Annotated in this window: 54 protein-coding genes, 1 tRNA gene, 2 pseudogenes and 1 other annotated feature (1 of these 58 only partly in view); of the genes and pseudogenes, 34 read left to right on the plus strand and 23 right to left on the minus strand. The window is 65.0% G+C overall.

What is annotated here, in order from left to right:
* The first annotated feature begins 297 nt into the window (after positions 1-297).
* Positions 298-1785 carry a lipopolysaccharide biosynthesis protein gene (locus tag V2B31_RS00990; RefSeq protein ID WP_328274421.1) on the plus strand — a complete coding sequence of 496 codons (1488 nt, stop codon included), beginning with the start codon at positions 298-300 and terminating at the stop codon, positions 1783-1785.
* A 9-nt stretch (positions 1786-1794) separates the two neighbouring features.
* Here V2B31_RS00990 and V2B31_RS00995 read toward each other — a convergent pair whose 3' ends face one another.
* Positions 1795-2223: a CBS domain-containing protein gene (locus tag V2B31_RS00995; RefSeq protein ID WP_328274423.1), complete on the minus strand. Its 429-nt coding sequence runs from the start codon at positions 2221-2223 to the stop codon at positions 1795-1797.
* A gap of 77 nt (positions 2224-2300) precedes the next feature.
* On the opposite strand from V2B31_RS00995, the gene V2B31_RS01000 reads away from it, so the two are divergent.
* Both V2B31_RS01000 and V2B31_RS01005 read left to right on the plus strand, forming a co-directional pair.
* On the plus strand, positions 2301-2600 hold the full coding sequence (locus V2B31_RS01000) for a hypothetical protein (protein ID WP_328274425.1): 300 nt from the start codon (positions 2301-2303) through the stop codon (positions 2598-2600).
* The gene (locus V2B31_RS01005) at positions 2593-2970 is read left to right on the plus strand and encodes an acyl-CoA thioesterase (protein ID WP_328274427.1); all 378 of its coding nucleotides are present in this window, start codon (positions 2593-2595) and stop codon (positions 2968-2970) included. Before V2B31_RS01000 ends, V2B31_RS01005 begins: the two co-directional genes overlap by 8 nt.
* Before the next feature lie 3 nt (positions 2971-2973).
* On the opposite strand, the gene V2B31_RS01010 is transcribed toward V2B31_RS01005, so the two are convergent.
* From V2B31_RS01010 to V2B31_RS01040, 7 genes are all read right to left on the minus strand, one after another.
* Positions 2974-4608, minus strand: coding sequence for a DUF4139 domain-containing protein (locus V2B31_RS01010; RefSeq protein WP_328274429.1), 1635 nt, complete (start codon positions 4606-4608; stop codon positions 2974-2976).
* 11 nt (positions 4609-4619) lie between these two features.
* Positions 4620-6020, minus strand: a complete 1401-nt coding sequence (locus tag V2B31_RS01015) for a DUF4139 domain-containing protein (protein ID WP_328274431.1) — start codon at positions 6018-6020, stop codon at positions 4620-4622.
* A 116-nt stretch (positions 6021-6136) separates the two neighbouring features.
* Positions 6137-7012 (minus strand): DUF4167 domain-containing protein, encoded by an 876-nt coding sequence (locus V2B31_RS01020; RefSeq protein ID WP_328274433.1) that lies wholly within the window; start codon positions 7010-7012, stop codon positions 6137-6139.
* Between the two features lie 319 nt (positions 7013-7331).
* The gene (prmC, locus tag V2B31_RS01025; protein ID WP_328274435.1) at positions 7332-8156 is read right to left on the minus strand and encodes a peptide chain release factor N(5)-glutamine methyltransferase; all 825 of its coding nucleotides are present in this window, start codon (positions 8154-8156) and stop codon (positions 7332-7334) included.
* Between the two features lie 36 nt (positions 8157-8192).
* Positions 8193-9278, minus strand: a complete 1086-nt coding sequence (gene prfA, locus V2B31_RS01030; protein ID WP_328274437.1) for a peptide chain release factor 1 — start codon at positions 9276-9278, stop codon at positions 8193-8195.
* Positions 9279-9409: 131 nt separating this feature from the next.
* A complete protein-coding gene (gene hisS, locus V2B31_RS01035; protein WP_328274439.1) occupies positions 9410-10747 on the minus strand; it encodes a histidine--tRNA ligase in 1338 nt (445 codons plus the stop codon).
* A gap of 61 nt (positions 10748-10808) precedes the next feature.
* Positions 10809-12146 (minus strand): alginate export family protein, encoded by a 1338-nt coding sequence (locus V2B31_RS01040; protein ID WP_328274441.1) that lies wholly within the window; start codon positions 12144-12146, stop codon positions 10809-10811.
* A gap of 219 nt (positions 12147-12365) precedes the next feature.
* Here V2B31_RS01040 and V2B31_RS01045 point away from each other — a divergent pair, with 219 nt between their 5' ends.
* Entirely contained in the window at positions 12366-14285 is a 1920-nt protein-coding gene (locus V2B31_RS01045; protein ID WP_328274443.1) for a M61 family metallopeptidase, read from the plus strand.
* Positions 14286-14323: 38 nt separating this feature from the next.
* Positions 14324-14866, plus strand: coding sequence for an inorganic diphosphatase (gene ppa / locus V2B31_RS01050; protein ID WP_328274445.1), 543 nt, complete (start codon positions 14324-14326; stop codon positions 14864-14866).
* Between the two features lie 132 nt (positions 14867-14998).
* Here the strand turns inward: ppa and yczR are convergent, their stop codons facing one another.
* On the minus strand, positions 14999-16465 hold the full coding sequence (gene yczR / locus V2B31_RS01055; protein WP_328274447.1) for a MocR-like transcription factor YczR: 1467 nt from the start codon (positions 16463-16465) through the stop codon (positions 14999-15001).
* A gap of 174 nt (positions 16466-16639) precedes the next feature.
* Here yczR and V2B31_RS01060 point away from each other — a divergent pair, with 174 nt between their 5' ends.
* Positions 16640-17824 (plus strand): hypothetical protein, encoded by a 1185-nt coding sequence (locus V2B31_RS01060; protein WP_328274449.1) that lies wholly within the window; start codon positions 16640-16642, stop codon positions 17822-17824.
* 5 nt (positions 17825-17829) lie between these two features.
* Here V2B31_RS01060 and V2B31_RS01065 read toward each other — a convergent pair whose 3' ends face one another.
* Positions 17830-18312 carry a hypothetical protein gene (locus tag V2B31_RS01065; protein ID WP_328274451.1) on the minus strand — a complete coding sequence of 161 codons (483 nt, stop codon included), beginning with the start codon at positions 18310-18312 and terminating at the stop codon, positions 17830-17832.
* A gap of 85 nt (positions 18313-18397) precedes the next feature.
* Here V2B31_RS01065 and gyrB point away from each other — a divergent pair, with 85 nt between their 5' ends.
* From gyrB to V2B31_RS01135, 14 genes are all read left to right on the plus strand, one after another.
* Positions 18398-20902: a DNA topoisomerase (ATP-hydrolyzing) subunit B gene (gene gyrB, locus V2B31_RS01070; protein ID WP_328274453.1), complete on the plus strand. Its 2505-nt coding sequence runs from the start codon at positions 18398-18400 to the stop codon at positions 20900-20902.
* A 115-nt stretch (positions 20903-21017) separates the two neighbouring features.
* Positions 21018-21959 carry an endonuclease/exonuclease/phosphatase family protein gene (locus V2B31_RS01075; protein ID WP_328274455.1) on the plus strand — a complete coding sequence of 314 codons (942 nt, stop codon included), beginning with the start codon at positions 21018-21020 and terminating at the stop codon, positions 21957-21959.
* Between the two features lie 96 nt (positions 21960-22055).
* Positions 22056-23180, plus strand: a complete 1125-nt coding sequence (locus V2B31_RS01080) for an 8-amino-7-oxononanoate synthase (protein WP_328274457.1) — start codon at positions 22056-22058, stop codon at positions 23178-23180.
* The gene (gene bioD / locus V2B31_RS01085) at positions 23177-23824 is read left to right on the plus strand and encodes a dethiobiotin synthase (RefSeq protein ID WP_328274459.1); all 648 of its coding nucleotides are present in this window, start codon (positions 23177-23179) and stop codon (positions 23822-23824) included. The genes V2B31_RS01080 and bioD overlap by 4 nt, the downstream gene beginning before the upstream one ends.
* A 70-nt stretch (positions 23825-23894) precedes the next feature.
* A complete protein-coding gene (locus tag V2B31_RS01090) occupies positions 23895-25922 on the plus strand; it encodes a M13 family metallopeptidase (RefSeq protein ID WP_328274461.1) in 2028 nt (675 codons plus the stop codon).
* Positions 25923-26111: 189 nt separating this feature from the next.
* On the plus strand, positions 26112-26537 hold the full coding sequence (locus V2B31_RS01095) for a DUF4168 domain-containing protein (protein ID WP_328274464.1): 426 nt from the start codon (positions 26112-26114) through the stop codon (positions 26535-26537).
* Positions 26538-26635: 98 nt separating this feature from the next.
* Positions 26636-27913, plus strand: coding sequence for an adenosylmethionine--8-amino-7-oxononanoate transaminase (locus tag V2B31_RS01100; RefSeq protein ID WP_328274466.1), 1278 nt, complete (start codon positions 26636-26638; stop codon positions 27911-27913).
* A gap of 59 nt (positions 27914-27972) precedes the next feature.
* Positions 27973-28191, plus strand: a complete 219-nt coding sequence (infA, locus tag V2B31_RS01105) for a translation initiation factor IF-1 (RefSeq protein ID WP_003049127.1) — start codon at positions 27973-27975, stop codon at positions 28189-28191.
* An 8-nt stretch (positions 28192-28199) separates the two neighbouring features.
* Complete coding sequence (locus V2B31_RS01110) at positions 28200-28769, plus strand: Maf family protein (RefSeq protein ID WP_328274586.1); 570 nt, start codon at positions 28200-28202, stop codon at positions 28767-28769.
* Positions 28762-29751 (plus strand): ribonuclease, encoded by a 990-nt coding sequence (locus V2B31_RS01115; protein ID WP_328274468.1) that lies wholly within the window; start codon positions 28762-28764, stop codon positions 29749-29751. The genes V2B31_RS01110 and V2B31_RS01115 overlap by 8 nt, the downstream gene beginning before the upstream one ends.
* Complete coding sequence (gene yacG, locus V2B31_RS01120) at positions 29741-29935, plus strand: DNA gyrase inhibitor YacG (RefSeq protein ID WP_328274470.1); 195 nt, start codon at positions 29741-29743, stop codon at positions 29933-29935. Before V2B31_RS01115 ends, yacG begins: the two co-directional genes overlap by 11 nt.
* Before the next feature lie 48 nt (positions 29936-29983).
* A tRNA-Phe gene (locus tag V2B31_RS01125) sits at positions 29984-30059 on the plus strand.
* Positions 30060-30224: 165 nt separating this feature from the next.
* Entirely contained in the window at positions 30225-30905 is a 681-nt protein-coding gene (locus V2B31_RS01130; protein ID WP_328274472.1) for a tyrosine-type recombinase/integrase, read from the plus strand.
* Entirely contained in the window at positions 30895-31314 is a 420-nt protein-coding gene (locus V2B31_RS01135; protein WP_328274475.1) for a hypothetical protein, read from the plus strand. The genes V2B31_RS01130 and V2B31_RS01135 overlap by 11 nt, the downstream gene beginning before the upstream one ends.
* Before the next feature lie 464 nt (positions 31315-31778).
* Here the strand turns inward: V2B31_RS01135 and V2B31_RS01140 are convergent.
* Positions 31779-33025 (minus strand): annotated as a pseudogene (locus tag V2B31_RS01140) (IS3 family transposase).
* Positions 32609-32721, minus strand: a sequence feature (AL1L pseudoknot). It overlaps the preceding pseudogene by 113 nt.
* 245 nt (positions 33026-33270) lie before the next feature.
* Here V2B31_RS01140 and V2B31_RS01145 point away from each other — a divergent pair.
* Positions 33271-34314, plus strand: coding sequence for an aromatic ring-hydroxylating dioxygenase subunit alpha (locus tag V2B31_RS01145; protein ID WP_328274477.1), 1044 nt, complete (start codon positions 33271-33273; stop codon positions 34312-34314).
* 65 nt (positions 34315-34379) lie between these two features.
* Here the strand turns inward: V2B31_RS01145 and V2B31_RS01150 are convergent, their stop codons facing one another.
* A complete protein-coding gene (locus tag V2B31_RS01150) occupies positions 34380-35138 on the minus strand; it encodes an IclR family transcriptional regulator (protein WP_328274479.1) in 759 nt (252 codons plus the stop codon).
* 82 nt (positions 35139-35220) lie between these two features.
* On the opposite strand from V2B31_RS01150, the gene V2B31_RS01155 reads away from it, so the two are divergent.
* The 4 genes from V2B31_RS01155 (at position 35221) to V2B31_RS01170 (ending at position 38725) form a co-directional block, all read left to right on the plus strand.
* Positions 35221-36006, plus strand: a complete 786-nt coding sequence (locus V2B31_RS01155) for a 2-keto-4-pentenoate hydratase (RefSeq protein WP_328274588.1) — start codon at positions 35221-35223, stop codon at positions 36004-36006.
* Between the two features lie 4 nt (positions 36007-36010).
* Entirely contained in the window at positions 36011-36961 is a 951-nt protein-coding gene (locus tag V2B31_RS01160) for an acetaldehyde dehydrogenase (acetylating) (RefSeq protein WP_328274481.1), read from the plus strand.
* Positions 36958-37998, plus strand: a complete 1041-nt coding sequence (dmpG, locus tag V2B31_RS01165) for a 4-hydroxy-2-oxovalerate aldolase (RefSeq protein ID WP_328274483.1) — start codon at positions 36958-36960, stop codon at positions 37996-37998. Before V2B31_RS01160 ends, dmpG begins: the two co-directional genes overlap by 4 nt.
* Before the next feature lie 346 nt (positions 37999-38344).
* Entirely contained in the window at positions 38345-38725 is a 381-nt protein-coding gene (locus V2B31_RS01170) for a helix-turn-helix domain-containing protein (RefSeq protein ID WP_328274590.1), read from the plus strand.
* Here V2B31_RS01170 and V2B31_RS01175 read toward each other — a convergent pair.
* Both V2B31_RS01175 and V2B31_RS01180 read right to left on the minus strand, forming a co-directional pair.
* A pseudogene (locus V2B31_RS01175) lies at positions 38709-39072 on the minus strand (ATP-binding protein); the annotation flags it as partial. The gene V2B31_RS01170 and the pseudogene V2B31_RS01175 sit on opposite strands and share 17 nt — an antisense overlap.
* 17 nt (positions 39073-39089) lie before the next feature.
* Positions 39090-39560 carry an Lrp/AsnC family transcriptional regulator gene (locus V2B31_RS01180; protein WP_328274486.1) on the minus strand — a complete coding sequence of 157 codons (471 nt, stop codon included), beginning with the start codon at positions 39558-39560 and terminating at the stop codon, positions 39090-39092.
* 137 nt (positions 39561-39697) lie between these two features.
* On the opposite strand from V2B31_RS01180, the gene phhA reads away from it, so the two are divergent.
* The 5 genes from phhA to V2B31_RS01205 all read left to right on the plus strand — a co-directional run bounded on the left by phhA (position 39698) and on the right by V2B31_RS01205 (position 44675).
* Positions 39698-40555 carry a phenylalanine 4-monooxygenase gene (gene phhA / locus V2B31_RS01185; RefSeq protein ID WP_328274488.1) on the plus strand — a complete coding sequence of 286 codons (858 nt, stop codon included), beginning with the start codon at positions 39698-39700 and terminating at the stop codon, positions 40553-40555.
* A 55-nt stretch (positions 40556-40610) separates the two neighbouring features.
* Positions 40611-41702 carry a 4-hydroxyphenylpyruvate dioxygenase gene (gene hppD / locus V2B31_RS01190; protein WP_328274592.1) on the plus strand — a complete coding sequence of 364 codons (1092 nt, stop codon included), beginning with the start codon at positions 40611-40613 and terminating at the stop codon, positions 41700-41702.
* A complete protein-coding gene (locus tag V2B31_RS01195) occupies positions 41699-42244 on the plus strand; it encodes a VOC family protein (RefSeq protein WP_328274490.1) in 546 nt (181 codons plus the stop codon). The genes hppD and V2B31_RS01195 overlap by 4 nt, the downstream gene beginning before the upstream one ends.
* A complete protein-coding gene (locus V2B31_RS01200; protein ID WP_328274492.1) occupies positions 42241-43248 on the plus strand; it encodes a fumarylacetoacetate hydrolase family protein in 1008 nt (335 codons plus the stop codon). The genes V2B31_RS01195 and V2B31_RS01200 overlap by 4 nt, the downstream gene beginning before the upstream one ends.
* A gap of 299 nt (positions 43249-43547) precedes the next feature.
* Positions 43548-44675, plus strand: a complete 1128-nt coding sequence (locus tag V2B31_RS01205) for a TonB-dependent siderophore receptor (protein ID WP_328274494.1) — start codon at positions 43548-43550, stop codon at positions 44673-44675.
* Here V2B31_RS01205 and V2B31_RS01210 read toward each other — a convergent pair.
* Positions 44662-45801, minus strand: coding sequence for an ISAs1 family transposase (locus V2B31_RS01210; RefSeq protein WP_328274496.1), 1140 nt, complete (start codon positions 45799-45801; stop codon positions 44662-44664). The two genes, V2B31_RS01205 and V2B31_RS01210, sit on opposite strands and share 14 nt — an antisense overlap.
* Before the next feature lie 101 nt (positions 45802-45902).
* On the opposite strand from V2B31_RS01210, the gene V2B31_RS01215 reads away from it, so the two are divergent.
* The 4 genes from V2B31_RS01215 to V2B31_RS01230 all read left to right on the plus strand — a co-directional run bounded on the left by V2B31_RS01215 (position 45903) and on the right by V2B31_RS01230 (position 49326).
* Positions 45903-47003, plus strand: coding sequence for a TonB-dependent siderophore receptor (locus tag V2B31_RS01215; RefSeq protein ID WP_328274594.1), 1101 nt, complete (start codon positions 45903-45905; stop codon positions 47001-47003).
* Between the two features lie 332 nt (positions 47004-47335).
* The gene (locus V2B31_RS01220; RefSeq protein ID WP_328274498.1) at positions 47336-48604 is read left to right on the plus strand and encodes a tyrosine-type recombinase/integrase; all 1269 of its coding nucleotides are present in this window, start codon (positions 47336-47338) and stop codon (positions 48602-48604) included.
* 55 nt (positions 48605-48659) lie between these two features.
* Positions 48660-48998, plus strand: a complete 339-nt coding sequence (locus V2B31_RS01225) for a type II toxin-antitoxin system RelE/ParE family toxin (RefSeq protein ID WP_062062765.1) — start codon at positions 48660-48662, stop codon at positions 48996-48998.
* A 4-nt stretch (positions 48999-49002) separates the two neighbouring features.
* Positions 49003-49326 (plus strand): helix-turn-helix domain-containing transcriptional regulator, encoded by a 324-nt coding sequence (locus V2B31_RS01230; protein WP_328274502.1) that lies wholly within the window; start codon positions 49003-49005, stop codon positions 49324-49326.
* A gap of 42 nt (positions 49327-49368) precedes the next feature.
* Here the strand turns inward: V2B31_RS01230 and cobU are convergent, their stop codons facing one another.
* The 8 genes in view from cobU to V2B31_RS01270 are tightly spaced (each overlapping or abutting the next) and all read right to left on the minus strand, a layout consistent with a single transcriptional unit that may run on beyond the window.
* Positions 49369-49896, minus strand: a complete 528-nt coding sequence (cobU, locus tag V2B31_RS01235) for a bifunctional adenosylcobinamide kinase/adenosylcobinamide-phosphate guanylyltransferase (protein ID WP_328274504.1) — start codon at positions 49894-49896, stop codon at positions 49369-49371.
* Positions 49893-51383, minus strand: a complete 1491-nt coding sequence (locus V2B31_RS01240) for a cobyric acid synthase (protein WP_328274506.1) — start codon at positions 51381-51383, stop codon at positions 49893-49895. Before V2B31_RS01240 ends, cobU begins: the two co-directional genes overlap by 4 nt.
* Positions 51371-52309, minus strand: coding sequence for an adenosylcobinamide-phosphate synthase CbiB (gene cbiB, locus V2B31_RS01245; RefSeq protein WP_328274508.1), 939 nt, complete (start codon positions 52307-52309; stop codon positions 51371-51373). Before cbiB ends, V2B31_RS01240 begins: the two co-directional genes overlap by 13 nt.
* Positions 52302-53285: a threonine-phosphate decarboxylase CobD gene (cobD, locus tag V2B31_RS01250; RefSeq protein ID WP_328274510.1), complete on the minus strand. Its 984-nt coding sequence runs from the start codon at positions 53283-53285 to the stop codon at positions 52302-52304. The genes cbiB and cobD overlap by 8 nt, the downstream gene beginning before the upstream one ends.
* On the minus strand, positions 53282-54010 hold the full coding sequence (locus tag V2B31_RS01255; protein ID WP_328274511.1) for an adenosylcobinamide-GDP ribazoletransferase: 729 nt from the start codon (positions 54008-54010) through the stop codon (positions 53282-53284). Before V2B31_RS01255 ends, cobD begins: the two co-directional genes overlap by 4 nt.
* Positions 54007-54588: a histidine phosphatase family protein gene (locus tag V2B31_RS01260; protein ID WP_328274512.1), complete on the minus strand. Its 582-nt coding sequence runs from the start codon at positions 54586-54588 to the stop codon at positions 54007-54009. Before V2B31_RS01260 ends, V2B31_RS01255 begins: the two co-directional genes overlap by 4 nt.
* Entirely contained in the window at positions 54585-55601 is a 1017-nt protein-coding gene (gene cobT, locus V2B31_RS01265; RefSeq protein WP_328274513.1) for a nicotinate-nucleotide--dimethylbenzimidazole phosphoribosyltransferase, read from the minus strand. The genes V2B31_RS01260 and cobT overlap by 4 nt, the downstream gene beginning before the upstream one ends.
* A protein-coding gene (locus V2B31_RS01270) for a DUF1636 domain-containing protein (protein WP_328274514.1) crosses the window boundary here: on the minus strand, positions 55598-55938 show its 3' portion. The gene runs 67 nt beyond the window's last position; 341 of the gene's 408 nt are visible here — the last part of the coding sequence; its start codon lies beyond the right edge, outside the window; the stop codon is at positions 55598-55600. Before V2B31_RS01270 ends, cobT begins: the two co-directional genes overlap by 4 nt.

Below are 55938 nucleotides of genomic sequence, written 5' to 3' on the forward strand. Positions count from 1 at the left end.
CACAGACCGGAGCCGCCGCCCACATGTCCCTTCATCTTTTCAACAATGTCAAAGAGCTTCCAACCTTCTGCGGGACAGCCATTCTTCCTCGAAAATGCTTCCGAGGGAGAGTGTCCCGCTGATGTTGGCGACCGTTCGATCAGCGCCGCTAGAGCGCCGTGTCGTCCGGTGAGGGCGCATATATGGAGGGCTTTCCGGCCCGTCAAACCCTTTTTGCAATTTTATTTCAGAAATTTTTGGGGGTTTGCGCGCTAGAGCGGAGTCACGGCACGCAGATATGGGAAGACGGGACGACATATGGGATTGCAGGATGCCGACGCGAACGACGCAGGATTCGGCGCGCGCATCAGGAGCGCGCTGTTCTGGCGATCGGGCAGCCAGATTCTGTCGCAGGTGATGAGCTGGGGCGTGACGCTGGCCGTCATCCGGCTGCTCGATCCGGCCGATTACGGCCTGTTCGCGATGACCCAGGTGATCTTGAACTTCGCGACCTTCCTCAACGGCTATGGGCTGGTGAGCGCGCTGGTCCAGTCCGATACCGTCGAGCCGCACCGGTTGCGGCAGGCGTTCGGCATCATGCTGCTGCTGAACGGCGCGCTGGCGCTGTGCCAGCTGGCGATCGCGCCGATCGCCGCCGACTATTATGACCAGCCGATGGTCGCCGACCTGTTGCGGGTGCAGGCCCTGCTCTATCTTTCCACCCCCTTCATCTCGGTTCCCGAGGCGATCATGGGGCGAGCGCTCGATTTCAAGCGCCCTGCCCTCGTCAACCTGATCGCCGCCGCCGCTTCGGCCGCCGTAGCGCTCACCGGCGCATTGTCGGGATGGGGCGTGTGGACGCTGGTCTGGGCGCCGATCGCAGGCTTCTGGGTAAAGGGGGCGGGCTATGTCCTCGTTACCGGGTTCCGGCCGATCCCGAGTTTCGATTTTCGCGGCACCGGGGCGATGGTCGGCTATGGCGCGTCGCTGCTGGGCGGGCAGCTTTTCTGGATCGTGCAGAGCCAGGCCGACATCTTCATCGGCGGCCGAGTGCTGGAGCCGCACCAGCTTGGCCTCTATGCCGAGGCCCTGTTCCTGACGCAGATTTTCGTCAGCAAGTTCGTGCCGCCGCTCAACGACGTCGCCTTCCCCGCCTATGCCCGGATGCAGAAGGATCTCAGCCGAGTCGCCTGGTCCTTCTGCAAGGCGGTAAAGCTGCTGCTGCTGCTGACCTGCCCCATCTATCTCGGCATGGCAGTCACCGCCGAACCGCTGGTCGAGACGCTGTTCGGCGCGAAATGGCTGGAGATGGCGCCGTTCGTGGCGGTCCTGGCGCTCGCCATGCCGTTCATGACAGTGCAGGTGATGTTCGCCCCGGTCAGCAATGCGCTGGGCCGGCCGGGCACTACCGCGCGAATCGCGGCGGTGGGGGCAGTGCTGATGCCCGCCGCTTTCCTGATCGGGATACAGGCGGGCGCGATCGGGCTTGCCTGGGCTTGGCTCGCCGCCTTCCCAATCCTGACGTTGGTGACGGCGCGGCTGGCGGGCGGGCCGATGGGGCTGCGGCTCGCCGACCTGGCGGCCGCGGCGGCGCCCGGGCTGGGCTGTTCGGTGCTGATGGCGGGCGTCGTGATGGCGATCGACGCGCTGCTGCCGCCGCTCGCCGCGCCGATTCGGCTGGGGATATTGGTGCCGGCTGGCGGCGTCGCCTTCCTGGGCGCGCTATTGCTGTGCGCGCGCGGGACGCTCAAGGAGCTGATCGGGCTGGTGCTAAGGCGGGCGCCGCCCGCCCCTGCCCCGGCCTGACGCCTCCGTTCAGGCGGTCTGGATATAGGTGCGCAACGCATCGGCTTCCGACTCGATCGAATCGATGCGGAACTTCACTAGATCGCCGATCGAGATCATGCCGACCAGCGCGCCGTTCCTGACCACCGGCAGATGGCGGATGCGCCGCTTGGTCATCAACGACAGGCCGGTCAGCACGGGCGTTGCATCATCGATGGTGATGGCGGGCGCGGTCATCACGTCGCCCACCACATGATCGAGCGCCGAGGGGCCATCGTGCGCGACGCGATAGACGAGATCACGCTCCGAAAATATCCCCACGACCTTCCCGTCATCAACCACGGGGACGCAGCCGATCCGCATTTCCGCCAGCAGCTTGACCGCATGGAGCACGCTATCGCCCGGATGGACGTGGATGACATCGCTTCCCTTGCGCTGCAAAATCGCCGCGATGGACATGGCTGCTCTCCTCATATTGCCGCAAATCATTTGTGTCGGGGCTTGATGATCCCACTTTCGCGGCCCAATGAAAAGGCATGACGCGCAAGCAGGCCCTTGATGATCCACGTATCGCCGCGACCGCCTGGGCGCGGTTCCGGCGCATCATGGGATGGATGGCGATCGGGGGCGCGGGTTGCGTCGGCGCGGCGCTGCTGTTCCTCTATTGGTGGAAGGGATCGCTGCCGCTGCATATGGCGATCGCGACGATATTGGGGGTGTGGCTGACCTTCATGCTGGGCACAGGGCTGATGGCGCTCGCTTTCCTCTCGCACGGAACCGGGCATGACGCGCAGGTGATCGACAGGTTAAAGGACGAGGTGCCGCTGGATGACTGAAGGACGGGGCGAGCCAGTGCTGCGGGTCATCCCGCGTCTGACCGACATCAATGCGAACGGCCATATTTTCGGCGGCTGGGTGCTGAGCCAGATGGACATTGGCGGCGGCATCGTCGCGCATCGGATCGCGCAAGGGCCGGTCGCCACGGTAGCGATCGAGAGCATGAAGTTCATCGCGCCGATCCTGCTGGGCGATCTCGTGTCGGTCTATGCGCGCGAGGAGAAGCGCGGGCGCACATCGGTGGCGATCCGCATCGATGTGGTGGCGACGCGCGGCATGGCGCAGACGCAGGTGGAGCTGACGAGCGGGGTCTATACGTTCGTGGCGCTGGATGCGAACCACCGGCCGCGCCCCTTGCCGGAAGGTTGAGAGTCAGCGGGCGAGCCGCTCGGCATAGCCATAGTCCACCGCGCCATTGGCAGGGATCGTGACGCGCCAAATCCAGGCGTCGCCGCGCCGTTCCATGTCGGTGGGGCGCGGATCGATCGCGTGGGGAATGGTGACTTCGGCCGTGACATCGAAGGGGCGCGCATTTGTGAGGCGGATCGCCCAATTGCGCACGGTGCGAGTCTGCGACAGGCGGGTCTCGACGATGCGGACGTCGGGGCTTTGGGCGATGTCATAATCGACCCGCTCGCCCTCCGCCTTGTCGCCTATATCGGCTTCGCCGGCGAGCAGGCGCAGGCCGTCCACATCCTCGAACACCGCGACGCGGCCCGATGGCATCGGAAGGCCAAGGCCGTCGCTTTTGCGATTCTGGAGGCGCAGCCGCAGCGTCATGGGGCGCGGCTCCTCTATGCCGTAACCGGCGGTGGCGGCGTAGAGCCGTTCCACCTTTACACCGCCCTGGCGGAGCAATGCGACCTGCTTCTGGCCGCTGGCCGAAACATTGACCGCCATGGGAACTCGGTAGAGTTTGAGGTCGCCGACATCCTCGGGCGGCGGCGGGGGTGGCGGCGGCGGGGGTGGCGGGGGAGCCATCATCGCCGGGGCGGGAACGACATTGCGGCGCTGCGCGGTGACGATGACATCTTCCAGGCCGCTCATTTCCTCCACTCGCTCCGGCATCTGCACGGGGAAGAGCGCCCAGACCGGATGGGTGCTGGTGATATCCATCGGCCAGCATTGCAGGTGCAGCGGGCCGCCCGTCGGGCGCGGCTGGGGCGCGCGGCCGCGCTTGTTGGGCTGGCCGGCGATCACCGACAGGCGCGCGTCGGGAAAGCCGGTGACGCCGCCATTGGCGACCGTCAGCCAGGCCATGAGGTCGAGCGTGCGCCCGTCGGGCTTCATGTCGGCGACATAGTTGGCGGCCCAGTCGAACCCTTCGGCCAGATAGGTGAGCTGGAGCGTGGCGCGGGCCGGGCGGTCGGCGCTCGCGATGACCGAGAGGGTGGGACGGGCGGAGAGATCGGCAGGCGCGCGGGGATAAAGCATCCGTTCGGGGAGGCCGCTGCACCCCAGCGCTTCGTAGCCCTCACCCGTGCGGAGGATGACGCCGCCCATCGGCCCGGCGCTGATGACTGCATCCTGCCGAACGACCTTGCCTGTCTTGCGATTGGTGCGTTGGAGGGTGACGCTGCGTTTCAGATAAGCGTCGACCAGGCCGGCGGGTGAGAGCAGGCGGGCGTCGCGATTCTTCTCGCGCACGCCGCGCGGCATCCCGGAGAGGACGGCGGTTTCGGGCATCAGCCCTTCGGCGACGCCCTCGAAGCGGATGGTCGATTCGCCCTTGGGGAGGTTGACCGTGCGGGTTTCGGTGACGAGCGCGTAGCCGCGCGGCCAGTTCGGGTCGATCGCGCCTTGGGCGCGGCCGGGCTGGCGATAGATGGTGAGCGAGACGGAGTCGGCCTTGGGGGAGATGACGGTGTCGGCGTGGACAGGGGCGGAGACAAGGCCGAGACAGAAAAGGAGAAGCAGGGAGCGCCATGCACCCGCTAATGTAAGAGCCCAGTCGATGGGGCGGAACTGGACCCCGGCCTTCGCCGGGGAACAAGGGGAAGGCCGCATGGCGAGCCGCTTCAATAGCGCGTGTCGAAGGTGACGGTGAGGTCGACCGTTCCGTTGGCGGGCACCGGAACGCTCCATTCCATCCGGTCGGCGGAGGTGCGCCTGCCCTCCAGGCTTTGCGCCGTCACCCGCGTATCGCCCCACAGGCCCTGCTGGGCGAGGTCGATCGTCACCGGTTCGGGCCGCGCGTTGCTGAGGGTATAGCGCATCTTCGTTTCCCAGCGCGATCCGCTCTTGCGGGTGCGCTGCTCGACCGTCGGACGGACCTTGACGTCGAACGCCTGGCCCGTGCGCAGCGCCATCGACGAACCCATGGGCGTATGGTCGATGCCGTTTTCGCCGATGAACTGCGGGTCGCCCCGCGCGTCGCGCATATAGACGCGGATGGTGCCGGCGGGGAGCTGATCGCCAAGGCCGCCTTGCTTCGAGGTCGAGAATTTGAGGACGCTCGACGCGCTCATCGGTTCGGTCGAACTGGCGAGCCAGCCATTGACATATTCATAGGTGGAGCGCGCCGGCGCGCCTTTCACGTCGAGGAAGCTGACCTGCTTCTGCTGCGCGTTGGCGATGGTGGTGCGTTGGGCCAGGGGATAGAGGTAGAAGTCGCCGAGCCGCTCGCGCGGGCCGCTTTCGGTGCCGGCCTGGTCGATCGCGCCGCTCAACGATTGCCACCAGTTGCGCCGGCCGCCGCCGCTGGCCGGATTGCCGGCGACCAGGATGGTCTTGGCATTGGTGAAGGTCGTGCCGGTGTTGTTGGTGAGCGTCACCCAGCCCTGCATGTCCATCGCGCCCTTCGCCGCGTCGAACAGGGCGACATAATCGGCGGTCCAGCCGAGATTGGGGGTGAGGTAGGAAAGGCGCGCCGGCACGGTGCCGCCGCGCGCCGCATCAACCGTGACCGACAGGGTCGGGCGGGCGCGCAGATTGGGCGGCACCCGGTCGAACACGACGCGCACCGGCAGGCCATCGTCGCGCAGCACCTCGATCCGGCTGCCGATCTGGAGCACGATGCCGCCATTGGCCGCCAGCACCTTGGCGCGCTCGCGCGTTTCCGTGCCGGTGGCGGGATTGGTGCGGACCAGAGTCACCTCCTGCCCTACCGCCTTGTCCATCAGCTTGTCGGGGGAGAGGAGGTCGAAGTCGAAATTCTGCTCGACGATGGCGAGGCCGGGGCCGGAGAGGTTGACCGTTTCCGGGCGGATGCGGGCGGATACGTCGGGAAATTCGATGCGGTTGCGGCCGGCGTTGACGGGAAGTTGCCGGTCGTCCTGCACCAGGCTCTGACCGTCATTGTAGATGGTCACGGCGACATCGCCCTGCGCGGTCGCGCCGGTGGGATCGGCGGCATCCTGCGCCATGGCGGCGAGGGGAAGAGCGGTCAGCAGGAAGGGCAGCAGGCGCGCGGCGATCATCGGCATCTCTCCTATACCGGGCCGTTGTGCCGGATCGCGGCGGGATTGGAAAGCGGGCATGAAAAAAGGGACGGCGCGCCGGGCGCCGTCCCTTTTTCGCGCTTATCGGCAGCGGCTTATTCGGCGGCTTCGGCCGCTGCGGCGCGGGGCCGACGGGTGCGCTTCTTGGGTGCTTCCTCGGCCTCGGGCTGCGCGTCATTGTCGGCGCGGGCGATCGAGGGCGGCAGCACGGCGGCGTCGAAGCTCTCGGCCGTTTCGGCGGGCGCGGCGGTCTTGCGCGGGCGGCCGCGACGCGGACGGGGCGCTTCGGCCTCGGGCGCCGTTTCGGCTACGGGCGCAGGCGCGGGCGCTGCCTGGCGGGGCTGCGGCGCGGGCGTATCAGCGGGGGTGCCGATCGGGCCTTCGACGCCCATTTCCATGGGCGCGGGACCGTCCTGCGGGGCGAAGCGGTCGCGGCGGTTGTTGCGGTCGCGGCGGTCGTTATTATTGTAGCTGCGGTTGCCGTCGCGATTGTCGCGCGGCTCGCGATTGTCGCGATAGTTGCGGCTCTCGCGCCCATCCTGGTCACGCGACTGGTCACGCGCCTGATCCCGACCCTGGTCGCGCGGCGCGCGATCATAGGAGGGCTGCTCGACGCGATAGTCGTCGCCGCCATCCTCGGCCGTGTCGAAATCGTCGCTATCCTCGTCATAGCCCTCGTCGCGGGGACGGAAGCGCTGTTGCTGCTCCTCCTGCCGGGCGCGATTGTCGGCGAGGACACGGAAATAGTGGTCGGCGAACTGGAGATAATATTCAGCGTTCACCCGGTCGCCCGCCATCTGGGCGTCGCGCGCCATATTCTTGTATTTCTCAAGAAGCTGGGCCGCGTTGCCGCGTGCGCGGTTGTCGATGCGGTTGCCATTGTCGCCGCCGCCCCGGTTGTTTCCGTTGGGGCGGCCATTGTTGTTGTTCCGGCCGCGATTGCGGCGGCCGGCCTGCCGATTGTTGATCAAGACATGATCCTTGCGTTCGCTATGTCACCATTCACTGAAAACACTGTTCAGTCGCCATCCCCAAGCACGGCCCGCTTCATCGGGACCGAATATGGCTCCGCCAGGCATGGTCCTTCGCCCCGGACCATTACCCCAGCCGCCCGCGGCGCCTTTGCAGCGAGCGCCGTCATGACTATAAGGAGCTAAAGAAACCGGCCTTTTTCCGTCGATGGCCGCATGACCATGTCATGAGAGGATACCGGTCCTGACACCGATGTAGTGGCTTTAAACCAAGAAACCAAGCCATTTTCGCGCCGGGTCCAAGGAAAACGCATATGGACTAACAGGCATGTCGCGCGACGAGGCAGCGATCATGGCCGGCCAGGTCTTTGCGGACGGCGACCGCCAGCCCTTGATCTGCGAGCAGCGCGGAGACGCTGGCGCGCTGGGCATGGCCGATCTCGATCGCGGCGATGCCGCCCGGCGCGATGAGGCGCGGCAGGGCGGGCGCGATGCGGCGATAGTCGGCAAGACCATCCTCGCCCGCGAACAGGGCGGCGGGCGGATCGCGCAGCACATCGCCGGAGAGCGGCTCCGAGAGGCCGATATAGGGCGGGTTGATTAGCAGCAGGTCGAACGGGCCGGCGATCCCCTGTCCCCAGTCGCCGAGCCGGAAAGTGGCGCGGTCGGCGAGCCCGAGGCGGTCGGCATTGCCCTGCGCCACGGCGAGCGCGGCGGGCGAGGCATCGACACCGAGACCGCGCGCCTGCGGCCATTGGCTCAACGCCGCGAGCAGCAGCGCACCCGAGCCGGTGCCGAGGTCGAGAATGGTGGCTGGCGCGCCGGCGGCGAAATGATCGACCGCTGCCTCGATCAGCGTCTCGCTGTCCGGGCGGGGGATCAGCACATCGGGGGTGACGGTGAGGCTGATCGTCCAGAAGTCGCGGGAGCCGATGATATGCGCGATCGGCTCGCCGGCGATGCGGCGGGCGACCAGCGCGGCGAAGCTGTCCGGCACGGAAAGATCGTGCTGGCGCAGCAGCATGTCGGCGCGGGAGAGACCGAGCGCATGGGCCATCAGCAGCTCGGCGTCGAGGCGCGGCGTGTCAAAGCGAACAGCGAGTGGGACAGCTGATTCGCGTAATGCGTCGGGGATGCTACGCATCTCCCCTCCCTTTTAGGGAGGGGAGGAAGAGCGCCGTCATCCTACCCCATCCAGTTGCGCGAGGCGTGCGGCTTCATCCTCGGCGATCAGCGCGTCGATGACTTCGGCGAGGCCGGGGCCTTCGAGGATTTCGGCCAGGCGGTGGAGGGTCAGGTTGATGCGGTGGTCGGTGACTCGGCCTTGCGGAAAATTATAGGTGCGGATGCGTTCGGAGCGGTCGCCCGAACCCACCATCGCCTTGCGCGCGCCGGCCTGTTCGCTGTGGGCGCGCTCGCGTTCGGCTTCATAGAGGCGCGCGCGGAGCACCTGCATCGCCTTCGCCTTGTTCTTATGCTGGGAGCGTTCGTCCTGCTGGATGACGACGAGGCCGGTGGGCAAATGGGTGATTCGGACAGCTGAGTCCGTTGTGTTCACATGCTGCCCTCCTGCCCCGGACGCGCGATAGATGTCGATCTTGAGGTCGGAGTCGGCGATCTGGACGTCCACTTCCTCGGGCTCGGGCAGGATGGCGACGGTGGCGGCGCTGGTGTGGATGCGGCCGCCGCTTTCGGTCGCGGGGACGCGCTGGACGCGGTGGACGCCGCTCTCGAACTTGAGCTTGGCGAAGGCGCCCGCGCCGTTGACGCTGGCAACGACTTCCTTGAACCCGCCCTGTTCGGAGGCGTTGGCGGAGATGATCTCCAGCTTCCAGCCCTGCGTATCGGCATAGCGCTGATACATGCGGAAGAGGTCGCCGGCGAACAAAGCGGCTTCGTCGCCGCCGGTGCCGGCGCGGATTTCGAGCATCGCGGGGCGCGCGTCGGCGGCGTCGCGGGGGATGAGGTGCAGCGCCAGCGCGCGCTCGGCGGCGGGGAGCTGGGCTTTGAGGATCTGCATCTCCTCCTGCGCCATGTCGCGCATGAGGGGGTCGGCCTCCTCGCCGCCGGTCATCGTCTCCAGCGCGGCCAGTTCCTGCCGCAAGCGGCGCAGCTCTCGCGCGGCGTTGGCGACCGGCTCGATCTCGGCATATTCCTTGGAGAGCTTGACGAACGCATCGGCGGGCAGATCGGCGCGCGTCATCGACGCCTGCACCTCATCCCGGCGCGCCTCGATCTGCGCGATGCGTTCGGCGGAGATGTGCATTTAGGGGCGCGCCTCAATCCCGTTCGGGCTGAGCCTGTCGAAGCCCTTTCCCTTCTTCTCGAAGAAAGAAGAGCCCTTCGACAGGCTCAGGGCGAACGGGGTGGGGTGGGCGCGATTGGCGGAGATGGACATCAACGTCTTTCGAGTATCCGCCAGCCTATAGATCCTTGCGGCAATTCGCTCATGGGAGATATTTTGAACCCTCGCTCCAGAATAGCCTCAATCTCGTTGGCTAGAGGCATCACTTCCTCGGCGCTACGATTGCCAAATATGATGCGGGCGTGCGCTATTCCACCGGGGACAGCCAAATCAGCCAGTTCTAAAGCATAGGCTATTCCACTCTTATGCGCTTTCTCAAATTCCTTTTGGAATTTGCGAAACTTGAATGGTGCGTAAGCAGCAATCCCCGCTTGGCGAAGGCGCAGCGCCAGTTCAGATGCTAGATCAACATATTCGCTCTTGTCGGCAAGGACGGCAATCTCGGGCTTCTCGATCTCCACCCCATCCACCAGCATCGCCAGCCGCTCGATCCCCGCCGCCCAACCAACCGCAGGGGTGCTCGGCCCGCCGAGATTCTCGATCAGGCCGTCGTAACGCCCGCCGCCCAGCACGGTGCCCTGCGCGCCGAGGCGGTCGGTCACGAACTCAAACGCGGTGTGGCGGTAATAGTCGAGGCCGCGCACGAGGCGGTCATTGCGCTGGTAGGCGACGCCGGCCGCATCTAGCCCGCTCGTCACCTTGTCGAAGAAGCTGTGTGCTTCGTCGGTCAGATAGGCGTCGATGCCCGGCGCGCTGTCGGCGACGGGGCGGTCGCGGGGGTCTTTGCTGTCGAGGATGCGTAAGGGGTTCTTCGCGAGGCGCTCGACGCTTTCCTCGGACAGCTCGCCGAGATGCGCCTCGAAATGGGCGATCAGGGCGGCGCGCCAGGCTTCGCGGCTCTGCGCGTCGCCCAGCGTATTGAGGGTGAGGGTCACGCCTTCGATCTTCAACTCGCGCAGCAGCTGGTCGCCCATGACCAGCAGCTCCACGTCCGCGCCCGGCTCGGCCGCGCCGATGATTTCGGCGTCGAGCTGGTGGAACTGGCGGAAGCGGCCCTTTTGCGGGCGTTCATAGCGGAACAGCGGGCCGTGGGTCGCCACCTTCAGCGGCGCATATTGCTGCCAGCCCTCGGTGATATAGGCGCGGCTGATGCCGGCGGTGAATTCCGGGCGCAGGGTGATGCTGTCGCCGCCGCGATCCTGGAAGGTGTACATTTCCTTCGAGACGACATCGGTGCTTTCGCCCAACGATCGCGCGAACACGGCGGTCTGCTCGAACACCGGCACCTCGACCCGCTGGAAGCCGTAGAGGCGGCGCACCCGGTCGAAGGTCGCGACGACGTGCGCGAACTTCTCCTGAAAGGCGTCGGGGGTGCCGCCCAGCATGTCCTGCGTGCCGCGCACCGGACGCGGCGTTTCTGTTTTTGCCATGGGGCAGCGCCTTTAACGGCAAATAGAGCCCGAGGAAAACGCTTTTTGGGACAGGGTAGCGCTAGAAATTCGCGGTCATGGCGAGGGATATATAGCGCGTGTCGCCAGTATCGGGCGCGTTGGGCGCCTCGTGCAGGAAGTGGCCCTTGAGGATGAGGCTGGCATTGACTTCGGCGCGCAGCTTCTGCGGCAGCGCCCACCAGCGCAGGCGGCCGTCGAGCAGATGGCCGGCGAAGCGCCCCGACCGCCCGGTGGCATCGCGCACGCCCGTGGTCGAAAAGGCGTCGGTGCGGCTGGCGAGCCACATCGGGTGCCAGTTGGCGAACAGATCGAGCCGCTTGCCCGGGGCCATTTCGACGCGCAGGCCGGGCGTCATGATGTTGGCGCGGTGAGTCTGGGCGAAGATGCCGGCGGGGGTGAAATCGCCCCGGCGCATCCCGAACAATGTGTCGAAGCGGTTATAAGCGCCGCCCGGCCGGTCGCCGCTCACATAGTCGAACTCGGCCGACAGCCGCGCCTTCAAGGGGCCGGGGAAGCTGTAGCCGGCGTCGGCATGAGCGAACCAGGCGGCGACGGCGAGGGTGCGGGCAGTGGCGGCAGTGGAGGCGCTGATCCGGCCCATCTGCCAGATGCCCTCCACTTCATAGTCGAAGCGGCGCGGCGCGGGATCGCGCATCAGGCGAAGGCTGATGCTGTGAAGGTCGCGGTCGCGCGTCGGGCGGCCGGGGCGGTCGCGCTCGCGCAGGCGGAAATAGCCGATCTCGGCAAAGCTCGACTTGCTGAGGCGCTGCGCGCCATAGCCGCCCCAGAGCTGAAGGTCGAAGCCCTCACGGTCCAGCGCGAAATCATTGTCGAGGACCGAGGCTTCGTCGTCGGGGCGGCGCTGCTGCGGCAGGACGTAGATGAGCGTGGCGCTGCCGCCCTGCGCCGTCGCGAGATCGACCCGCGCGCCGGTATAGCCGTTGGTGGTGTTGCGATAATCGTCCGCCGCGACCAGCCGGCGCGCCCCGAGGTTCAGCATGAAGCGGCCGAGCTGGACCGATGTCTTGCTCCCCTCCCCCAGCACCGGCCCGAGATCGGCGGTGACGTAAGCCTGGACCGGCTCGAACGTGTTGACCTCTCCGGTGCCGATGCCTTCGCCCGGATGGCCGCCCCAGATGCGGCTGTCCCATAGTTCGACCCCGACATGGACCGGCCCCTGCCGCCAGTCGGCCGCGAGCACGGTGCGCAGGCTGACGATGTCGATCCGGTCGTCGAGACCCGCGCGCGCCTGGCCGGCAAGCGCTTCGTAGCGGAGGCGGGCGTTGCCGGAGAGGGTCAGACCCTGGTCTTCGGCGGCGGCGGCGGGAAGGGCGGCGCAGAGGGCGTAGGCAGAGATAAACAGGCGCTTCAGCGTCACGAACAGGCTCCTTCATCCCGCGAGGCGGGGTTTTTGGGGCAGCCTTTGGCGCGCGAGCGCTGACCGGGAAGGCGCTGATCCCGATGGCGGGGTGCATGGCGAAAAGCCGGGCGGCGATCAACCCCCCTTTTCATGCGGCGGGGCTGGACGCGCGCCCGTGCTGCCGCCATGCTGGCCCCATCCGGGCGGGTCCGCCCGCCTATCTTTTCGGAGACATCCATGATCCGCAGCCTTGCTGCCGCCCTCATATTTTCCACCGCGCTTGCCGCCCCGCTGCTGGCGCAGGACGCGATTCGCTCCAAGCCCGCCGCCCTGCCAGTGAACAGCGGCGCCCCCATGCCCAAGGACGTGCCCTATCCCGGCGGCACGATCCGGCTGGAGGTCGACGCCAGCGACACCACGCAGCGCATCTTCCGCGTGAAGGAGACGATCCCGGTCGCGCAGGCCGGGCCGCTGACTTTGCTGATGCCCGAATGGCTGCCCGGCAACCATGCGCCGCGTGGGGCGATCGAGAAGCTGACCGGCCTTACCGTCACGGCGAACGGTCAGCCGGTTGCATGGAAGCGCGATCCTTTGAACGTCTATGCTTTTGTGATCGACGTGCCGCAGGGCGCGACGGAGGTGGTGGCGCAGTTCCAGTTCCTGTCCGCCACGCAGCCCAATCAGGGCCGCGTCGTGGTGACGCCCAAGATGCTGAACATCCAGTGGGAGAGCGTGTCGCTCTATCCGGCGGGCTATTATACGCGGCAGATCCCGATCCAGGCGACGGTGACCTATCCGGCGGGCTGGCGGGCGGCGACCGCGCTGCGCGGCACGAAGAGCGGCAACGCCGTCGCCTATGAGACGATCGATTATGAAGCGTTGCAGGATTCGCCGGTGTTCGCCGGCCGCTATTTCAAGCCGGTGGACTTAGGCAGCAATGTGACGCTCAACATCGTCGCCGACGACGCCGACGAGCTGGAGTTCAAGCCCGAGCAGATCGCCAAGCACCGCAAGCTGGTGGCCGAGGCGGGCAAGCTGTTCGGCGCCTATCATTTCGACCATTATGACTTCCTGCTCGCCATCACCGACGAGATGGGCGGCATCGGCCTGGAGCATCATCGCAGTTCCGAGAACCAGGTGGAGCCGGGCTATTTCAAGAGCTGGGACAAGGGCGAGGCGCTGCTGGACCGCAACCTGCTGCCGCACGAATTGACCCATAGCTGGGACGGCAAGTTCCGCCGCCCCGACCTGCTCTGGACCCCCGACTTCAACGTGCCGATGCAGGATAATCTGCTGTGGGTCTATGAAGGGCAGACGCAATTCTGGGGCTATGTGCTGGGCGCGCGGTCGGGGCTGTTCAGCAAGCAGGAGACGCTGGACGCCTATGCCCATATCGCCGCGAAGCTGGATACGGCGGTCGGGCGGCAGTGGCGGCCGATGGAGGATACGACCCACGATCCCATCATCTCCGCCCGCCGGCCCAAGGGCTGGCCGAGCTGGCAGCGGTCCGAGGATTATTACAATGAAGGGCTGATGATCTGGCTGGAAGCCGATGCGATCATCGCCAAGGCGACGCGGGGCAAGAAAGGCCTGGACGACTTCGCCAAGGCCTTTTTCGGGATCAATCCGGGCGACTGGGGGCAGGTCGTCTATAATCGCGGCGACGTCATCAAGACATTGAATGACATCGCGCCTTATGACTGGGCCGGCTTCTTCCAGAAATATGTCGACAGCCCGACGCGCGAGACGCCCAAGGGCGGCTTCATCCTGGGCGGCTACAATCTGGTCTATGGCGAGGAGCCAGGCGCCTATACCAAGGCGGCCGAGGGCGCCAATAAGATGACCGACCAGAGCTTCGGCATCGGCGCGATCGTCAAGAATGACGGTGAGGTGACGGCGGTGATCTGGGACAGCGCAGCGTTCAAGGCGGGGCTGACGGTCGGCACGAAGATATTCGCGGTCAATGGCGACGAATTTTCCGGCGACGTGTGGAAGGCCGCGATCAAGGCCAAGCAGCCGATCCAGATCATCCTCAAACAGGACAAATATTATCGCACTTTGACCCTCGATTATTCGGGTGGGCTACGCTATCCGCGCCTCGAAAAGACAGGAGGGGGTGACGGCAGCCTCGACCGGCTGCTGCAACCAAGAACATAATCGCTCTCAACCCAACAGGCAGGACAAGGCGTTTTTCCATGAATATCGAACTGATCCCGGTCGGCGACGATCCGCCCAACAGCCTCAACGTCATCATCGAGGTGCCGACCGGCGGCGAGCCTGTGAAATATGAGTTCGACAAGGCGTCGGGCGCGCTGTTCGTGGACCGCATCCTGCACACGCCGATGCGCTATCCGGCCAATTACGGCTTCGTGCCCCATACGCTGTCGCCCGACGGCGATCCGCTCGATGCGCTGGTGATCGCGCGATCGCCCTTCATCCCCGGCGCCGTAGTGGCCGCGCGGCCGATCGCGGTGCTGAACCTTGAGGATGAAGCGGGCGGCGACGAGAAGCTGGTCTGCGTGCCGGCCGACTCGGTCTTCCCCTATTATTCCAACGTGACGGAGAAGGACGACCTGCCCGGCATCGTGATGGAGCAGATCGAGCATTTCTTCACCCATTACAAGGATTTGGAAAAGAAGAAGTGGGTCCGCGTCGGCACCTGGGGCGGGGCCGAGGACGCCAAGCGCATCACGATCGAGGCGATCGAGCGTTATCAGGCGGGGAAGAAGGCGGCGTAAGCTGAACATCCTCCCCCCGGCGGGGGAGGTGGCAGGGCGAAGCCCTGACGGAGGGGTGTCACCGTCTCGATAGGGCGACACCCCTCCGTCACGCGCTTCGCGCGCGACACCTCCCCTTCCAGGGGAGGATGTTCAGATCAGCCGGTCGGCTTCCAGCGCGAGCGCGGGGGAGTCGCGCAGCTTGGGGCTGCGGGCGTGGAGGCGGGCGTCGGCTTCGACCAGCCGTTCGACCCCGGCCTCGAGCTGGGCCTCGTCCAGCGTGAAGGGCAGGCGCAGGAAGCGCTCGAACGCGCCGCCGACGCCGAAGCGCGGGCCGGGCGCCACGCGCACGCCCATGCTTTCGGCGAGCGCGGCGAGCGCGGTCGCCTCGGCGCGGGGCATTTCGGCCCAGAGCGAGAGGCCGCCGGCGGGCGCATCGACCGACCAGTGCGGCAGGCGGCGTTCGAGCAGCCCGATCAGATGGTCGCGCCGGGCGCGCAGCGCATCGGCCCGCTCGCCCAGCCCCACATCGGCGTCGATCAGCTGCGCGACGGCGAGCTGCTCCACCACCGGGCTGGCCATGTCCATCGTGGTGCGCAGCCGGCCGAGCGCGGCGATCGTCTGCGGATCGGCGCGAATCCACCCCACCCGCAAGCCGCCCCAGAATATCTTGCTGGCCGATCCAATGGTGATGACCTGCCGCCCCGAAGGGTCGTGGATCGCGACCGGCGGGGGCGGCGCGAAATCGAGCCCCATCGCCACCATCGTATCATCGATGATGAGCGGGGTATGGCTGCGCGTCGCCGCCGCCACCAGCGCGCGGCGGGTGCCGGGGTCCATGCTGCGCCCGGTGGGGTTGTGGAAATCGGCGATGACATAGGCGAAGCGGGGGGCGGTCTGGCGGAAAGCCGCCTCCATCGCGTCGATATCCCAGCCCTGGCGCGGCAGGCCGACCGGCACCGGCACGACATGCGCGCGCTGGAGCGCCTGGATGGCGTTGTGGTAGGTCGGATGGTCGATCACCGCCCGGTCGCCCGGCCCGGCCAGCCATTTCAAAAGCAGCGAAAAGCCCTGCTGCGCGCCGTTGGTGACCATGATCTGATCGGGCGAGGTCGGGCAGCCGCGCCGCTCATAATGGGCCGCGACCGCGCGGCGCAGCACGGCAAGGCCGAGCGGGTCATAGCCGAGATCGCCAAGATAGGCGGGCAGCGCCTCGACCGCATGGGCATAAGCGCGGGCGACGCCCGGCGCGGCAGGCAGGGCGGCATGGGTCCAGTTGAGGAGGTTGCCCCCGCCCTGCGCCGGCTCGATGTCGGGCAGCGGCGCTGCGGCGCGGCCGGCGGGCAGGCGCGTGACGCTGCCAGACCCCTGGCGGCTTTCGAGGAAGCCCTCGTCGCGCAGCCGGTCGAAGGCGGCGGCGACGGTGGTGCGCGAGAGGCCGAGCGCGGCGGCGAGTTCGCGCTCGCCGGGCAGGCGGACGTTGAGCGCCACGCGGCCGTCGAGCACCAGCATCCTGAGCGCCTGCGCCAACTGGCGATAGGCAGGCTCCGCGCTGTCCTGCGCGCGCCAGGCGCCGAGCAGGCGGAGGAGGGAGGGCGGACGAAGCAGCGAAGCGGACACGAGGACTGGCTCCCTTTCTGGCCTGATGGCCTTCCGCCCTTACCGACAATTGGCATCGTTGGAAAAGGCCAGTTGGGCGGGAAAAGCCTTCTTCAAAGATCGTGCCACGAGCGTTGACCTGGGCGCGGTGACGGGCATGATCGCGCGGTCCATCCATCCGGGAGTCGCCTCGCCATGCGCGCCTTGTTCGCCGCCCTGCTCTGCCTGCCCCTGGCCGCCGCTGCTGCGCCCGACCAGGCATTGGCGCCGCTCGCCTTCGAGCAGATCGCGCCTGTTGGGACGAAGATGCCGCGCTTCAAGGTGGACGCCGCCTGGCCGGCCATGCCCAGCGACCTGCTGCTGGGGCAGGTGAGCGGCGTTTCGGTCGGGCCGGACGACAGCGTCTGGGTAGTACATCGGCCCCACTCGCTGACCGGCACCGACACGGGCCTGGCTCAAACCCCGCCGATCGCTGTCTGCTGCAAGCCTGCGCCACCGGTCGTGCGCTTTTCGGCCGACGGGCGCTATCTGAGCGGCTGGGGCGGGGCGGCAAGCGCGCCGACGATCGAGGGGGTGAACCAATGGCCCGCTAGCCTGCATGGCGTGTTCGTGGACAAGGACGGCACGGTCTGGTTCGGCGGCAATGGCAAGGGCGACCATGTCGTCATGAACTATACGGCGGAGGGCAAATATCTCCGCCAGATCGGCCGGCGGGAGAAAACCGGGGGCAATGATGCGACCGACCAGCTTGGCAACCCATCCGACGTCACGCACACGGACGGCATGGTGCTGGTGTCCGACGGCTATGTGAACCGGCGCGTCATCGGCTTCGACGCGAAGAGCGGCGGCTACAAGGGCCGCTGGGGCGCCTATGCCAAGCCGCCGGTCGCGCCGACGCGCAGCGGCGATTTCGACCAGAGCCATGCCGTCGATCCGAGCAAGGTCGCCAATCCCAAGTCGCCGATGTTCGCCGACATCGTCCATTGCGTCGTGCCGACGAAGGACGGGCATCTCTATGTCTGTGACCGCAACAACAACCGCGCGCAGCTGTTCAAGCGGGAGAAGGATGGCGGCCTGACCTTCGTGCGCGACCTGGTGATCGCGGGGGAGACGGGCGGGACGCACACCGTCACCGACATTGCCTTCTCGCCCGATCCCGAGCAGACCTATCTCTACGTCGCCGACATGATGAACGGGCGCATCTGGATCTTGCGGCGCAAGACGCATGAGGTGCTGGGCGCAATCGGCCGGGTGGGGCGGCAGGCGGGGCAGTTCACCTGGCTGCACAGCATCGATACCGACAGCCAGGGTAATATCTACGCCACCGAGGTGAATACCGGGCGACGGGTGCAGAAGCTGGTGTTCACCGGGATCGAGTGAGGCGGCTAGCCCGCGATCAGGCGGACATAGGCGCTGGACACCCAGCCGCTGGGACAGGGGCCGGCATAGGGCTGGCGGCGTTCGACCGGCGAGGAGACGGCGCAATCCGGCGTGTCCGCAGCGTTGTCGGGCACTGGCGCGGGTTGAACGACGACGCCGAGCCATTTCTGGTCGAGGCTGCGGGTGCAGATCCACGCCCTTTGCCCTTCGGCCAGCCGCGCCAGTTCCTTCGCATCGGCAAAAGGAGCGGCGCGCAAGGAAAGGCCACCCGATCCGGCGCGCGTCACCCGCCCCAGCGCGCCGCAGGCGTCGAGCCGGGGACCGTCCTCCCCGATCGTCACCGGACGGGCGACGGGCGCATCCATGCGGCTTTCGGGCACATCCTCGCGCGGCGCGCCGGCGAGCGAACTGTTGGGCAGTTCCTCATAAATGTCGCTGGTCCGGGAACAGGCCGACAGGATCAAAAGGGGGATCAGAAGCGCGCGCATCGTGGCTTGATAGACTGCCCCGGCTGCGCCCGGAAGATGGCATGTTTCGCTTTAGTTTCGTGGGGCGAGTCCCTATATGCTCGGCATGAGCGAAGAACCCGTGAATTCCCCCAACAGCAATGATTATGGCGCAGACAGCATCAAGGTGCTGAAGGGGCTGGACGCCGTCCGCAAACGGCCCGGCATGTATATCGGCGATACCGACGACGGCAGCGGCCTGCATCATATGGTGTTCGAGGTCAGCGACAATGCGATCGACGAGGCGCTGGCCGGGCATTGCGACCGGATCGTCATCACGCTGAACCCCGACGGGTCGGTGAGCGTGGAAGATAATGGCCGCGGCATCCCGACCGGCATCCACAAGGAAGAGGGCGTCTCCGCCGCCGAGGTCATCATGACCCAGCTGCACGCGGGCGGGAAGTTCGAGAACACCAGCGACGACAACGCCTATAAGGTGTCTGGCGGCCTGCATGGCGTGGGCGTTTCGGTGGTCAATGCGCTTTCCGAGTGGCTGGATCTCAACATCTGGCGGGACGGCGAGGAGCATTATATGCGCTTCGCCTATGGCGATGCGGTCGCGCCGCTGAAGGTGGTCGGCAAGGCCCCAGAGGGGAAGAAGGGCACGCGCGTCACCTTCCTCGCGTCGACCGAGAAGGTGCCCGGCGATGGCGGCACCTTCAAGAACCAGACCGACTATGACTTCGACAAGCTGGAGCATCGCTACCGCGAACTGGCGTTCCTCAACAGCGGCGTGCGCCTGTTCCTGGTCGATGCGCGGCATGAGGAGAAGAAGGAAGTCGAGCTGTTCTACGAGGGCGGCATTGCGGCCTTCGTCAAATATCTCGACCGCAACAAGACTGCGCTGATGCCCGATCCGATCGCGATCGCGGGGACGCGCGACGACGTGACCATCGACGTCGCGCTGGAATGGAACGACAGCTATTATGAAAATGTGCTGTGTTTCACGAACAACATCCCGCAGCGTGACGGTGGCACGCACCTCGCCGCCTTCCGCGCGGCGCTGACGCGGACGCTCAACAATTATGCCGAGAAGTCGGGGGCGCTCAAGAAGGAGAAGGTAAGCCTCACCGGCGAGGATATGCGCGAGGGACTGACCGCGATCGTGTCGGTCAAGCTCCCCGACCCCAAATTCTCCAGCCAGACCAAGGACAAGCTGGTCTCGTCCGAAGTGCGCCAGCCCTTGGAAAGCCTGATGGCCGACAAGATGGCCGAATGGCTGGAGGAAAATCCCGCCCATGGGCGGATGATCGTGCAGAAGGTGATCGACGCCGCCGCCGCGCGCGAGGCGGCGAAGAAGGCGCGCGAACTGACCCGGCGCAAGGGCGCGATGGACATCGCCTCGCTGCCCGGCAAGCTCGCCGACTGCCAGGAGCGCGACCCGGCCAAGTCCGAACTCTTCCTGGTCGAGGGCGATTCCGCCGGCGGGTCAGCCAAGCAGGGGCGCAACCGCCATAACCAGGCGATTTTGCCGCTGAAGGGCAAAATCCTGAACGTGGAGCGAGCACGGTTCGACCGGATGCTCTCGTCCAAGGAAGTCGGCACGCTCATCCAGGCGATGGGCACGGGCATCCGCGACGATTTCAACCTGGAAAAGCTGCGCTACCACAAGATCGTCATCATGACCGACGCGGACGTCGACGGCGCGCATATCCGCACGCTGCTGCTGACCTTCTTCTATCGCCAGATGCCGCAGATCATCGAGGCAGGGCACCTCTATATCGCCCAGCCACCGCTCTATAAGGCGACGCGCGGACGCTCCGAGGTTTACCTCAAGAACGAGGCGGCGCTGGAGCAATATCTGGTCGACAATGGCGTGGACACGATGGTGCTGGAGACGAGCGGCGGGGCGCGCAGCGGCGACGATCTGCGCCACCTGATCGAGCATAGTCGGCGGATGCGCGCGGTGATGCGCTATGTGCCGCGTCGCTATAACCCGCAGATCATCGAAGCGCTGAGCCTCAACGGTGCGCTCGACCCCGAATTGTCGAGGGACGCGCAGGCGCAGCGGCTGGCGGCGACCGTCGCCTGGATGGATGCGCATGACGCCGAAGGGCGCTGGACCGGCCGCATCGCCGAGGAAGGGGGCTTCCATTTCGAGCGGCTGTGGCGCGGCGTCACCGACCATCATGTGATCGAGGGTGGGTTCGTCGGGTCGGCCGAGGCGCGCAAGCTGCACGCCATCGCCAGCGAGGAGGCGGCGAGCTACACCAGCGCCAGCCGGCTCGTCACCGCCAAGGCGGCGGCGGCAGCCGAGGAAGCGGGCGAGGACGAGTTGCCGGTCGTGGCCAAGGGGGTCACGATCACCAGCCCAAGCGATCTGCTCGACGCGATCCTGGCGGCGGGGCGCAAGGGCCTTGCCATCCAGCGCTACAAGGGGCTGGGCGAGATGAACGCGGAGCAGCTGTGGGAGACCACGCTCGATCCCGACAATCGATCGATGCTGCGGGTCGAAGTGGAGCAGGCGGACGTGGCCGACGAAATTTTCTCCCAATTGATGGGCGATGTCGTCGAATCGCGGCGCGAGTTCATCCAGGACAATGCGCTGAACGTCGCCAATCTGGACGTCTGATCCGTCGCCCTGAGCGCCGGATCAGCGCCATTTCGGCGCAGTCCCTTCACAAAAGCATCGCTCTCCTGAGGTAGGGTTGGATCGGTCGCGACCGGTCCAACCTTTTGCGGAGGGAATGATGAGCTTTTTGCAGATCGCGAGCTGGAATATCGAGCATCTGGGCGGCGCGTCGCGCGCGGACAAGCGGCAGAGCGCCTATGCCCTGGCCGACCATATCGAAATGTCGGGGATCGACATCCTCGTTCTCCAGGAAATCTACGTCACCCCCGCCGATCAGGAGGTGCGGCTGTTCGACAACCAGCCCGTGATCCAATCCCATGCCGAGGGCGAGAAGCGCAACGCCGATCTCGATATCGTCTGCCATCTGCTGGAGGAGCATCTGGACGATGCGCAATGGCGCTATGTCATCCTTCCCAACCGGCAGGCGGGGGACCGGTCGCAGCTATGCGCGGTGATGTGGGACATGACCCGGGTGAGCCTGGCGAACATGATCCGCCCGCCCGTTCAGCATCAGGTCGACGGCGACAATCTCTGGGACCGCGCGCCGCATGCGCTCAACTTCACGTCCGACATCAAGGTGTGGCGGCGGCCCGAAGGCGGCGAATGGCAGCAGCTTGAAGAAAGGCGGCGTCTCACTCTGGTGCCGCTGCATATGAAGTCCAACTATGGCGGCGTGACCGAAAATCGGCGGGTGCGCGCGCGGGAGGCGGTGACTCTGTGCGAAGCGCTCGCCGCGGTCGATGCGCAGCTCGACCCCAGCCTGATCCTGATCGGCGACACCAATATCCTCGCCAACAGCGAACCGGCGATCGAAACCTTCATCGCCAACGGTTTTGTCGATCTCAACAATAATGACAGCGCGACCTATTGGAGCGCGCAGTTCGCCGAAGCGCCGTTCGACCGCGCCTTCGTGCGGAAGGGCCGGCCGGAATTCCGCTATTCGCGCCAATATGTGCTGCGCTCGTCAGACCTGATCGCGCATGACCGCTTTCTGTCGGACCATTATATGATCAAGCTGAGCGTCAAGGATTATGTCGACGACGCGGACCCGCGCTGAGGGTATGGACTGAAGGCCGGTCGGCCGAGTGCTTGCACGCCGTCCCCAGAGCGGCGTCGCTTGCCGGGCCGGCCGGCCGGGCCTATAGCGCGCGGCATGACTGCCGAGCCCTTTCGTTCGCAGCTCGCGGCGCTGGAGCAGCGCGGCCGCTTGCGTCGTCTCAGCCCCAATGCCGGGCGGGACTTCGCCTCCAACGACTATCTGGGGCTGGCCGGCGATCCGATCATCGCGCAGGCGGTGGCCGATGCGGTGGCGCGCGGCGTGCCGCTGGGATCGGGGGGCTCGCGGCTGCTGCGCGGCAATGCGCCCGAGCATGAAGGGCTGGAGGCGAAGGCTGCCGATTTCTTCCGCACCCAGGCGGCCTTATTCGTCGCCAACGGCTTTTTCGGCAATCTCTGTCTCTTTTCCACCTTGCCCCAGCGCGGCGACCTGATCGTCGCCGACGAGCTGGTCCATGCCAGCGTCCATGACGGCATCCGCATGAGCAAGGCGACCGCCGTGTTCGCGCGGCATAATGACGTGCAGAGCTTCGCCGATCTGATCGCCGCCTTTCGCGCCGAAGGGGGCAAGGGCCGGATATGGATTGCGGTCGAGACGCTCTATTCGATGGACGGCGACAAGGCGCCGCTCGCTGATCTCGCACGGCTCGCCGCCACGCATGAGGCGATGCTGATCCTGGATGAGGCGCATGGGACGGGGGTGTTCGGCCCGGCCGGGCGGGGGCTGTCACATGGGTTGGACGGGCGGCACAACGTCATCACGCTCCACACCTGCGGCAAGGCGATGGGGGCGGAAGGCGCGCTGATCTGCGGGCCTCAGCTCCATATCGACTATCTGGTCAATCGCGCCCGGCCCTTCATCTATTCGACCGCGCCATCGCCGCTGATGGCGGTCGCGGCGTCGGCGGCGCTCGACCGGATCGCGGCGGTGGACGATCGCCGCGACCGGCTCGCCATATTGCGGCAGGACGCGGCCGAGGCGATCTGCGCGCCGCTTGGCCTGCCCGCGCCGCAGAGCCAGATCGTGCCCGTCATTCTTCAGGAGGATCAACGCACGATGCGGATTGCGGCAGTCTTGCAGGAGGCGGGGTTCGACGTGCGCGGCATCCGCCCGCCGACCGTGCCGGCGGGCACCAGCCGCCTGCGCATCTCGCTGACGCTGAATGTCGGGCGCAGCGATGTGGCGGCGCTCGGCGAAACGCTGCGGCGGCTGGTGCAATGAGCGTCCTCGTCGTCACCGGCACCGACACCGGCATCGGCAAGACAGTGTTCGCCGCCGGGCTCGCCGGGGCGCTGGGGGCCTATTATTGGAAGCCGGTGCAGGCGGGGCTGGAGCCGGAGGGGGACAAGGAGACAGTGGCGGCGCTCTCCGCCCTGCCTGCCGGCCGCATCCTGCCCGAAGCCTATCGGCTGACCACGCCCGCCTCGCCGCATCTCGCCGCGCGGATCGACGGGGTGACGATCGACCTGGATCGGCTCGCCTTGCCCAAGGTGGATGGGCCGCTGGTGATCGAGGGCGCGGGCGGGCTGCTGGTGCCGCTTACCGAGACCCTGCTGATGGCGGACCTGTTCGCGCATTGGGGCCAGAAGGTGATCCTATGTGCGCGCACCGCGCTAGGCACCATCAACCACAGCCTGCTCAGCATAGAAGCCTTGAAGGCGAGGAACGTGCCGATCGCCGGCATCGCCTTCATCGGCGAAGCGCATGACGAGAATGAGCGGATCATCCCGCGCCTCGCCGGCGTGCCCGCGCTCGGGCGGCTGCCGCTGCTCGATCCGCTCGACGCGCCCACCCTGCGCGCGGCCTTCGCCAACCATATCAACCTGCATCAGATTTCGACCAACGACATGGACAAGCCTGTTTAACGGGCGTTCAAGTCCCTTGCATGGGGCCGGCGCAGGCGTGGCCCGCGACGAACGAACAAGGGACGCATTCATGAAGACTTTGCTGCTGGGCGCCGCCATCGGTGCGCTCACCATCGCCGCGAGCGCGGCGCAGGCCGATCAGGCTGCCGCGCCGGCCGCCAAGCCCACCTATGGCACCTACGGCTTCGACACGGCCGGCATGGACAAGTCGGTGCCGCCGGGCGAGGATTTCTACGATCATGCCAATGGGACATGGGCAAAGACCACGCCGATCCCGGCCGATCGCTCCAACTATGGCGCCTTCTCGGTGCTGGAGGAACTGTCGCAGAGCCGCACGCGGGGCATATTGGAGGCGGCGCAGGCCGACCCTGCCAGCAAGATCGGCAACGCCTATGCGAGCTATATGGACAAGGCGGCGGTCGAGGCGAAGGGGCTTGCCCCGATCAAGCCATGGCTGGCCGAGATCGCGGCGGTGAACGACCACGCAGCCTATGCGCGCGTCGCCGCCAAGGCGGCGGGGTCGGGGGTGCGCGGGCCGTTCCGCTTCACCGTCGGGCAGGACGATAAAGACCCCGAAACCTATATTCTCTCGATGAGCCAGGGTGGCTTGGGTCTGCCCGACCGCGACTATTATCTTGACCCGTCGGACAAGATGGCGGCGATCCGCGCCGCCTATGTCGCGCATCTCGAAAAGATGCTGGCGCTGGCGGGCGAAAGCGACGCAAAGGCGCGCGCCGCCGCGCTGATGGCGTTCGAGACCGAGATCGCCAGAGTTCACTGGACTCAGGTGGACAGCCGCGACGCCGACAAGACCTATAACAAGATGACGCTGGCGGCGTTGCAGCAGGCCGCGCCCGGCTTCGACTTCGCCGCCTTCTATGCCGCCAATGGCCTGACGCTCACCGACCTGCTGGTCGCCCAACCAAGCGCCATCAGCGGCGAGGCGGCGCTGATCGCCAGGGCCCCGCTCCGGGTGCTGAAGGACGGGCTGCTGCTGTCCAGCCTGCACGCCTATGCCGATTATCTGCCCGACAGCATCGCCAACGCCGACTTCGCTTTTTACGGAACGACGCTGTCCGGCACGCCCGAGCGCGAAGAGCGATGGAAGCGGGCGGTCACCTTCCTCAGCGATTCGCTGGGCGAAGAAGTCGGCAAAGCCTATGTCGCGCAATATTTCCCGCCCGAGACCAAGGCGGCGATGGATCAGCTGGTGAAGAATGTCATCGCCGCCATGGGCCGGCGGATCGACGGGCTGCCCTGGATGAGCGCGCCGGCCAAGGCGCGGGCGCACAAGAAGCTGGCGGCCTTCACCCCCAAGATCGGCTATCCCGACAAGTGGCGCGATTATGCGGGGCTGGACATCCGGCGCGACGACCTGCTCGGCAATGCGATGCGCGCCAAGCGGTTCGACTTCGCCTACACCGTCGGCAAGCTCGGCAAGCCCATCTATCGCTGGGAATGGGGCATGACCCCGATGGAGATCAACGCTTATGCCAACTTCGGCATGGTGGAGATCGTCTTCCCGGCCGCCATCCTGCAACCGCCCTTCTTCGATCCCCATGCCGACCCGGCGGTCAATTATGGCGGCATCGGCGCGGTGATCGGCCACGAGCTGAGCCATCATTTCGACGATCAGGGCGCGAAATATGACGAGACCGGCAAGCTCAACCAATGGTGGAGCGACGAGGACGTTGCCAATTTCAAGGGGCTGACCGACAGGCTGGTCAAGCAATATGACGCTTACGAGCCCTTCCCCGGCGCGCATGTGAAGGGGGCGTTCACGCTCGGCGAGAATATCGGCGATCTGGCCGGGCTGGCGGTCGCGCTCGACGCCTATCATGCTTCGCTGGGCGGCAAGCCCGCGCCGGTGATCGACGGCACCACCGGCGACGAGCGCTTCTTCCTGGGCTGGGCGCAAGTGTGGCGGCGCAATTATCGCGAGGCCAATCTGCGCCAGCGGCTGGTGACCGATCCTCATGCGCCGTCGCAATATCGGGCCGACATCGTGCGGAATTTCGACGCCTGGTACGGGGCGTTCAAGCCTGCGCCGGGGGGCAAAATCTATCTGGCGCCCAAGGATCGGGTGAAGATCTGGTGATTCCTGGCTGGCGAGGCGGGGCATGGCGCGCCGCCTCGACCAGGCGAGCCTTGCGTGCGACCAGTCGTCGCGCGCTATCCTGTCATCTTTGGAATCGCTCTTTTCGTCCGGTTCCGCCTTCTCTTGCCGCATCCAAAGCCACAGCTTGATCGTCGGAAGACTGTAACAGTCGAGAGGAGAAGAACATTGATGGGTCGTTCCAATTTCCAGATGTTGAAGGCAGGCGTCGTGTCGGCCGCCCTGTTTGCCGCCTATCCCGCGCTCGCGCAGAGTGATGCGGCAGCGCCTGCGGCAACGCCCGCCGCCCCTGCGGCGCAGGCCACACCTGCCGCCCCTGCCAATTTCAGCGACGCCGATATCAAGCAGTTCGCCGCCGCTGCTGTCGAAGTGACGAAAATCCAACAGGACGCCTCGATCTCGGCCGCCGACAAGCAGCCCAAGATGCTCGCGGCGGTGCAGGCGTCGGGCCTGCCGCCTGAAAAGTTCAACCAGATCGGCCAGGCCGCCGCCGCCGACCCGGCGCTCCAGCAGCGCATTCAGGCGGCAGCGCCCACCGCTCCCGCACAGCCGGCGGCGCCGGCAACGCCCGCGCAGCCGGCTCAACCGCCGCAATAAGCGCGGCGCATCGTTCCACATCGAAAGGCGGCCAGCGATGGCCGCCTTTCTTTTGCGGGACGCTTCATAAGGCTGACATTGGACGCTAAGGCGAGCGCATGACTTCGCCCGTCTGGCACCCCTTCACCCAGCATGGCCTCGGCGAGCCCATCCCCCATGTCGTTCGCGCCGAGGGAGCGCTGCTGCACCTGGCCGATGGTCGCAGCCTGATCGACGGCATATCGAGCTGGTGGGTAACGACGCACGGCCATTGTAATCCTCGCATCGCCGCCGCCATCGCCGCGCAGGCGGCGCAGCTCGATCAGCTGATCTTTGCCGGCTACACCCATGGTCCGGCCGAAGCGGTTGCGCAGGGCTTGATCGACCTCGCGCCCCGCGCGCCGGACCAGCCGACGCTATCGCACGTCTTCTATTCCGACAGCGGATCGACCGCAGTCGAGGTCGCGCTCAAGATGGCGCTCGGCTATTGGCATAATCTGGACCAGCCGGAACGGCACTGCATTTTGGTGCTGGAGCATAGCTATCATGGCGATACGATCGGCGCGATGTCGGTGGGAGAACGCGGCGTCTACAATGCGGCCTGGCAGCCTTTGCTGTTCGACGTGGGCACTATCCCCTTCCCCGCGCCTGGCTGCCAGCAGGCGTGCCTCGCGGCGCTGGAGGCCGCGTGCGCGCAGCGGCCCGCCGCCTTCATCGTCGAGCCGCTGATCCTGGGCGCGGGCGGGATGCTGGTCTATTCGCCGGACATATTGCGCGAGATGGCGGCGATCTGTCGCAAGCATGATGTGCTGTTCATCGCCGACGAGGTTATGACGGGCTGGGGCCGCACCGGCACGCTCTTCGCCTGCGAGCAAGCCGACGTGGTGCCGGACATCATGCCGGTAGCGAAGGGGATTACCGGCGGCGCGATGCCGCTCGCCGCGACGCTCGCCACCGCGCCGATCTTCGACGCGCATTATTCGACCGACCGGGCGAAGCTATTCTACCATTCGTCGAGCTACACCGCCAACGCCATCGCCTGCGCGGCGGCCGCCGCCAATCTCGCCATCTGGCGCGAGGAGGATGTGCTGGGCCGGATCGCATCGCTGGCGGCGGGCATGGCGGCGCGGCTGGAACGGCTGGCGCACCATCCCGCCTTCGTGAACCCGCGCCAAGTGGGCGCGATCGCAGCGATCGACCTGATCGCGGCGGACGCAGGCTATCTGTCCGATCTCGCGCCCAGCCTGCGCGCCTTTTTCCTGGAGCGCGGCCTCTTGCTGCGGCCATTGGGCAACACCATCTATCTGATGCCGCCTTATTGTGCTGACATGGATCAGCTCGATCGCCTGTTCGCGGCGATCGCGCAGGCTGGCGACTATTTCGGCCGCAACGCCTGACTTTCATTTTGCACCATTTGGCGCTATGGCGGCGCGATTTTACGCTTTTCCGGGATATTATGGCGAAAGAAGAACTGCTTGAGATGCGCGGACAGGTTGTGGAGCTTCTCCCCAACGCCATGTTCCGCGTTCGGTTGGAAAATGACCACGAAATTCTCGGCCACACGGCCGGCAAGATGCGCAAGAACCGCATTCGTGTGCTGGTGGGGGACGAGGTGCTTGTCGAGCTGACCCCCTACGACCTCACCAAGGGTCGGATCACCTATCGTTTCAAATGACCGGGCCGATGCGGCTCGTGCTCGCTTCCACCTCCGCGCGCCGCCTTGACTTGCTGGCGCGTATCGGAGTGGTGCCTGAGCGGATCATTGGTCCTCATATTGATGAAAGCCCGCGCAAGGGCGAGCTTCCGCGCGCCTACGCCCTGCGCCTGGCGCGGGAAAAGGCGCAGGCCGTCGAGCGCGCGTCCGACGAATTGGTGATTGCAGGCGACACGACGATCGCGCTCGGCCGGCGGATTTTGCCGCCGGCGGAGACCGAGGATGTGCAGCGCACGCTGCTCGCCCTACTGTCGGGCCGGCGTCATCATGCCTTGTCCGCTGTCTGCCTGATCGGCATGGACGGCCGGCCGCGTCTGCGCCTTGCCGACACGGTGGTCGCGTTCAAGCGGCTGACGCGCCAAGAGATCGACCGCTATATCGCTTGCGGCGAAGGGCTGGGCAAGGCCGGCGGCTATGCCATACAGGGGCGGGCCGAAAGCTTCGTGCGCTTCCTGTCCGGCAGCCATTCGGGCGTCGTCGGCCTGCCGCTCTACGACACCCGCACCCTCCTCGAATCCGCTGGATATTCCCTTGGCTGAATGGCTTTATGAAGAAGGGATTGGCGAGGCTCGCGCTGCGCTGATCGAACATGGCAAGCTGGTCGAGGCGCAGATCGAGCGCGAGGGCGATGCGGCGCGTGCCGGCGCGGTGGCGCAGGGGCGGCTGATTGCGACGCTGATCCCGAGGAAGCGCGGCGTGGTGCGTCTGATCTCGGGCGAGGAGGCGCTGCTGGAGCCGATCCCGCCGCGGCTGTCCGAGGGCGCCAATGTGCTGGTCGAAATTTTGCGCGAGGCGATCCCCGAGGAAGGCCGGGCCAAGCGCGCGAAAGCGCGGGTCGCGCCGCCGGGCATCAAGCCGCACCCCGGCCCGACCTTGCTCCAGCGCATCCGCGCCACCGGCGTGCCGGTCGTCCCCTGCCCGGCCCATGAGGAGGACAGGCTCGAAGCGCATGGCTGGAGCGAACTGATGGAGCAGGCGGCGAGCGGCGAGGTCGGCACGGAGGCGGCCGCTTTGAGGCTCTTCCTGACCCCGGCGATGCTGCTGATCGACGTCGATGGATCGCTGCCCCCAGCGCAGCTTGGCCCCAAGGGCGCAAAGCTTGCGGCGCAGACGATCCGGCGGATGGGGATCAGCGGTTCGATCGGCATCGATCTCCCCACCATGAACAACAAGGACGAGCGGATGATCGCGGCGGCGCAGATCGACAAATATCTGCCGCTTCCTTTCGAGCGCACGGCGGTCAACGGCTTCGGCTTCCTCCAGATCATCCGTCGCCGCGAGCGCGCGAACCTGATGGAGATCGTGCGCGAGGACGCAGTGCTGACCGCCACGCTGGCGCTGCTGCGCCGGGCCGAGCGGCATGGTAATGGCGGCGCGGCCACGATCAGCGCAGCGCCCGCGATCATCGACCTGCTGCACCGGCGTGCCGCCTGGATCGAGCAGCTTGCCCGCCGGCGCGGCGGCGCAGTGACCTTGCGCGCCGACCCGGCGCTCGCCCTATCGGCCGGGCATGTCGCCTAAGCCCGCCCCCTGTCCGATCTGCGGCCAGCCCGCGCAAGCCGCCGCCCGCCCCTTTTGCGGCCCCGCCTGCCGCGACCGCGACCTGCTCCAGTGGCTCGGCGAAGGCTATCGCGTGCCCGGCCCGCCAGCGGGCGAAATGCTGCAAAAAAATGGCGACGAAGGGCTGGACAGCCAAGCGGATTGACGCCTATAGGCACGCCTCCATCGGCGGCCCCGCCGCGAGGATCCCCGTGCCCGGGTAGCTCAGTTGGTAGAGCATGCGACTGAAAATCGCAGTGTCGGCGGTTCGACTCCGTCCCCGGGCACCATTGGCCTGTTCGCCAAACCCCGCCAAAGCTTGAAAAACCCGGGAAATCTGCCACTTTTAGCGTCGGCTTTACCGCTGATGCTCGCTCATGTTCGCCGATATTCGGTCGATCTTGGGGCCCTTTGTGGGGGCCTTGTGAAAAAGCCTGATTTGAAAGGCCCCCAAGATGCCCCTGAGCGATTCTGCGATCCGCGCCCTGAAGCCCCGCGACAAGGATTATCGCGTCGCGGACGAAAAGGGCCTCTACCTTCAGGTCTCCGCCGCTGGTGGGCGTCTATGGCGGATGAAATACCGCACCCCCGGCGGCACCGAGAAGAAGCTGGCGTTCGGCGCTTACCCTGAAGTGTCTCTGAAGGCGGCACGCGATCTGCGCGACGATGCCCGCAAGTTGCTGGCGGCTGGCGTTGATCCGGCAGAGAAGAAGAAGCAAGACCGCCACGCCGCCAAGGTCAGCGCCGCCAATTCCTTTGTCGTGGTCGCGCAAAGCTACATCGACAAGTGCAAGCGTGAAGGCCGTTCGGAACAGACCAATGACAAGCAACAGTGGCTTCTGAAGCTGCTGGACCGCACCATCGGCCAGCGTCCTGTCGCTGAAATTCAGCCGTTCGAAATGCTCGAAGCCGTTCGGAAGTATGAAACCACAGGGCGCACCGAAGCCGCGCATCGCGCCTTGCAGTTCGCCAGCCAAGTGTTCCGCTTCGCCATCGCGAACCAGTTGGCCCCGTCAGACCCTACGCGCGATCTGCGCGGGGCATTGACCAGCCACAAGTCAAAGCACCACGCCGCCATTCTCGAACCGAAGAAGGCGGGCGAATTCCTGCGCGCGATCGACGGATATGGGCTTTGACGAGCGTTCCGCGCGTGAAGCCATATTGGAAATGCCGCCGACATTCGATCTGGAAGGCGGGGAACTTGCCCCGCTCTACCAGATGTCCGAACCGGTGAAGCTGACGCTTCAGGAACGCCCCGATACGAGCGGCTGGACTTTCGAAGCGCAACTCGCGATCCGGATGCCCACCGCGACCGACTACTTCTATCCGGACTTCGTGGCCGAACTGAAGGATGGGCGGCAACTGGTGATCGAATATAAGGGCGAAGCCTACAAGACGAACGACGATTCGAAGGAAAAGAGCAACATCGGCCTGAAGGCGCAAGAGCTTAGTGGGGGCAAGCTCCTGTTCCTGATGGCCGTGCTGAAGGACGAGCAGGGCCGCAACGTGAAGGCGCAAATCCTGCACAAGATCAGGGGCGATTGAACAGCTGGCCATGCCCGTACAAAGGCGGGCAATGGCGGGCTGAAACAGTGGAAAAAATGGGGTAGCCTAATAGCGCTGGGGGCCTTTTTGGGGGCCTCGATCAAAAACCGCCTTGCATTTATCTATACATAGCAAGTCATTACGCAATTTTCGCGGTTCCGTCCCCCCGCACCATTTGTTCTCTTTTCAGCATCCAGAAGCGTCTAGCTGTGTCCGGAAATTGGCGCAAAACGTGTGTTTTTGATTAACCCATCATCCCCGCACGTCCCCGGAGTACATTGGCAGCCACCCCTCGGTGATGGTGTTTTGATGGCATCCTGAAATGCCATCATGACTCTACCTGTAACGGCAATAAACGCTGCAAAAGCAAAGGCTAAGGCTTACATATGGCCCGATAGTCTGGGGCTGCATCTGCTGGTCGCGACTGAACCGCCGCACGTTTGCCGGAGGCTATTTGGTTTAATTTATGCCGCCATAGGTTGATCGTCCAGCATAGCGTAATATCGTTCTTCGGCTTCAGCAGGCGGGATATTGCCGATGGGTTCGAGCAATCGCCGATTGTTGAACCATTCGACCCGTTCCAGCGTAGCAAATTCAACCGCTTCGAAGGGCCGCCAAGGTCCTCGCCGATGGATCACCTCGGCTTTGTAGAGGCCGTTAATTGTCTCAGCCAGGGCATTGTCATAACTGTCGCCGACACTGCCGACTGATGGCTCGATCCCGGCTTCAGCCAAGCGTTCGGTGTAGCGAATGGATACGTATTGCGACCCACGGTCGCTATGATGAATGAGCCCGCCCCGATGGACAGGTCGTCTCTCATGGATGCCTGTTCCAGTGCATCCAGTACAAAGCTGGCATGCGCCGTTTTACTGGATCGCCAGCCTACTATCCGGCGTGCGTATGTGTCGATGACGAAGGCAACGTAAACGAACCCCGCCCAAGTGGCCACGTAGGTGAAATCGGAAACCCAGAGCATGTTCGGGGCTGGCGCGTAAAATTTCCGGTTCACGTGATCGAGTGGACATGGGACAGCCCTGTCGCTGACAGTGGTGCGCACCGGTTTACCCCGGATCACCCCCTTGAAGGCCTAGGTCACGCATCAGTCGAGCCACCGTTGACCGGGCAACGGCAAAGCCTTCACGTCGCATCTGCCGCCACACCTTGCGAACACCGTAACCGCCGAAGTTCTCGGCAAAACCGCGCAGGACCTCCGGTTTAGCGCCAGATCGCTTTGGGCACGGGCTGACAGCCGCGATGGATCCCGGCGTTGGGCAACACGCTCGTGGTAGGTGGAAGGGGCAATCGGCAGAACCCTGCAGATCGGCTCGACCCCATAGGCATCGCGGTGATCGTAAAGGCAATCATTTGCGGAACGGGCGGTCGAACTCCGCCTGGGCAAAATATGCTGACGCCCCTTCGGCAGGCTCAGGACAGGCTTGCGAAGAATCTCATTGGTTTGGCGCAGCTCTCGGTTCTCCCGCTCCAGTGCCTTGAGCTTCTCGGCCATCTCGGTCGGCACGCCTGCACGCTTGCCGCTGTCGACTTCAACCTTCTTTACCCATTCATGCAGCGTGGGCGGTGAGCAGCCAATCTTCTCTGCTATCGACACCACAGTGGCCCAGCGGGACGGATAATCCCCCTCGTGACCCAGCACCATCCGGATCGCCCGCTCCCGCACCTCCGGGGCAAACTTGTTCGTTGTCTTGCTCATATCGGCTCCTTCTACTCAAGAGCTGGAGCCTCCGGCAAACGTGAGGCGGTTCACTGCCTCAAATACGCGGAGTATGCTCTGCACCTACAGTGCTGCGAAGACGGGTAGCAGCTGATGTGCGCTTGGTGAACGTTTGGCCAAATTGACATCGTGCCTGTCGCAAGACGCGATAACATCGCCGATAAGCACAGCTATCGATAATTTTCGGAGAAGAGGATGCCCGCAGTCGCTGATATTCCGACGAATTGCTGGTTCGTGGCTGCTGCTCGGGCGATGTCCTCCCCTCCCAACCATTCGCCGTGAGTGTAGCGGACATTCCCCTCGTCATGTACCGTAACAGCGCGGGATCGCCGGTCGCCATGGAGGATCGCCGCGTTCATCACCTCGCGCCGCTCTCGCTTGGCCGCATCGAAGAGGCCGGTATTCGCTGCATGTACCATGGGCTGCTTTTTGCAGATGACGGTACATGCCGGGAGATTTCGGGCCAGGACCGTATACCGGCCAAGGCGCGCGTCCGTGTTTTTCTTGTGATCGAGCGGGATGGATGGATCTGGGTATGGCCCGGCGACCCGCAACTGGCGGACGAAGCGCTTCTGCCCCGCACAGTCGCGGCGCATCATCCCGAATGGCTAAACGCGCAGAACAGCCTCGATTACCAGGCGAACTTTCGCCTGCTCGTCGACAATCTGCTCGACTTTTCCCATCTTCCGTTCGTGCATGGCCAATCCTTCAGGGCCGACCCCAAATGGGCGACGGTCCGCCCGTCGGTGAAGCGTCAGCCGCGCGGTTTGCGGATCGAGCGCTGGATCACCGATGCGCCGGCACTGGCTTCGGCGCGCGAGATGGCCGGCCAGATCTGCGACACCTGGCAGGGCTATGACTTCCTCGTGCCGGGCGTGCTGGTAATCGAGACCTATTATTGCAAGGTCGGCAGCGCCGAACGCGCATCCTATGGCCGGCCCGATTCATCGGACATCGTCGTGCGGAACGGCGCGACGCAGGCCGTCACGGCGATGACCCCTACCACCTCGCGCTATTTCTATGCGACCTCGGTCCCGCCCGAAGGCGCGGACCAGGCGATGGCGGACCGAATTCTCCAAGTGTCGGCGGAGGCCTTCGTGGAGGACAAGATGATGATAGAGGCGCAGCAGCAGCGCATCATCCAGTCGCCCAGCATAGAGGTGATGCCATCGGCCGGGGACAACGCGATCGTCATGTTCCACGCTTATCTGCGTGAATTCGGCACAAAGCGTCAGCAAGCAAGCCCATCGGACACGGCGCTCACCTGACCCCAGCGTCAGGTAGCCGTTCTGATGGGCGCCGGCATTTTTGGGCGGCCGCCGCCGATCCTCCTTCACAGGATCGCGGACTCGATTTCGCGTGCCGCCTGTCGAAGGGGCGCGAGATATTCCGCCTCGCCTATCCGCTCCTTGGCCTGGATGGACCGTGAGACGGAAATGGCAGCGGCCGCATTTCCATTCACCGAGCCTACGGGCACGGCGAGGCAGACGAGCCCTTCGGCGATTTCCTGGTCATCGCGGGCGAAGCCCTGCTCGCGGACCTGTTGCAGATGGCTGCGCAGAACGGCCGGATCGGTGATTGTCGCATCGGTGAGCCGGGGGAACGGCCCGGTAGCGAGATAGGCTTCGCGCTGACCCTCCGGCAGGGCGGCCAGCAAAACCTTGCCGATCCCGGTGCAATAGGCTTCCAGTTGCAAACCCACCTTCGTGAAGAAGTCGCCGGCCCCCTGCCCCGTCTTGATCCGGTAGGTCACCATGTCATTTTCAAGCGTCCCCAGTTGGGCGACGCAATTCAGCCGGGCAGCCAGCCGGTGCAACACCGGCGCGGCGGCGGCGACGATGACCTGTTTGTCATCGGCTTGCTGCGCCAGCGCCTGCAGTCTCTTGCCGGCGACCAGCCGGCCTCCGGGCAGCCGCCGCAGATAATCCTCCTGAATAAGCGTGGCGATCTGCCGATGTGCGGTCGCCTTGGGCACGCCAAGCTGTTCCGCAAGCACGGCCAGGCTGCGCCCGTCGCGATCGGCGAGCACGGCTTCGAGCATCGCGAGGCTGCGCGCGAGGGCGCTTATCGGCGGCGTTCCGCGTCTCATCATGTGAGATGATAGGATCGACCCGCACTGGTCGCAAGCGCTGCGCGGGATTATCAAGGCTGCACAAATTTCATGGGATGGGATGATGACGAGGCCTACGCACGAACAATTGGCCGAGCGCCTGCGCGCGGCCTATTCCCAAGGCGCTGTTCCCCCGCTGCGCGACGGGCTGGACCCGGTCGATGCCGACGGGGCTTATGCCGTGCAGGAGATCAACACGCGCTTCTGGGAAGCCCAAGGCCGCAGGATCGTGGGCCGGAAGGCCGGCCTCACCGCTAAGGCGGTGCAAGCACAACTCGGCGTGGATCAGCCCGACTTCGGCGTGCTGTTCGAGGATATGCGCGTGGTGGATGGCGGCACGCTCGATCAGTCGGTCTGTCTCCAGCCCAAGGCCGAGGCGGAGATCGCCTTCGTGCTGGCGGCCGACCTGCCCTCGCCCGACACCACGGCGGAGCAGGTGGCGGCAGCGGTCGGCACGGTCCACGCCGCGATCGAAATCGTCGATTCGCGCATCGCCGACTGGAAAATCACCTTCGCCGATACGGTGGCCGACAACGGCTCCTCTGCCTTCTTCGTCCTCGCCGAAGAGGGCAAGGCTTTGGCCGGCCTCGATCTGGAGGGCGCGGCGATGACGATGACCTTCGGCGACCGGGTCGTATCCACGGGCATTGGTGCGGCCGCGCTGGGCAATCCGCTCAATGCCGCCGCCTGGCTGGCCCGGACGCTCGCCGCGCGGGGCGAACCGCTCAAAGCGGGCGACGTGCTGCTCGCCGGCGCGCTGGGGCCGATGGCGGCGCTGACGCCCGGCGACCGGGTCGAAGTCCTGATCGAGGGCATCGGCCGCTGTTCCTTCACCTATGCAAAGGGCTGAAGCCATGAAGACCAAGGTAGCGATCATTGGATCAGGCAACATCGGCACCGATTTGATGATGAAGGTCATGCGCTTGTCCGACGTGCTCGAAATGGGCGCTTTTGTCGGCATCGATCCCGAGAGCGACGGGCTGAAGCGCGCGGCGCGCATGGGCGTGCCGATCACCGCCGAGGGTATCGACGGGCTCATCGCCATGCCCCAATTCGCCGACATTCAGATCGTGTTCGACGCAACCAGCGCCGGCGCGCACAAGCGCAACAGCGAACTGGTGCTGGCCGCCGGCAAGCGGATGATCGACCTGACCCCGGCGGCGATCGGCCCCTACACGATCCCGGCCGTCAACGGCGAAGCGAACCTCGACGCGGCGAACGTCAACATGGTGACCTGCGGCGGGCAGGCAACGATCCCGGTCGTTGCCGCCGTCAACCGCATCGCCAAGGTGCATTATGGCGAGATCGTCGCCTCGATCGCCAGCAAGAGCGCCGGCCCCGGCACGCGCGCCAATATCGATGAGTTCACCGAGACCACCAGTCAGGCGATCATGGCCGTCGGCGGCGCCACCCGTGGCAAGGCGATCATCATCCTCAACCCGGCCGAACCGCCGCTCATCATGCGCGACACGGTCTATTGCCTGTGCGAGGAGGCCGACCAGGACGCCATCCGCCAGTCGGTGGAGGACATGGTCGCCGAAGTGCAAAGCTATGTGCCCGGCTATCGGCTCAAGCAGGCGGTGCAGTTCGAGCATATCGGCTCCAACCGTCCGCTGCGCATCCCCGAAATGGCGGAGACTGGCGAATCCGAGTTCACCGGCCTCAAGGTCTCTGTCTTCCTGGAGGTGGAAGGCGCGGCGCACTATTTGCCCGCCTATGCCGGCAATCTCGACATCATGACCTCGGCGGCGCTCAAGACCGCCGAGAAGATCGCCAAGCGCCATTATGCGGGAGTTGACGCATGACCTTCGACCCCACCCGGACCAAGCTCTACATCCAGGACGTCACCCTGCGCGACGGGATGCACGCGATCCGTCACCAATATGGCCTCGATCACGTCCGGGCGATCGCCCGCGCGCTCGACGCGGCCAAGGTGGACGCCATCGAGGTCGCTCATGGCGATGGGCTCCAGGGCTCCAGCTTCAATTACGGCTTTGGCGCCTATACCGACTGGGACTGGATCGGCGCGGTGGCCGAAGTGCTCGACCATGCCGTGCTCACCACGCTTCTGCTGCCGGGCATCGGCACCGTGCACGACCTGAAGCACGCGCGCGAGATGGGGGTGAAGTCGGTCCGCATCGCGACCCATTGCACCGAAGCCGATGTCGCAAAGCAGCATATCGAGGCCGCGCGCAATCTCGGCATGGACGTTTCGGGCTTCCTGATGATGAGCCACATGACGTCTCCCGAGGCGCTGGCGGAGCAGGCGCTGCTGATGGAAAGCTACGGCGCGCATTGCGTCTATGTGACCGACAGCGGCGGCGCGATGAACATGGACGAATATGCCGCCCGCTTGCAGGCCTATGACCGGGTGCTCAAGCCCGAAACCCCGCGCGGCGTCCACGCCCACCACAATTTGTCGCTGGGTGTCGCCAACTCGATGGTCGCGGTGCAGAACGGCGCGGTCCGGGTGGACGCGAGCCTTGCCGGCATGGGCGCGGGCGCGGGCAATGCGCCGCTCGAAGTGTTCATCGCGGCGGCCGACCGGATGGGCTGGAATCATGGCTGCGACCTCTACGCGCTGATGGACGCTGCCGAGGAACTGGTTCGTCCGTTGCAGGACCGACCGGTCCGGGTCGATCGCGAGACGCTGACCCTGGGCTATGCCGGGGTCTATTCGAGCTTCCTGCGCCACGCGGAGAAGGCCAGCGCCGACTATGGCGTGGACACGCGCGCGATCCTCGCCGAAGTGGGCCGGCGCAAGATGGTCGGCGGGCAGGAAGACATGATCGTCGATATCGCGCTTGATCTGGTCAAGCAGAAGGAAGCGATGGTTAGTTGAACCTTCGCATGCCGGGCGGCTGGTGATCCGGCCGCTATCGATAGCTGTGTTGGTCTGCGGGCAGCTCAGCCCGCGATCGCACATCGCGATGGTGGACCACCGCGATATCGCCGATGAACCCATATATGCAGGGTCGGTATCGGCATCACATAAAATGGCCGCATCCTTGTCTGGAGACATCCGCGCGGACAATCGGCGATCGGGAGGTTAGTAAGACGAGTAAGCTCATCCGCGGCAGATCAGTAGCAGACGCCAGAATGCAGGAACGCCTTCATAACTGAGTGGATTTATAACATAATTGCTCGATGGTTACGCTAATTCTTGTGATATCCCGGAGTTCTCGGTGATGCGGTTGCACGGTTTAAACCTCAATTTACTCGTCGCGCTCCAGGTTCTACTGGCCGAGTGGAATGTGTCTGTCGCCGCTCAGAAGCTACACCTGAGCCAATCCTCAGTCAGCGGCATGCTCGCTCGCCTGCGGGAACATTATGGTGATCAGCTACTGGACTATCGGGTCGGAATATGGTCCGAACAGTGTCAAACGGCGCGCAAACGGGACCCCGTATCGGCGTCGAAGAGGGACCCCCTTTTCGAGATTAGGCAAACGGTTGTGGGGAGCGCCCTGCGCTGGGTGCGGTGGAGGTCGGGCGTAGCCCGGCCGGAGGCGCACCCAGCGCAAGTCCGTTCTGAAGCTAGGGTGAGAGTGGCGGTTAACTGCGGTTTTTGAAGCGCCAGCTGTCATTGCCGGTCTCGACGATATCGCAATGATGCGTAACGCGGTCGAGCAAGGCGGTGGTCATCTTGGGATCCCCGAACATGGTAGGCCATTCGCCGAAGGCGAGGTTGGTCGTGATGACGACGCTAGTGCGTTCGTAGAGCTTGCTGATCAGGTGGAGAGAGGCGGATCAGCCATCAGTCCGGGGGACTGATGGCCCGCCGAGCCAACTGGCCACCAGAGCGCGCGAACGGCAGATATCCGAGATCATCGAGCACCACCAGGTCGAGCCGCGAGAGCTGTCCCGCCAGGGTCCCGCCCTTGCCGATCCGGTTCTCCTCTTCGAGGCGTGTCACCAGCCACGTCTTTCGACGCTTCAGATCGGCACCGCTGTCGTATATTTGACCTGTGACAGCGCGAAGTGCGAAGAACCGGTGGCGACGGACGGGTGGCGCAGCACGGTTCGCATCAGGAAGCGATTATAGTCCTCCACATCCGCAACCAGGATGCGCAGCAGATAGTCCCAGTCGCCGGACATGGAATAGCATTCGATGATCTCGTCCCGCGCGGCGATGAAGCTCTCGAACGCCTCTGTCGTTTCGATCAGATGGTTCTTGATCTTGATGTGGCAGATGACATTGACCCCCCGGCCAAGGCGCGCCGCATCGACCAGGCGAACCTGGCGGCCGAGGATGCCGTCGGCCTCCAGCGCGCGCATGCGGCGCCAGCAGGACGCTGTCGAGGCGCCGACCCGTTCGGCCAGTTCGGCATGGCTGATGGACGCATCACGCTGCAATTCGTGCAGTAGCTTGCGATCGATCGCATCGATCTTGCGCTCGGAATTCATGGCGCGCTCCCCGCATTCCTGGAAGGTTGGCGAATGTCTATCTCCATCGGCGACCTTCTGATCGATATGTTGCATTATACTCGCGAAATTGGCTGGAATTGAAACGTATTTTCTCGCGCAGCCGATATATTATAGTCATGGGCAACGCCGACTCACCGCCGCCGGGAGCCGCCCCGGACTGGACCATCCCCCAGGACTGGGCGTCCTATACCGCGCAAGATCATGCGCTATGGGATCATATGTTCGCGCGTCAGGCCGCCATGTTGCCGACCCGCGTGGTTCCCGCCTTCATGGAGGGGCTGAACGTGCTGCGCATGTCGAAGCCCGGCATCCCCGACTTTGACGAGTTGAACGAGCGCCTCTCACAAGCGACGGGATGGCAGGTCGTGGCGGTGCCAGGCCTCGTGCCCGACGAGATTTTCTTTGAGCATCTCGCCAATCGCCGCTTCGTTGCCGGGCGCTTCATCCGCACGCCGGCGCAGCTCGACTATCTGCAGGAGCCCGACATCTTCCACGATGTGTTCGGCCATGTCCCGCTGCTGGCGCACCCGGTCTTCGCCGACTATATGCAGGCCTATGGAGAGGGCGGCCTGCGTGCCGCCAGGCTCGGCATGATCGAGGCGCTGGCCCGCCTTTACTGGTACACGGTGGAATTCGGGCTGATCCGGGACGGCGGCGACCTCAAGCTCTACGGCGCGGGCATCGTGTCGTCCTATAGTGAAAGCCTGTTCGCCCTCGACGATCCATCGCCCCACCGCATCGGTTTTGACCTCGAGCGGGTCATGCGCTCGCGCTACCGGATCGACGATTATCAGCAGAATTATTTCGTCATCGACAGCTTCGACGAACTGCTGAAGCAGACGCGCGACGCCGATCTGGGTCCGATCTACGAGCGGGTGCGCGGCCGGCAACCCATAGATGTCGGCACCCTGCTCCCGACCGATATCGTCATCCATGCAGGAACCCAGGGCCGCGCCCGCAGCATGGCGCACTGACATTGCGAGCGACGACGTGCAGCGACGGCAGACGAGAGTGAGAGAGGAAGACAAGATGAGCCTGTTCGACAATTCCATCGGCCTTGACGGATTTGAGTTCGTGGAATTCAGCGCGCCGGAAAAAGGCCTGCTGGAACCCGCCTTCGCCGCCATGGGCTTTACCCTGATCGCCCGCCACCGGTCCAAGGACGTGCAGCTGTGGCGGCAGGGCGGCATCAACCTCATCGCCAATTACGAGCCGCGCAGCCCCGCCGCCTATTTCGCCGCCGAACATGGCGCCTCGGCCTGCGGCATGGGATGGCGGGTCAGGGATGCGGCCAAAGCCTATGCCCTCGCTATCGAACGCGGCGCGGAACCGGTCGAAGTGCGCACCGGCCCGATGGAGCTGCGCCTACCCGCCGTGCGCGGCATCGGCGGGTCGATCATCTACCTCATCGACCGCTATGAGAATGAGGATGGCGGCCTGTCGATCTATGACATTGATTTCATCTACGAGCCGGGCGTGGACCGGCACCCGGAAGGCGCTGGCTTCAAAATCATCGATCACCTGACCCACAATGTCTATGGCGGCCGCATGGCCCATTGGGCGCGCTTTTACGAGCGTGTCTTCGGCTTCCGCGAAATCCGCTATTTCGACATCAAGGGCGAATATACCGGCCTCACCAGCAAGGCGATGACCGCGCCCGACGGCAAGATTCGCATCCCGCTGAACGAGGAAGGCAAGGCGGGCGGCGGCCAGATCGAGGAGTTTCTGCGCGAGTATAATGGCGAGGGCATCCAGCATATCGCTTTGCTGTGCGACGACCTTATCGCCGCCTGGGACAGGCTCAAGGCGCTGGACGTGCCATTGATGGCCGCGCCGCCCGCCACCTATTATGAGATGCTGGACGAGCGGCTGCCCGGCCATGGCGAGCCGGTGGGCGAACTCCAGGCGCGCGGTATCCTGCTCGACGGATCGACTCAGGACGGCGACCCGCGCCTGCTGCTCCAGATCTTCGCGCAGCCGCAGATCGGCCCGGTCTTCTTCGAGTTCATCCAGCGCAAGAAGGACGAGGGTTTCGGCGAAGGCAATTTCACCGCGCTGTTCCAGAGCATCGAGCGCGACCAGATGCAGCGCGGCGCGCTCCATGTCGGAGAGCCGGCATGACGCAGGCGCCTGAACTCAAGCGCATCCACCATGTCGCCTATCGCTGCGCTGACGCGAAGGAGACGGTGGAATGGTATAGCCGCGTGCTCGGCATGACCTACACCACCGCTTTCGCCGAGGACAAGGTGCCCTCCACCGGGGAGGACGACCCCTATATGCACGTCTTTCTCGATTGTGGTGGCGGCAACGTGCTGGCCTTTTTCGAGCTGCCGAACCAGCCCGCGATGGGGCGCGACCCCAACACGCCGGCCTGGGTCCAGCATCTCGCCTTCGAGGTGGAGGATGAGGCCGCCCTGCTCGCCGCCAAGGCGCATGTCGAGGCGCAGGGCATCGACGTGCTCGGCCCGACCTTTCACGGCGTGTTCCGATCGATCTATTTTTTCGATCCCAACGGCCATCGGGTGGAACTGGCCTGCAACATCGGGACACCCGAGCAATATGCCGAATTGAAGCGCGTCGCGCCGCTGATGCTGGACGAATGGAGCCAGACCAAGCGCGCACCCCGTCATGCCGAATGGCTGCACAAGGATCCCAACGCATGAAACTCGCCAGCCTGAAGCAGGGCCGGGACGGTCGCCTGATCGTCGTGTCCGACGATCTTTCCACCTATGTCGAGGCGGGGGCGGTTGCGCGCACATTGCAGGCGGCGCTGGACGACTGGTCGGTCATTGAGCCGAAACTCGCGGCTTTGGCGGATGATCTGGCGACGGGTGCGATTGCCGGTCAGCCGCTTGATGCCGCTGCGCTCGCCGCGCCTTTGCCGCGTGCTTATCAGTGGGCGGACGGTTCGGCCTATGTGAACCATGTCGAACTGGTGCGCCGGGCGCGCGGGGCGGAACTGCCGGAGAGCTTCTGGCACGATCCGCTGGTCTATCAGGGCGGCTCCGACCGATTCCTGGGACCGTATGACGCCATCCCGCTCGCCGACGAGGGATGGGGCTGCGACATGGAAGCAGAGGTCGTCGTCGTCATCGACGACGTGCCGCAGGGGGTCACGCCGGAACTAGCGCGTGGCTTCATCCGGCTTATCGGCCTCGTCAACGACGTGTCGCTCCGCAATCTTATTCCGGGTGAACTCGCCAAGGGCTTCGGCTTCTACCAGTCCAAGCCGGCAAGCGCGCTGTCGCCCGTGTTCGTGACGCCCGACGCGCTGGGCGATCGGTGGCGGGACGGAAGGCTGCATGGCGCTCTCAACGTTGATCTGAACGGCCAGGCCTTCGGCCGCGCCGATTCGGGTGTCGATATGACCTTCGATTTCGGCACGCTGATCGCGCATCTGGCCAAGACCCGTTCGCTGGGGGCCGGTACGATCGTGGGGTCAGGCACCGTCTCCAACCGCGACGCGGACGGCGGCCCTGGCCGGCCCGTCGCGGACGGAGGCATGGGGTATAGCTGCATCGCCGAACTGCGCATGGTCGAGACGATCCGCGATGGCGCGCCGGTGACGCCGTTTCTCAGGCACGGCGACAAGGTCCGAATCTGGATGGAGGATAGGTCGGGCGCTTCCCTGTTCGGTGCCATCGACCAGCGCGTCGAGCCTATCTGACGATGCCGCCCTATCTTCCAGACGGCCGCGACGAACCGCCGCGGCGATGATCGACGTGCCCGGTCTCACGGCGCATCGCACGGTATAGGAGGATGGGGGCAGGACGCCTGATCGCCAACATGGCAGCGAATGGACATCAAGGCTCGCCTGCCGGCGCGGCAAACTCCGATGTGTCGCGGCCGGCAGCGCCAAGGGGCCATATTCAGACCGTCGTTACGCGGATGCCCGAACCAGATCGCCATTGACATATCTGCGACTGCTTATCATTAGCGTCTTCGAGCAAGCGAAGGGGATAGGCAATGCGCAAAATGGCCATGATAGCAGTTCTGCTCGGCAGTGCTGCAACACCCGCCTGGGGAATGGCGGAAGGAAGTATAGTTGCGGACGCGACTGTCGCGGACGAGACGGGCGCAAACGCGGCCGAGACGATCCTGGTTACTGGGCGCGAATTGGGGGACACGGTCTTGACCTTCGGTGTCCCGCTGGAAAGCGCGCCGCTGGTCGTCAATACCGTCCCCTCTGCGTTGATCGAGGACACGGCAGCGCTGCGGCTGCGCGACGTGCTGGTCTACGTTCCTGGCGTCACTGCGACGGAGGCGAATGGCGCGACCGGTGATGTTCTGACCATCCGCGGCTTCCAGACGAGCCGCGTCCCGTCAGTCAATGGGCTGCGTCGGCCCGCGAACTTCGACAATATGTCCACGGACCTTGCGCTCATCGAGCGTATCGAAATCGTAAAGGGACCGGCAGGGCTGGAGTTCGGCGTTACCGATCCTGGCGGTCTGATCAACTATATCACGAAAAAGCCGCAAGATCGCTTCGCGGCGACGGCTCGGGTAGCAGCGGGCAGCTTCGACACCTACACCGCGACCATGGACGTAACGGGGGCGATGACGCCCGACCTTGCAGGGCGGATGATCGTCAATTGGGAAGATGCCGGATCGTTTCGCGATACGCTCGACACGCGGCGCTTCTCCGCGGCGCCAAGCCTGCGCTGGACCTATGGCGGAGGAAGCTCGCTGCTGGTGGAGTTCGCCTATCTCTTCCGCGACCAGCCCTATGATCGAGGGACTTTCTACCTTGAAAATCCGCCGGCGGACGCCGGGTTCGACGGCAATTTCGCGCCCCGCAACCGCAGCTTCCACGAACCTTCCGACAGCCTGACCTCCCATATCTATCGGGGCGCTCTCTACTGGCAGCAAATCCTTGTGGACGGGCTGCGCTTCAATCTCGCCGCCGAAGGCAATATAGACGATTTCGCCAGCCGTGGCGCCCGCAACCCGAACCTGAACAGCCTGTACGCCCCCGGGACCAATCGCTGGAACGGAGTTTCTCGGACGGTCAGGCGGGAATTCGCCGCGTTCGACGGCAGCCGTACCGGCCTGATCGTCCCAGGGGAATCGGGCGAAGGTTTTAAACTGAGATGAGGCTTGCGAGGAAGTTGTCGTCCCATGCGGCGATTTTTCGTCTTGAGCGCAGCGAATCCTTGGTGTTGGGCAAGCGCAGCAGATTGTTTGCGATGTGTTTGATGGTGGTGAAGTTGGCGGGTGCGTTTTCGGTTCTGACCCGGCATTCGTCGTCGCGGAACACCATGTCCATGACCCAGTGCAGACTATTTTCGACGGCCCAGTGACTGCGGACGATCGGCCCCAGCCTGTCGGCCGGCAGTTCGAGAGAGCTGATGTATAGGCGGGTTTCCCGCTCGGCCCTGGTGCCGATTTCCCGCATGGCATCGATGATGATGACGGACTTGAGCGCAGGCCACTGATGGCGTTCCTGGAGCCACTCGACATCATGGATGACGGTGGCGACGCGGGTTTCGATCCGGCCGTGATCGCCATCCACCGTCTGCAGCCGGCTGATCGTCGTGTCGGCGAAATGCCTGGCTTTCTGTTCGGTGACGAACAGCCTGACCTCGTCGTGGAGTGTAGTCTGGTTGCCCTTGAGCGCGAGGACATAATCGGCCTTCTGATCGATGATTTGCCGGGCGATGCCACGCTGACAGCCGATGGCGTCGATGGTCACGATCGCCTCTTCGATCTCCAGCATCTTGAGCAGATGGGGGATCGCGACGATCTCATTGGCTTTCTCGCCGACCTTGACCTGGCCCAGCACCAGACGTTGGCGCGCGGCGAACGCCGAGACCATATGGATGGCCGCCTTGGCGCCCTTGGACCCACGCACGGTCTTGCCATCGATCGCCACCACCTCGGCCGCCACGCCGGTCAGCGACGCGACCCAGGCAACAAAACAGCGCTGAAACGCCTCGGCATCGAGCGTGGCGAGGATGTCACCGAGATGGTCATGGGACGGCGTCCCTTCCGCAAACGGCCGAAACCGGCGCAAAAAGCTCAGCTTGCGATGGCCGAAATTCGCGATGTCGGTGAACGTTTCCGCCCCCGACAACACCGCCAGCAGGCACAGCAGCAATATCTCGGTCAGCGGGTACCGGACTTTGCCGGCCTGGCGCCCGTCCGGAAGACCCTCAAAATATCCCAGAAGAACACCGGCTTCCTCAAAAAATCCAGAACCACTCCGGTCGCAATCTCTCATCCTCAGCGCTCCTCATTCAGAGGAACCGCACTGATTCAGCACTTCAGCGCTTTGTCACCTACTTCCTTCACCCGATCGCCCTGCTGATCGTCCAAGGAGATATTGACGGCGAGATAACGCTGGGCGACGTCGTTCTCGCAGCGCGAGCGGGCTATGTCCGAAGCAAGGTGGACTTCCGCCAACGCGGGCGGGACGGACAAACACGCTGGGACATCGACGCCTTCACGCCGGCATATCGCACGGCCCCGACCGTGCTGGGCACAGTGGACATGATGGGACGCGACTTCTTGGGTGTCACCGATACCACGGAGTCGGCCTGGTTTTCCGGCGGCAATCTGCGGTGGAACGACCGGCTGCGGGTCTTTGCTGGTGTACGCAGGGACGACTATTCCAATATCGACGATTACACCGAAAATGTAAGCCGCAATACCCCCACCACACGTTCGACCGTTAAAAACAGCGCTCTGAGCTGGCGATCGGGCCTGTCGTTCGATCTGACACCCTCGCTGATCCTCTTCTTCGGCGCGAGCCGATCGGAGATCCCACAGTCGGGCATCATCCGCTCCACGGGAACTGTGATACCGGCCCTTGAAGCGACGTCGTTCGAAGGCGGCATCCGCGCCGTTGATCTTGGCAACTGGCTCAACGGTTCGTTCTCCATGTTCGAGATCACACAGGACAATCAGGGGGTGAACGACCCGGACAATCGGGCCGGAGAGAGCTTCGTAATCAATGTCGGCAAGGTTCGCGTGCGCGGTGCGGAGTTCGACATCACCGTGCGGCCGGGCGCCGGGCTTAGCATTCTTGCCGGGGGCGCCTATCTCGACAGCCGCATCCTGACCCTCGACGCGACTGGCGGCCCAGGCGCACAGTTTAACAACCGCTTCTACAACACGCCCGAATTTCAAGGCTTTGTCAGACTCGACTGGGATGCGGCTGCTTTGGGCGCGGAGGGGCTCCGTTTCAACCTCGGGCTGATCCGGCAGGGCAGCCGATATGGCAACAATGCCAATAATTTCGTCCTGCCGGCATTTACCCGCGTGGATACCGGTGCGGCCTATCGCTGGCAGAATCTCGAGATGCGGGTCTTTGTGGAGAATATCTTCGATGAGGTCTATTATCTCGGCAGCCAGAACAGGCCGCAGAACATTGCTCCGGGCGCCCCAAGGCGTGTGACCGGCGCCATTTCTATGCGCTGGTAGCGATGCGCATGGGCGGGTCCGGCTTCACGGCTTGGTCGCCGGACTCTTCCTCTCATCCGCAGACCTGGGCGCTGATAACAAAAAGGCGGCGAATTGGCAAAAACTGGAGCGGGCGAAGGGATTCGAACCCTCGACCCCAACCTTGGCAACTTCGATATCCGCCTACGCCACAGTTTTCGACTGTACGATTTGCTAATATATTTCAAATAGATATTGATTTTGCGCTGCGCGGCCTTATCCTCCAATGCGCTGCGAAACGGCTCATTTCTATTACGTCCCTATTACTTTTGGGTCGGACTGGAGCCCGCGTAATAAATTGGAGGAGCTTCACGATGGCGCAAGCCAAGCTGAATAAGCGGACGGTTGACGCACTCGTCCCCCCGAAGGCGGGCCAGGACTTCATCTGGGACACCGAGATCAAGGGCTTCGGAGTCCGGGTCGGCACCACGGGCGCGAAGACCTTCGTGATCCAATATGCGAACACAGAGGGGCGCCTGCGCCGCATCAAGATTGGGCGTTTCGGTGTCCTCACAGTCGAGCAGGCGCGCGATCTAGCCAAGATCAAGCTCGGGGCGGTTGCCGCTGGTGAAGATCCAGCGGAAGAAGCGCGCCGCGCCCGCAATGAGATGAATGTCGCCGAACTTTGCGACTGGTATCTGACCGAGGCACGGGCCGGCCGTATCCTCGGACGCAAGAACCGGCCGATCAAAGGGTCATCGCTCGACATGGACGAGAGCCGGATCAGGACGCACATCAAGCCGCTGCTTGGCAAGCGGATCGCGCGGCATCTGACCATTGCCGATGTCGAGGCGATGCAGACCGATGTCATGAATGGGAAAACCGAGAAGGCACGGACGGGAGGCCGCGGCGGCAAGGCCACCGGCGGCCCCGGCGTGGCGGCGCGCTGCGTGGGCACCCTCCAGGCGATTCTTGGACATGCCAAGCACAAAGGGCTTCTCGCCGAACATCCGACCAAGGGGGCGAAGAAGCTGGCTGGGAAGAAGAGAACGCGCCGCCTCAGCGTTGCCGAGATCGAAGCGCTGGGCAAGGCGATGGCCTATGCCGAGCACAATGGCGAAAATCCCACCGCGCTCGCGGTGATCCGCACGCTCCTTCTAACAGGCTATCGCCGTGAGGAGGCGCAGGCGATGCATCGCACATGGGTCAATCCGATGGGCGGCTTCGTCGCTTTCCCGGATACCAAGGGCGATGCACAGATTCGCGCGATTGGGCCGGAAGCGATCAAGGTCGTCGTCGCGCAAGCGGAGATCGCGGGCAATCCCCACGTGTTTCCATCGACGGCGGCAGATGGTCCGTACACGGCGGTCAGCGCCTGCCTCAAGCGGGTTTGCCAGCTCGCCGGCCTCGCCGGTGTCACGCCCCATACCTTGCGGCATACCTTTGGTAGCATCGCCGGCGAACTCGGCTTCTCGGAACTGACGATCCGGGCGATGCTAGGCCATGCATCGCAGAATGTGACGCAGGACTACATCCATATCGACGAAGCCTTGAAGCTCGCCGTCCGACGCACATCGGACGAGATCGCCCGCTTGCTCGCGCAGGGCGCGGCCAAGTTGGACCGTATGCGCCTGGTCGCCTGATCGAGGGTCATCACTGGACAATTGGTAACGTATATGTTACCCGAAAGGGCGTGAGTTGATTGTTCAGGAGTATATTCGCGAGGACGGCTCCAGCCCGTTCCGATCATGGTTCGACGATCTCGATTCCCAGGCTTCGGCCAAGGTGGCGACTGCCATCGTCCGGATGGAGCTGGGCAATCTTTCGAACGTCAAATGGATCGGCGGCGGACTCGGGGAATACCGGATCGATTGGGGACCGGGCTACCGGCTCTATCTTGCCCAGGATGGGGATGAACTCATCATCCTGTTCGTGGGCGGAACGAAGAAGCGGCAGCAGTCCGACATCGATCGGGCCGGCGGGCTGCTGAGCGAATACAAGGCCCGCAAGGCGGCGGCCAGGAAAGACAGGAAGTGACAAGATGGTGCTGACCCGCGACTTCAAGGAGACGGTGAAGGAACGTGCGACGGGCGATCCCGCCTTCGCCAAGGCCATGCTCGATGAAGCGGCGACCGCGTTCCTCAATGGGGAACCGCACGTTGCGCGGCTGATCCTGCGCGATCTGGTCAATGCCTCGGTCGGCTTCGAGGAACTGGCGACGGAAACCAACCGTCCGAGCAAGAGCCTGCACCGGATGCTTTCGGAAAAGGGGAATCCGAGTATGGACAATCTTGCGGCAATCTTCGGCGCTGTCCGCAAACGCCTTGGCGTGGCGTTCGAGGCTCATGCGGTCGAGGCTGCATAGAGAACGCCAAAAGCCTTGCCTGGGCAGTCACCTGAACGCCATTCATCCTTTGGACTTGAGCGCCAAAGGCAGACCAGCAAACATCATAACGACCTCGTCAGTCGCTGCCGCCATAACCTGATTGATCCTGCCCGCAACATCACGGAATCTTCGGGCAAGCGCGTTGTCTGGCACAATGCCGAGCCCCACTTCATTGGCGACCAGAATGACCGGCCCCCGCGCGGCTGAAACCGCGTGGATCAGCCCTTCGGTGGCCGCAGCGGCATCCCGCTCTGCCAGCATCAGGTTCGACGCCCAGAGCGTCAGGCAATCTACCAGCACTACCGTTTTCGGCGTGCTGCATGCCGTGATCGTCTCCGCCAGATCTAGCGGCGCCTCGACAGTCGACCAGCGCGGGCCGCGATCGGCCCGGTGCAGGGCGATCCGCTCGCGCATCTCCTCATCGAAGGCTTGGCCCGTCGCCAGATAGACCAGCTTACCCGTCAGGGCTTCGGCCCGCCCTTGGGCAAAGCGGCTCTTCCCCGAACGCGCGCCGCCCAGCACCAGCAGGTGAGAAAAGGCATTGCTCATGTCCTGAATCCCGCCAGGCCTGAGGTGGATCGCTTCGCCTTGGCCAGCACCATGAGCGCATCGATATCGAGATGCTCCTCCAGCGCGAATGCGATCTCATCCAGCGCCAGTTCGATAGAGACACCATAGTCCACACCCCCCCCGGCTTCGACAGCCATGCGCGACAGAAGCGCGTGGCGAAGCCTTGCATCGGCCAGAAGGCCATGGACATAGGAACCGAACACTGTCCCCGCCGCGTTTGCCGCGCCATCGCGGCGACCATCGGAGAGCATGGCGAAGGGCCGCTTCGTATCCGGTCCGCTAGTCTGGCCCATATGCATTTCATACCCCTCAAAAGGCGCACCCATGGCCATGCCGCTGACCGGGCGCAGCTCCTTGTGCGCGTGCAAAGTCGTTTCGACATCAAGCAGACCAAGGCCATTTACGACGCAGGCCGGTCCTTCCAGCCCATTGGGGTCGGCGATGCTTTTGCCGAGCATCTGATAACCCCCACAAAGCCCCAGAATCAGCCCACCGCGCCGATGATGCCCGAGAATATCGATGTCCCAGCCTTCGCCGCGCAGCGCCGCCAAGTCGGCGATGGTTGCCTTCGATCCGGGCAGGATGATGAGCGCGGCCTCTGCCGGGATCAGCCGGCCGGGAGGGACCATTCGCAGTTCGACACCAGATTCGAGTTTCAGCGGATCCAGATCATCGAAATTGGAGATGCGCGGCAGGATCGGGCAAGCGATCAGCTTGCTGCCCCCCGCGCGCATCCTGCTACGCTCCAGCACCACGGCATCCTCACTGGGCAGCCGGGCGGTTGCATTCAACCAAGGAACAACGCCGAATCCACGCCAGCCCGACAGGCTCTCGATTTGGGCGTAGCCATCGGTGAACAGGGCGGGATCGCCCCGGAACTTGTTGATGATGAAGCCCTCGATCATCGCCGCGTCGGCTGGGTCGATGATCGTTCTGGTGCCGACGATGGCGGCGATGACCCCGCCGCGATCGATATCGCCGACTAGGACGACGGGCACACCCGCCTCCCGCGCAAATCCCATGTTGGCGATGTCGCCGGCGCGCAGGTTGATTTCCGCCGGAGAGCCCGCGCCCTCGACCACGACAATATCGCAAGCCCGGCGGAGCCGATCGTAACTGGCCATCACTTCGCCGAGCAGGCTCCCACGTGCCTGTCGGAAATTGCCCGCGCCCAAGATGCCGCGCACCTGGCCATGCACGATCAGTTGCGACGTGCGGTCGGCCTGCGGCTTCAACAGCACGGGGTTCATGTCGGTATGCGGTTCGACCTTGCAGGCGATCGCCTGCAAAGCCTGCGCCCGCCCGATCTCGCCGCCGTCGCTGGTGACGGCCGCATTGTTGGACATGTTCTGCGGCTTGAACGGCAGGACCCTAAGCCCGCGTTTTACCAGCGCGCGGCACAGCCCCGCCACCAGCACGGATTTGCCGACGTCGGAGCCGGTGCCCTGAAGCATTACAGCGCCCATGCCACGCCCCCCGCCATGAACCACAGACACAGGCAAGCCCGGCGATAGATGCTCAGCCCACGCCGAATATCCTCTGCCCCGGCAGCGCGATCGCCCTCGCCGATCCAGGGCTTATGTGAAAGAATGCCGTCATAGGCGATCGACCCCGCCAGTCGCAGCCTCAGCACACCGGCCATCGCCGCCTCGGGCCAACCCGCATTGGGTGAGGCATGGTTGGCCGCGTCGCGCCACATGATCCGCCAACCACCTCCGCCGCACAGGCAGATCAGCAACCCGGCGAGACGCGCCGGTGCAAGATTCATCGCATCGTCGCTGCGCGCCGCGGCCCAACCGAAAGCGCGCCATCGCTCCTCGCGATGCCCGATCATGCTGTCGGCGGTGTTGATCGCCTTGTAGACCCAGATGCCGGGCAAACCGAGAAGCAGCAGCCAGAAGAGCGGCGCCGCCACCCCATCGCAAAAGCTTTCCGCCAGGCTCTCGATTGCCGCGCGAGCGACGCCCGCTTCATCAAGATCCGATGTATCACGGCCTACGATCATGCCCACCGCGGCGCGCGCAGCGGGAATATCCTGTCGCTCCAGCGCCTCGGCAACCGGGCGGACATGGTCGTGAAGGCTGCGCTGCGCCAGACCCGGCCAGGCCAGGAGCGCGATCAACGGCCAGGCCCAAGCCCCGGCCATAGCCGCGAACAGACTCTGCAGAACCCAGCCCGCTCCGCCCGCGATAGCCAGGAGGATCAGCACGGTGGTCACCCCGGCCATTCGCCGCTGTCCATCGGAACGCGAGTGATCATTCCATCGCCTCTCCGCCAAGTCGATGATCCGGGCAAAGACGCCCACCGGATGACCGATCCGGCGATACAGCGACTGCGGCCAGCCCACCGCCGCATCGAGCGCCAGAGCCAGCAAGGCGACCGGATCAGCCATCGGCCAGCGCCCGATCGAGGCGGTCCAGCACCTCGCGGTTGGCGGGCAGGCCCAGCCGGAGCCAGCGGGGAGCATAATCGAACGGCCGCGTCAGGATCGCCTGCCGCGCGAGACGTTCGAACAGGGCGGCGGCATCGGCTGCCTCGATCAGCCGGAACAAGGGGCAGGCGCCCATCGCCTTGAAGCCGCGCCGGGCCAGAACCGCATCCAGCGCCTCTGCCTGCTCGCGCAAGCAAATCCGCATGGAGGCGCACCAATCCGCGTCCCGATAGGCCGCCGTTCCAATGGCCAGCGCCGCCGCCGAGAGCGGCCAACTGCCGAGCCTCCGGCGATATTGCGCGATCAATGCTCGCGGTCCCATCACAAAGCCGAGCCGCACCCCCGCCAGCCCGAAGAATTTGCCGAAGGATCGAAAGACGATCAGCCGCTGCCCGTCATGCACATGGGCGGCAAGGCTGATCTCGGGAGTGGCATCGACAAAGGCTTCATCCACCACAAGCCAGGACGCGCTACCTTGCCGTGCCTCCAGCCAACCCAGCAGTGCGGCGGCCGGGGTGATCCGTCCATCGGGGTTGTTGGGGTTGGCAAGGACAATGGTCGCCTCCTCCGCCCCCGTCTGATCGGACAGCGCTACAGGGCGGCTATGGGGTAACATCTCGCCATGGGTGCGATAGCTGGGCTGGGCATGGATGGCCGGTCCCGGCAGAATGTCGCCCAGCATCCGCAGACCGATCTCCGTGCCGGGCACGGCACAGACATGGGCCCGGTCGGTGCCGAAACAGGCGGCGGCAGCGGCTTCCAGATCGTCCAGCGCGCCCGGATCGGGAAGCGCCTGCCAGTCCATCGCCAGGTCGCCAGCCCCCGGCCAGCCATGCGGATTGATGCCTGTCGAAAGGTCGATCCAGGGCGCATCGCCCATGCCGAAATGCGCCTTGGCATCGGCAAGCCTGCCGCCATGAAAGCTGAAGCCGGTCATGGCCCAGGGGTCCATGGGGCGGTGACTACCAGGGTCAGCAGCAGCGCGGTTTCGATCAATTCGATGCCTGCGCCGTGGCCATCGCCGGATATCCCGCCGACCGTCCGGCGCACCTGCCAGCCCCACCACAGGACCAGCAATGGCGTGACCAGAAACGCCGCATAGGACCATGACGCCGCCAGCAGCGCGGCGGCCCACGCCATCAACTCGACCGGACCGACGGTGGATCGGAATCTGGCAGCCAGCCCCTGGTGCAGCGGCATGAGCCACCAAGTCCAGACGAGCGGGCCGATGCGCGCGGCGAAAGGCACAAGCACGAGCGGGACGAACGCACGCGCCTCGACCAGCATATGCAACAGCACCAACTTGCTCAGGAGTTGCAGAACAATCGCTACAACGCCAAAACTGCCGACGTGCGGATCGGCCAGAACAGTGAGAAGCCGTTCGCGATCCTTGTGCGCCGCTCCGCTGGCATCGGCTAGGTCGGACAAGCCGTCGAGGTGCAAGGCTCCGGTCACGCCCACCCAGACAATCAGTGCGGCCAGCGCACCGAGCCGGCTATCGACCAGCCCTCCAGCCCATGCGGCTCCCGCAACCAGCGCACCGATCACCAGCCCCGCGGCAGGAAACCAGCGCATGGACCGGGCAAACGCGGCATCGTCAACGACGATCGCAGGCGTCGGCAGGCGCGTCAGGAATTGCAGGGCGATGATGAAGCCCTTCACGGATAGAGCCCCGCGATCTGGGCCGTGGGCCGTTGGCCAAGTCCGTCCCCGGGCCAGACGCGCAGCGACAGCAGGCAGTTGTACGGCAGATCGATCGCCCAAGTCTGGCGGACGTCGAACCCGCAAAGCACCGCCAGCGCCGCCCGCATCGCGCCGGCGTGAGTGACAATCAGCGTGGGCGTTGCCGCCAGATCGCTAATGGCGCCCGACACGCGATGCACCAGCGCCGACCAGCATTCTCCTCCCGGCGGTGCATGAACATCGGGATCGTCCCAGAAACGCGCCAATGCCGCGCCATCGACGGCGGCGAGCGCCAGTCCGTCCCATGCTCCAAAATCCAGCTCGCGCCAGCGCGGATCGATGGACAGTGGCACGCCCATTGCAAGTCCGATCGCCTCACCCGCCAACCGCGCACGGGATAGATCGGAGGCGATCAGCACCTCCGGCCCCAGATCCCGCGCTTGATCGACACAAGCCGAGATACCAGCGGCCGTGGACAGGGCGTCGGTACGGCCGATCAGCCGCCCCGCGCCTTCCGGCTCGCCATGACGCAGGAGATGAAGCGCAAAACCGCTCACAGGCTGTCTGCCACCCCGGCCTCGGCGAATGTCGCCATGCCGTTGTGCGCGGCCAGCGCTGCGCGGATCACCGACACGGCCACCGCCGCGCCGCTGCCTTCCCCCAAGCGCATGCCGAGCGAAAGCAAGGGATCAAGGCCCAAATGCCCCAGCAGGCGGATATGCCCCGGCTCGGCGGAACAATGGCCCGCCAGGCAATGATCGGTGATCGCCGGAACGGCTGCGGCCAGGGGTGCGATGGCGGAGCAACTGATGAAACCATCGAGCACCACGGGCACGCGCTGGCGGCGGGCCTCCAGCACGGCTCCGGCGATCGCCGCGGTCTCCCGGCCGCCCAGCCGCCGCAGGGTTTCGAAGGGCGTGCGCGGCGCGGCGTCATGAAAGGCCAGGGCCCGTTCCACCACCGCCACCTTGCGCGCGATGCCGTCCGCATCGACCCCCGTTCCCGGCCCGACCCATTGCGCGGGCGTACCGCCATAGCTGCGCGCGCAGAGCGCGGCGGCGGCGGTCGAATTGCCGATGCCCATTTCACCCACGACCAGCAGATCGAGACCGGGCCTGATTACCGCAGCCCCGGTGGACAGCGCGGCAAGGCATACCGCTTCGTCCATGGCCGGGGCGATGGTGAAGTCCGCGGTGGGCCGATCGAGATCGAGCGCGACCACCTCGAGGTCGAGCCCGGCGGCCGCTGCCAGCGCGTTGATCGCCGCGCCGCCCGCGGAAAAATTGCCGACCATGGCCGCCGTCACGCTGGCCGGAAAGGCGCTGACGCCGTGGACGACGAAGCCGTGATTTCCCGCGAAGATCGCCGCGCGTGCCTGCTCGATCACAGGCCGCGGAGTATCCTGCCACCCGGCAAGAAAGACGGCGATCTCTTCCAGCCGCCCGAGCGATCCCGCCGGCTTGGTCAGGCTGGCCTGCCGTGCGCGGGCGGCACCGACGGCGTCCGCATCGGCCATGGGCAAACACTCAAGCGCCGCTTCGAAGGCGGCAGAGGAGGCGAACCCGCTCACTCGGCGACAAAGCCCGGCGGCGGGGTGCGGGTGAGGAAATGGCCCTTCACGCCTTGCGGCCATTGCTTGAACGGCACCCGGCCATGCTCGCTGGCAGCATAGTGGACGGCATAATCGAGAATGGCGGTGGCGGCCTCCTCGTTCGGCGTGAACCGGCCCAGCACATAGCCGACCTTGCCCGGCGCGCGCAGGTGAACGGTACAAAAGTCGGTGCAGGCGAACAGGCAGGGCATTTCCTGCACGGCGACCCCGGCATAGCGCGCGTCGCTTTCCTGGACCGAGCGCAGCGCCGCCACCATTTGCGCGCCGCCGCGCATCCCGGTGTCATCCTCCCGCG

Origin of the sequence: Sphingobium sp., from assembly GCF_036170395.1 — a bacterium.
Classification (GTDB): Bacteria; Pseudomonadota; Alphaproteobacteria; order Sphingomonadales; family Sphingomonadaceae; genus Sphingobium.

Coding starts and splice junctions, on each gene's coding strand:
- V2B31_RS00990 (WP_328274421.1), top strand. CDS start 298: ATGGGATTGCAGGATGCCGACGCGAACGACGCAGGATTCGGCGCGCGC.
- V2B31_RS00995 (WP_328274423.1), bottom strand. CDS start 2,223: ATGTCCATCGCGGCGATTTTGCAGCGCAAGGGAAGCGATGTCATCCAC.
- V2B31_RS01000 (WP_328274425.1), top strand. CDS start 2,301: ATGACGCGCAAGCAGGCCCTTGATGATCCACGTATCGCCGCGACCGCC.
- V2B31_RS01005 (WP_328274427.1), top strand. CDS start 2,593: ATGACTGAAGGACGGGGCGAGCCAGTGCTGCGGGTCATCCCGCGTCTG.
- V2B31_RS01010 (WP_328274429.1), bottom strand. CDS start 4,608: ATGCGGCCTTCCCCTTGTTCCCCGGCGAAGGCCGGGGTCCAGTTCCGC.
- V2B31_RS01015 (WP_328274431.1), bottom strand. CDS start 6,020: ATGATCGCCGCGCGCCTGCTGCCCTTCCTGCTGACCGCTCTTCCCCTC.
- prmC (WP_328274435.1), bottom strand. CDS start 8,156: ATGCGTAGCATCCCCGACGCATTACGCGAATCAGCTGTCCCACTCGCT.
- prfA (WP_328274437.1), bottom strand. CDS start 9,278: ATGCACATCTCCGCCGAACGCATCGCGCAGATCGAGGCGCGCCGGGAT.
- hisS (WP_328274439.1), bottom strand. CDS start 10,747: ATGGCAAAAACAGAAACGCCGCGTCCGGTGCGCGGCACGCAGGACATG.
- V2B31_RS01045 (WP_328274443.1), top strand. CDS start 12,366: ATGATCCGCAGCCTTGCTGCCGCCCTCATATTTTCCACCGCGCTTGCC.
- ppa (WP_328274445.1), top strand. CDS start 14,324: ATGAATATCGAACTGATCCCGGTCGGCGACGATCCGCCCAACAGCCTC.
- V2B31_RS01060 (WP_328274449.1), top strand. CDS start 16,640: ATGCGCGCCTTGTTCGCCGCCCTGCTCTGCCTGCCCCTGGCCGCCGCT.
- V2B31_RS01065 (WP_328274451.1), bottom strand. CDS start 18,312: ATGCGCGCGCTTCTGATCCCCCTTTTGATCCTGTCGGCCTGTTCCCGG.
- gyrB (WP_328274453.1), top strand. CDS start 18,398: ATGAGCGAAGAACCCGTGAATTCCCCCAACAGCAATGATTATGGCGCA.
- V2B31_RS01075 (WP_328274455.1), top strand. CDS start 21,018: ATGATGAGCTTTTTGCAGATCGCGAGCTGGAATATCGAGCATCTGGGC.
- V2B31_RS01080 (WP_328274457.1), top strand. CDS start 22,056: ATGACTGCCGAGCCCTTTCGTTCGCAGCTCGCGGCGCTGGAGCAGCGC.
- bioD (WP_328274459.1), top strand. CDS start 23,177: ATGAGCGTCCTCGTCGTCACCGGCACCGACACCGGCATCGGCAAGACA.
- V2B31_RS01090 (WP_328274461.1), top strand. CDS start 23,895: ATGAAGACTTTGCTGCTGGGCGCCGCCATCGGTGCGCTCACCATCGCC.
- V2B31_RS01095 (WP_328274464.1), top strand. CDS start 26,112: ATGGGTCGTTCCAATTTCCAGATGTTGAAGGCAGGCGTCGTGTCGGCC.
- V2B31_RS01100 (WP_328274466.1), top strand. CDS start 26,636: ATGACTTCGCCCGTCTGGCACCCCTTCACCCAGCATGGCCTCGGCGAG.
- infA (WP_003049127.1), top strand. CDS start 27,973: ATGGCGAAAGAAGAACTGCTTGAGATGCGCGGACAGGTTGTGGAGCTT.
- V2B31_RS01110 (WP_328274586.1), top strand. CDS start 28,200: ATGCGGCTCGTGCTCGCTTCCACCTCCGCGCGCCGCCTTGACTTGCTG.
- yacG (WP_328274470.1), top strand. CDS start 29,741: ATGTCGCCTAAGCCCGCCCCCTGTCCGATCTGCGGCCAGCCCGCGCAA.
- V2B31_RS01130 (WP_328274472.1), top strand. CDS start 30,225: ATGCCCCTGAGCGATTCTGCGATCCGCGCCCTGAAGCCCCGCGACAAG.
- V2B31_RS01135 (WP_328274475.1), top strand. CDS start 30,895: ATGGGCTTTGACGAGCGTTCCGCGCGTGAAGCCATATTGGAAATGCCG.
- V2B31_RS01150 (WP_328274479.1), bottom strand. CDS start 35,138: ATGATGAGACGCGGAACGCCGCCGATAAGCGCCCTCGCGCGCAGCCTC.
- V2B31_RS01155 (WP_328274588.1), top strand. CDS start 35,221: ATGACGAGGCCTACGCACGAACAATTGGCCGAGCGCCTGCGCGCGGCC.
- V2B31_RS01160 (WP_328274481.1), top strand. CDS start 36,011: ATGAAGACCAAGGTAGCGATCATTGGATCAGGCAACATCGGCACCGAT.
- dmpG (WP_328274483.1), top strand. CDS start 36,958: ATGACCTTCGACCCCACCCGGACCAAGCTCTACATCCAGGACGTCACC.
- V2B31_RS01170 (WP_328274590.1), top strand. CDS start 38,345: ATGCGGTTGCACGGTTTAAACCTCAATTTACTCGTCGCGCTCCAGGTT.
- V2B31_RS01180 (WP_328274486.1), bottom strand. CDS start 39,560: ATGAATTCCGAGCGCAAGATCGATGCGATCGATCGCAAGCTACTGCAC.
- phhA (WP_328274488.1), top strand. CDS start 39,698: ATGGGCAACGCCGACTCACCGCCGCCGGGAGCCGCCCCGGACTGGACC.
- hppD (WP_328274592.1), top strand. CDS start 40,611: ATGAGCCTGTTCGACAATTCCATCGGCCTTGACGGATTTGAGTTCGTG.
- V2B31_RS01195 (WP_328274490.1), top strand. CDS start 41,699: ATGACGCAGGCGCCTGAACTCAAGCGCATCCACCATGTCGCCTATCGC.
- V2B31_RS01200 (WP_328274492.1), top strand. CDS start 42,241: ATGAAACTCGCCAGCCTGAAGCAGGGCCGGGACGGTCGCCTGATCGTC.
- V2B31_RS01205 (WP_328274494.1), top strand. CDS start 43,548: ATGCGCAAAATGGCCATGATAGCAGTTCTGCTCGGCAGTGCTGCAACA.
- V2B31_RS01210 (WP_328274496.1), bottom strand. CDS start 45,801: ATGAGAGATTGCGACCGGAGTGGTTCTGGATTTTTTGAGGAAGCCGGT.
- V2B31_RS01220 (WP_328274498.1), top strand. CDS start 47,336: ATGGCGCAAGCCAAGCTGAATAAGCGGACGGTTGACGCACTCGTCCCC.
- V2B31_RS01230 (WP_328274502.1), top strand. CDS start 49,003: ATGGTGCTGACCCGCGACTTCAAGGAGACGGTGAAGGAACGTGCGACG.
- cobU (WP_328274504.1), bottom strand. CDS start 49,896: ATGAGCAATGCCTTTTCTCACCTGCTGGTGCTGGGCGGCGCGCGTTCG.
- V2B31_RS01240 (WP_328274506.1), bottom strand. CDS start 51,383: ATGGGCGCTGTAATGCTTCAGGGCACCGGCTCCGACGTCGGCAAATCC.
- cbiB (WP_328274508.1), bottom strand. CDS start 52,309: ATGGCTGATCCGGTCGCCTTGCTGGCTCTGGCGCTCGATGCGGCGGTG.
- cobD (WP_328274510.1), bottom strand. CDS start 53,285: ATGACCGGCTTCAGCTTTCATGGCGGCAGGCTTGCCGATGCCAAGGCG.